Consider the following 57,671-nt stretch of genomic DNA (forward strand, 5'->3'; position numbering starts at 1 on the left):
TTGTGTTGTGTAACGATCTAGTTGAAGATAACGCAAAGTTCGTTATCCTTCCATAATTTTGAGGAAATACTGGCGTTTACGTGGGCCATCGAACTCGCAGAAGTAAATTCCCTGCCACTGACCGAGCAGCAGTCTGCCTTCATGGATAATGACCGTTTGCGAAGGGCCGGTTGTAATCGACTTGAGGTGAGAGGCTGTATTGCCTTCAGCATGTCGATATTCAGGGTGCTCCCAAGGATACACTTCATCCAAACGTAGCAGAACATCATGCTTCACGTCGGGGTCTGCATTTTCGTTAATGGCAATGCCAGCAGTGGTATGAGGACAGTAGATTAGCACAGTTCCCTCTTGCACGCCACTAGTTCGGACAATCGCTTCCACGTCCCTCGTAATATCTCTCATTTCATCCCGCCGGGATGTGGATAAACTCTCGGTATATAACACGATACATCGCTCCTTTTGCTCTTTTTGAACATGTATTCTAAATTGAATCTTCTAAATTGTACCTTACCCAGCACATGCCAAACAAACCACTCAATTGATTTTGGTGGAGATCCGATTATACCTGCTACTAAAGCTCCCCTCATAGGACTTTACTCTAAACATTTATCCTACTTCTAGTTGCTGATTCTTGGTCGTTAATACATCTCAGATCTGGCTCTAATATATTCAATAAAAGCATTGACGGTTAGTACTGTAAACTGGTAAAGTATCAGATAAGCAAAAAACCAAGTAGACTAATGGGAATAATATTAAAGTAATAATACCCATATTAGGGAAAGCGTTGTGCCATAACAGGAAGACTGCCGACCGGGCAAAGAACCGGAGGCTGGGAGGGAATACGGCAATGAATACCGTTCTTCGTCACAAGGGATGGACTTGGGGATTTCGCAGTACTGTATTGTTATATTTCATCGTACTTATTGTGCTTCCGATTATCGGGGTGTACGTCAATTCGTTCTCTGAAGGCTGGAGTACCTTTGTCGAGAGTATTATGGATCCAATCGCTTGGAAAGCCGTACTGCTTACCGTTCGCTTGGCTGTGGTAGCCACATTGATCAACGTTGTGCTAGGTACGATGATTGCCTGGGTACTTACACGTTATCGGTTTTTCGGGAGATCGTTTCTGAACAGTCTCGTAGACCTGCCATTTGCTTTACCAACAGCCGTCGGTGGATTGATGATCATGTTGCTCTTAGGACCGGTTAGTGCCATTGGCAAGCTGGCAGAGTCCATGGGTTTCGAAATTGTGTTTCATCAACCCGCGATTGTCATTGCGATGACCTTTGTTACGTTTCCTTTTGTCATTCGTGCTGTACAGCCGCTACTGGAAGAGATTGATCCTTCCGAAGAAGAGGCATCGTACACGATGGGGGCATCGAAGGCGCGTACTTTCAGACAGGTTATCTTGCCATCGATGGCACCAGGCATGATCAGTGGAGGAATGCTGGCATTCTCCAGGGCATTGGCTGAATTCGGTGCGGTTGTGTTGGTAGCAGGCAATATTCCAGGAAGAACGTTAACGGCATCCGTATTTATATACGGTGAGATTGAGAGCGATAACCCCACCGGGGCAGCCGCTGTATCTGTTCTGTTATTGACCCTATCCTTCGTCATTCTCTGGATGATTAATCTAGTGCAGATGCGGGGGAGAAGACGATGAGACGGCTGTTAATCGGACTGACGTATGCGGTATTTGTAATCTTGCTGATTATTCCGCTTGGACGGATTGTTATTGGTGCTTTTGAAGACGGAGCAGGAGGATTCCTGGCTGGACTGATGCGTCCTGAGGCGCTACATGCTCTAATGATGACAGGACTAGTTGTTCTTGTCGTCACTCTGTTAAATACATTGTTTGGTATTATGATGGCGATTTATTTGGTTCGTGCTGGCTGGCTCAGTGAACGAGTCAAAGGATTGCTTAACAGCATCGTGGATCTGCCTTATGCGGTATCACCTGTAATTGGTGGATTGATGATTGTGTTATTGCTCGGCCCAAGCAGTATTATGGGTGGTTTCTTTGAAGGTATTGGGTTCAATGTTGTCTATGCGTTCCCAGGCATGGTCATTGCAACACTGTTTGTCACATTCCCGCTCATGGTTAGAGAAGTTATGCCTGTCTTGCAAGAGCTTGGCTCTCAGCAAGAAGAGGCGGCATCCACGCTCGGGGCGTACGGTTGGAGAACGTTCTGGAGTGTAACATGGCCTTCCATTCGTTGGGCTGTTGTATACGGTCTTGTGCTGACTGTGGCGCGATCATTGGGTGAGTTCGGAGCTGTACTGGTTGTATCAGGCAACATTATGAACAGAACACAGACAGCGACGACGCTTGTGTATCAGGATGTAGAGAACTTTAATGTGTCTGCTGCAAATGGTGTGGCATTGGTGCTGGTGACGTTTTCCGTATGTCTATTGCTCATGATGGAATGGGCCAAGAAGCGAAAGGAAGTGCATTAAGATGCATGTAGAAGTCCGTGATCTGAACAAACATTTTGGTCAATTTCATGCCGTAAAAGATGTTTCATTCGATATTGCCAAAGGCCATCTTATTGGTCTGCTCGGTCCTAGTGGTGGCGGGAAAACTTCAATTCTACGTATGCTTGCTGGTCTGGAAAGTCCAGGTTCAGGAGAGATTCGCTTTCATGGAAAAGTAGTAAACCATCTGCCACCGCAAGAGCGGGGCATCGGATTTGTCTTTCAGAACTATGCTTTGTTCAAACATATGACGGTATTTGATAACATCGCTTTTGGACTTAAGGTCAAGAAGACACCAAAAGCCCAGATTCGTGATCGAGTTATGGAATTGGTGGAGCTGACTGGGCTAAAAGGGTTTGAGCAGCGTTATCCACATCAATTGTCTGGTGGACAGCGGCAGCGTGTAGCTTTTGCAAGAGCATTGGCACCTGAGCCTCAGTTATTGTTGTTGGATGAGCCGTTTGCCGCGATTGATGCGAAGATTCGCCAGGAGCTTCGTTCATGGTTAAGGGAATTGATTGAGCGTGTCGGCATCACTTCGATCTTCGTCACGCATGACCAAGATGAGGCCATTGAAGTCGCAGATGAAATTATGATTATTAGCCAGGGACGCTTGGAACAGAAGGGTACCCCGTGGGATATTTATAAAAACCCAGAGACACCTTTTGTAGCTACCTTTATCGGTGAATCAACAGTTGTCGAGGATGCTTCCGAGCTGAAAGGCTTCGAACATGCGGTTGAAGGTGAGAATACGCGTGCTCTGATCCGTCCGGAATATATTGAAATTGGCCTCAAAAATGAATTCAGCATGTTGTCAGCGACCGAAAAGGGTACGGTGAAGCACCTTCATTTCCGCGGAAGTGAATGGATGGTTGAAGTCGAGGTACGAGGTCATAAGCTGATCACGTATCGTTCCCTGGAGAAAACAACACTGGAAATAGGTCAACAGATTCGCGTGCTTGTGCACCGGGCATATCTATTCAATGATTCCCATAGTTGGGTTGTCGAGAATCGACTCAAGGAAGATCCAATGCCTGTCATGATCTAACGAATCAAACCAAGTGGGAATTCACCCAGAACGTTTAGAGAGGAAGACGTTGCCGATGCAGACGAGGAAGAAAAACACATTACCTTACGTTGCTGTTCTCATGTTTCTGCTCGTCTGCATGACGGTCGGATGCAGTAAGCAAGAAGCTGCAAACGAACCCGGCGATGCTGCTGGAACGGATCAATCCAACACGCTGGTCATTGGAGCTTATAGCGTTGTAAAAGACGCGATGGCAGAACTATTGCCTATTTTCAAGGCAGAATGGGAAGCCAAGACGGGACAGTCGATTAATTTTCAGGAGTCTTATGAAGCTTCGGGTACACAAGCAAGAGCCATTGCAGGTGGTTTCGAGGCGGATGTAGCACTGCTCGCGATGGAGAATGATATCGATAAATTGGTTAAGGCAGACCTGGTCAACCCTGACTGGAAGCAGGCACCTAATGACGGCATGATTACGAGATCTATTGTTGTGTTAGGTACGAGAGAAGGCAATCCACTGGGCATCCAAGATTTTGACGATTTAACCAAACCGGGTGTGAAGGTGCTGTATCCTAATCCGAAGACCTCAGGCGGTGCACAATGGGATATTAACGCGATCTATGGTGCTGGTCTGAAACTGTCGGAAGAGCAGGGGAAGAAAGATCCTGCGGTAGCCAAGGCTTTTCTGGAAAAGGTACATCAAAATGTTGAATCACTTGATAAAAGTGGCAGATCTTCGATGGCGGCTTTTGAATATGGCGTCGGTGATGTCATTGTAACGTATGAGAATGAGTTGCTCGCCCGGATCGCCAAAGGAGTCAAGTATGATATCGTTGTTCCTAAGAACACGATTCTGATCGAAAATCCGGCAACCGTGGTGGATAAATACGTCGATAAACATGGAAATCGTGAACTCGCGGAAGCTTTTGTGGCGTATCTGAGTACACCTGAAGCTCAGCGTATTTTTGCGAAGCATGGTTTTCGTTCGGTAGATCCGGATGTGTATGCGGAGACAAAGTCCACTTTTCCAACACCGCCAGGGCTATTCGATATCAACTACTTGGGTGGCTGGGCTGAAGTTCGAACCACACTATATTCCAAACGCGGGGTGTGGTACCAGGTATTAGCGGGCTTGTAGTGGAATTGTAAGAACTGAAACCTTTGGTTTGCCTTGTCCGGCAGACTGGAGGTTTTTTGAAGTATCTCGGAGTACTTTATTATTGAGAATCGAACAGGCTATAATGAGATAGGTTAAATATGGCATGGACTTTATAGGAAGGTGTTGAATGAGATGAGTACAGAGGTTAAATTGTCCCAAAGTACAGCAATCCGGCTGGAACAGGCGCGCACAAAAGGCATGTCTGATGCAGATATACTGAAAGCCATTCAGGCGAATGATGTTGCGGCTTTTGACGCTGTGTCCGAGGAGGACTACAGATATGATGAATTCCTTTCTTATGCGGCGGATCATGGAGAGAACCTAGAAGTAGCGGTTCAAGAAGGCTACCGTATCACGTTTAATACACGTGGTGGATTAGGCATATACTTGGAGAAAGCATTCGGTGTAGTAGCAGAGAAGGATTTCACAGTGGGTGAAGGCATTATAACAGGGCTAAAGCTTAAGCCAGAACAGGCAGAAGTGTTAGCAGAGCGACTTGCATCCAACTGGGTCATTACGGAATCGAAGGATGTACCTGCGGGGAAAGAATTGACGCTGAAGCTGCGGGCATTGGTGTAGATTAAATATAAGGCTATATAATTGGACTGTATATTCTCACGAGAACGGAGAGGATAGAAATAACATGGAGAAGCGGAGCGTTCGCCTTTATTTCCGGATTTTCCCTTTAAAAAAGGGATCAAAAAAAATCTGGGGATAACAGCGATCGGAAGGTTATTCTGTCATCGGAGTGGCAAGTGTAAATATTTTTTAGTTCAATAAGATAGCATCGATAGATTAGACATAAGGCTGTCCTGCATTGCGTAATCAATCGCAGCGGGAGAGTCTTTTTTTGCCAAATCAGAGGTTGGAGAATACAATTTAGATAATAGTTCATTTACATTTACATGAGAATGATGAGAACAGAAATAAAGCGTACTTGAGCTTGAGAGGGGATAACGATCTTGAATCAACTAACATTTCTTGGAACAGGCGATGCGATGGGCGTTCCGCGTGTATATTGTGACTGTAGCACTTGCACAGAGGCTCGGCTTACCGGCATCAATCAACGTAAACGCTCGTCTGTTCTAATCCATAGTGATGGTGTGGAAGAACCTTTTATGATTGACTGTGGCCCAGACTGGGGAACACAGATGGAAGCGCAGAATCTTAGAATGGTACAGACGATGCTGATAACTCATGCACACTTTGACCACATTGGTGGATTGCCTGAGTGGGCGGATGCATGCCGATGGTTAGGAGTAAAGGGCAATTTGTATGCACCGCGTGAAGTCATCGCCACCATTCAAAGGCAGTTTCCATGGTTAGATCGTCATATGAATTACATGGAAACGGATGACGATATTGAAGTGCATGGCTGGAAAATTCACTCATGGAAAGTATGCCACGGAAAGAACGGATATTCCTATGCCTATCGTCTGGAACGAGATGGATTCCACTGGGCATACTGTTCAGATGCGATTGATCTGAAGGAAGAGGAGAAAAAGCCGTTGCATGGTCTGGATCTGCTCATCCTAGGAACCAGCTTCGTGCATGAGCTAGCAGAGTTCTCAACACGTTCCGTGTATGATATGCGGGAAGCGCAGGAGCTTTTGCAGGAACTAGAGCCTAAGCGCACGTATTTTACACACATGTCTCATGATGTGGATGTACGTCAGGATTATCATTTAGGTCAAGGCGTTACGCTTGCTCTAACAGGCATGAAGGTGTCTCTCAAAAAATAAATACAAAAGAGCGTATCCTTTGCAGGAGGTTCTTCGTTTACATAGTGTAAGTCGACTACAGCAAGAGCACAGCCAGTATGTAAAAGGAAAGCAAGACCAATCAGGAATCAACAAAGGGGGGCCCCGTAATGGCCTTTGTGAAATCCGTGGATTGTCGAATCAACAGATCACACGACAATGTTAATCAATCGCATAACCGATATACACCACCACACATGAATGCTGAAGAACCATTTCAAGCGGATGATCTTCATGCTGCATTACTTGATGTACAACGTTCGTTGTATGCGTATTGTTTGTCCATGACAGGCTCTAGAGAAGATGCTGAGGATCTGGTACAGGAGACGTTTGCCAAAGTGTTATCATCCACCTTGGTTCAACCATCGTGTGCAGAAAGGGACATCCATTGGGAAGCTTATCTCATTCGCATTGCCCGTAATGCATGGATGGACGTTCTGCGCAAACGTCAACGTTTGTGTTGCAAAATGGATAGTTTGAAGCCGCTTATCCAAGAGATGGCGGAAGATGAGCCATTAGAAGAGCTTGATACCGCTGTTCAGATCTTAATTAAAGAGCTGCCGTCATGGCAAAGAGTGATATATATGTTACGGGAATTATTAGGATATACGGCGGCAGAGGCTGCTGAGATGTTAGATACAACAGAAGGCGCGATAAAATCGGCGTTACGTCGTGCCCGGATGACCATAGCTGAGATTAGGGATCAACTAACTGATCTAGATGCCGACGAGGCGAGAGAAGTTAGCGAGGAACGAATCCATACGGAAGAGTTACGCGGTTATTTGCTCGCATTACGCCGCGGTGATACGGCTCGTTTAATTGATCTATGTCTGAATCAAACGGATGATCCGATGGCTGTGGCAAGTACGATTTTGCAGCAGGCTCTGCCGTCTTCAACGACGCAACCGATGATGTACAGTTATGCCATCTCAGATTGTTATGGAGGGGGCTACATGGTCAGCATGGTTGCATAATCTGAGGAGGGATATGCATGAATGTAGTACCTTATGTTGTGGAACAGACGGCTCGTGGAGAACGGAGCTACGACATATATTCTCGTTTGTTGAAAGATCGAATCATTATGGTATCAGGTGAGATTGAAAATCAGATGGCGAATGCCATTGTAGCACAGCTATTGTTTCTAACCGCAGAAGATCCGGATAAGGATATTCAAATGTACATTAACAGCCCAGGGGGTTCGGTGACTGCAGGATTCTCGATCTATGATACGATGCAATTTGTGAAGCCCGATATCTCTACCATCTGCACAGGCATGGCTGCTAGTTTCGGAACGATACTGCTCGTTGGTGGCACCAAAGGCAAACGTCTGGCGTTACCCAACAGTGAGATTATGATCCATCAACCACTCGGCGGGACACGTGGGCAGGCAGCAGATATGCTCATTCACGCTAATCGAATCATTCAGCATCGTCAACGTCTGAACCAGCTGCTTGCAGATCACACGGGTCAACCGCTGGATCGAATCGAAAAGGATACAGATCGCGATTATTTCCTTACCGCTGCTGAAGCTGTGGATTATGGCATCGTTGATAAGGTGATATCTAGCACCTAGGCAAGTTAGCACAAGAATGCATTTAGGACAGCAAAGGACACAAAGAGTGCATCTCAAAGATAGCTAACACTTATAAGGTAAATAAGCCAGATGTAAACCGCAGTGCTGAACGCAGGGTTGGGAGTGCTGTAAAATTACATCATGCAGAATATTCACAAAGACAAAGCCCAGATGGTCTATGGACCTTCTGGGCTTTGTTGCGGATATAACTTTGTTCGACTCGATTACATTACATATGCTCAGTGGCACGCTTTGGCAGAGGGACTGCAAAATGTGCTACAGAAGGCGGTTCAGTGACATGGGGTAACGTCTAGGTGTTATCTGTTTGGTATATCATTTCAATGAAACAAGCTTGATTATTTTGGAAATATTTAAATTAACCATTGACCTTAATCGTATATAGTGTATATATTAGATATATACACTATATACATGAAACCATGAGAACACCAATGAGGTGAGAGCATATTAAAATTTTATTGTCTAACGCATCGAGCGACCCAATCTATATCCAGATCTTAACCCAGATTAGACAGAGCATCTTGAGTGGTGAATTGGTCGAAGGGGATAGTCTTCCTTCCATCCGGCAGCTTGCCAAGGATCTACAGGTGAGTGTGATTACAACAAAACGTGTCTATGAAGAACTGGAGAAAGAGAATTTAATCGATTCCGTTGTAGGTAAAGGCAGTTTCGTCTCGGGAACGAATCAGGACTTTATTCGGGAGCAGCGAATGAGGAGGCTGGAAGAAAAGATGCTTGAAATCATTCGTGAGAGCAAAGAGATCGGCATGAGTTCACAGGAGTTAATTCAACATCTCACTTTGTTGTCAGAGGAGGAACATACAGAATGAACGCCATTGAAATTCGTAACCTTTCCAAAACGTACCCTTTATTTAAAGTAGACAATGTATCTTTGGATGTGAAGCAGGGATATATTACGGGGCTTATCGGCCCAAATGGGGCAGGCAAGAGTACGTTAATTAAATTGATTACCGGCTTAATCCAGCCTGATTCTGGGAGTGTTCATACATTAGGCAGAAAGATGCCTGAGCAGGAAGTTCACATTAAGCAACGTCTCGGTATTGTATCAGACGAATGTTTCTATTATGAGCATCTAACCATCTATGAGATGGGCCGGATGATTGCTCCGTTTTATAAGCGATGGAATGATCAAACATTTAGTGGTTATCTGGATCAATTCGAGTTGTCGCCGAAGAAGAAGATCGAAGATTTATCCAAAGGTATGAAAATTAAATTCTCCTTGGCAGTCGCTTTATCTCATGAAGCGGAATTGCTGATCATGGATGAGCCAACTTCCGGTCTTGATCCTGTATTTAGACGGGAATTGCTGGATCTGCTTGCAGACACGATACAAGATGAGACGAGATCCATTATTTTCTCCACACATATTACAACCGATCTGGAGCGGATCGCAGACTATATTACGTTTATCCATCGCGGACAAATTGTATTTAATGAAGCCAAAGATGATGTGCTCGAAAGGTACACGATTGTGAAGGGGGACATGGAGCTGCTGGATGCAGACACCCGGGCTCATTTGGTGGGAATCCGTGAAACGGCTGTGGGATTTGAGGGGTTGTCTGATAACAAGGTAGAAGCGGAGCAGCTGTTTGGCAGTTATGCGTTGTTACACAGACCCTCCCTTGAAGATCTTATTTACTTTACAGCAAAGGGGGCACGGAAAAATGGTTAACTTACTTCGCAAAGACTTCATTGTACTGAAGAGTTCCCTATGGATCATTCCTTTTTACCTGGCTGTGTTTAGTATCGCCTTTATTCCCAAAAGTGAGATGTCCATGTATCTTGTAGGTATATACACCGCATTTGGTTCCATCATGCTTGCGACCATGATTGATGTCAAAAACCATAATCATAATTTCCTAGTCACACTCCCGATTAGTCGGAAAAACGTAGTGCAGGCGAAGTATCTATCGACCATATTCTATACACTTTTTGGCGTTCTCGCATCATTCGGAATTCATTCTCTCGTTAATATGAATTTCCCCGGGCTCGACAAGCCAGATTTCTCAGTATTGGATATTATGGTTTCAATCGCTATGGTACTTGGCTTAACTTCAATCTATTTGCCTCTCTTTTACGCACTTAGCAAAAAGGGCGCAGGGATCATCAATGTTGTATTCTTAGTTGCGCTCGTTATACTTGCCCAGCCCTTTGCATTACTCATGAATTTGGCGAGCGAGGAAGGCATGGTGACTGGACAGGTAATTGGTATGGTTACCATCGGTATTCTGCTGTTATTCGTGGGTTCTTATCTTCTCACGGTTCGTTTGTTTAGCAAGAAAGATCTGTAAATTTTGAACCCTGTACTATACACTTTGAGTGTTAGCAAAATAAAATCAATCATCAGAGCATAAACTTGCTCGCCTGAAATAGCAGAATGAGCGAGAGGATCGCTCCCATTCAGAAGTCGCCTATATGGCGACTTTTCTTATGAGAAGTCTTTCTCTCCGCACACATCCAACAACCGATTCTCCATACATCTGCCAATTCAACTCTTGTGAACACACTCCTTATAAACGAAGTTCATTTAGACCTTTTTGTGCGCTAGTTCAATCAGTCTACTCATACCTTCGTAAATCTGCTGTTCATGTGCATACGAGTAAGATAAACGTAATTTACGACTTGCCCCAGGATCCGAAGGATCAAACACCGTACCTGGTACAAAGGCGACGGAATGCTCCATACATCGATGCAGCAGTCTGCCCGTATCCATACCTTCCGGAAGCTCTACCCAGATGTTTAGACCGCCTTGGGGTGTAGTCCAACGCCAATCTGTTTCTTTTAAGCATTTCTCCATCACTTCCATCCGTAATTGGATTGCAGTACACAGCTTGGATATATGCTGATACATACGCGGAGATTGAAAGTAGCGTAGAAACAGCTTCTGATTCAGCAGCGGAGATCCGTTATCCGCAAGAGTCTTAATTGCCTGTAACCCAGGCATGAATCGTGGGCGGCACATAATAGCGGCGATTCGAAGACCAGGAACGACATATTTGCTATAACTGCGAATGTAGAGCGTATGTCCGGTTGTGTCATAGGTGAAAATCGGAGCCGGAGGTTTTTCTTTAAAATATATATCATACGTACTGTCATCCTCGACTAGGAAACATCCATATTGCTCAGCCAGTTCCGGTAACTGTTTGCGCTGTTCCACTGGAATATTAATCCCTGTCGGGTTTTGGAAAGTTGGCGTCATATAAAAGAGTTTTGGCTTTTCCTGCTTCATCAGCAGCTCAATCTGATCTAGATCGTAACCCTCTGAGGTGATGTCGGTAAACACGAGCTTAGCACCCTGCTTGCGGAATATTTCCATAGCTGGTCCATACGTAGGTCGCTCCACAAGGACACGGTCGCCCGGTTTGACTAAACTGCGTGCAATGAGGTCGATGGCTTGTTGTGCACCCGAGGTAATCAGGACTTCATCTGCTGAGATATAGAAACGTTCCCGTGAGGTCAGATGGCTAGCCAGTTCACTTCTAAGCTCAAGGTCTCCCTGATTCGTAGAATAAGTTCCGAGCAGGCGAGGGTAATGATTGAGCAGATCACGCATCAGCTCTCCCCAATACCGGTTGGGCAAGAGAGCAGGGTCAATCAATGATTTGGAAAACTGGAATTCCGCCTCCAGAGATTGCACACGGTCAAGGGAGTCCCAATGCAACCAAGCCGAGACAGCGGGGTCATCCGCCTGATCCATAATTGGAGCTGGGTCGGCAGGGCTGACATAATAACCGGATTTGTCTTTGACATAGACTTTGCCATGTTCTTTTAACTCCTGATAGGCTTTGAAAACGGTCAAGCGATGTACACCGAGTAGCTCGGATAGGCTGCGTACAGAAGGCAACTTCGCATGTTCCGTCCATTCTCCTGCTTCAATGCGAACAACAAGATAATGAACGACTTGCTCATATAGTTTAAGGCTGTTATCTGTCATCATGATGGTTTTGCCCACCCGGCTCACGCTCCTTTTGAACTCTATTGTAACAGCATACTGGTCTAACTGTTCTGTTTTCTTCACTCTGTTCTGTAGACAGTGCTATATGATGGAGAACAGATGAAGGAGGGGCTAGCATGATTGGAGCAGCATTTGCAATAATGTGTCTTGTATTTGGAACGACGTTTCTAGCGATTAAAATTGGAGTTGAAGCAGGCCTGCCGCCATTTATGTCCGCGGGTATACGCTTTATGATTGCAGGTGCTCTGATGTTTGCCTGGATGCTCATGAAGGGACGGGTCAAGTTGTCCTTGTTGTGGCGCAAAGAAATGCTGCTCACCGGCGCAGGACTCACGTTTGGTACGTTTGCGGCTTTATATTGGGCTGAACAATATGTAAGTTCGGGTGTAGGTGCTATTTTATCAGCGACGGGTCCGATTATGATTATGGTGATGCAAACGGTTTTGTTAAGGCAGAAGACGTCTGCTCGGATCATTACAGGCTGTTTGATCGGTTTTGTCGGCGTTATATTTGTTGTTATGCCTGGTGTCACGATTGGGGGCAGTCCACTGTGGTTATGGGGCTGTATCGTGATTCTGATTGGGGAAGTGTGTTACTCAGCAGGAGCGTTATATTCCAAAAAGGTGATTAACCAGTTCAAGGAAAGTGACCCGGTGGCAATTAATGCCGTTCAGATGATGCATGGCGGACTATTGCTATTCATATTGTCAGCCTTCACAGAGTCATGGAACATATCGGTAATCAACTGGACACCTGCCATTACCTCATTGATCTATCTGACGGTCATTGGCTCGATGGTAGGGCATAGTCTGTTCTATTGGATCATGTCACGAACCAATCCGTTGTTCCCAGCAACCTGGCTGTACATCTCACCACCGATTGCGGTTGTTCTTGGCGCCATTGTCTATAATGAGCATGTAAGCTGGATGACTTGGATTGGTGTAGTACTTATTGTGTCTGGATTATTATTCATGAATGACAAAGTCACGGGTTGGTTCAAAAGTAGGAGAAACAGCAATACGTTAGCCGAAAATCCATAAATTGGTGTACAATAATAGGAGTGGATTTTTAGCAAACGAGGTGAGCGGATTTGAACAGGCAGGCAATAGGTGTAGCGTTGGTATTTGCAGGCATCATTTTATATGGGATCGTGCATATCACAACGTTGATGTATCTCCCATCTGTAATGACCTATTCAACGCAGTGGGGGAAATATCTACAAGCGATGTATGATAGCGGAGGCTTGATCGCATTTATCGTATCTATTGTATTGTTTTTGATCGGGGTATTTTTGCTCTTGCCCAAATCGATCTTCTCTGTGAAGGGTGTCATGAGTGAAATACGTGAGCGAGACCGTGAATTTAATGAGCAGTATGGTACTCGGAAAACGCAATAAGCGAAAGCAAGAGTCAGTTCCCTTTGATTACGTTGGATTTTTCTTGGGGCAATATAGTTGCTAACTCTCATTAGAGGGGGGTGTAGATTACGAACGTCTACGACTTCCCGTGATGGGAGTTTTTTTATATTTAGCATAGATGATGATGGAGAAAAGAGAGCTGGAAAAATTATCTCATCGTACCTATATTTTCTGATTACGCGGTGGTAACATATTGTAGTTGATTGTAGTTATTGGTCGTTATGAGAATAAATTATTGGAGGGAATGAATGTGATGAATACCCAGCTAGATGTATTGCCTACAGCAAAACTAAGAATTGCGTTAGCACAATGTTCTGCGGTTGATGGGGACATACAGGAAAACGTTAATCGAGCTTATGAGATGATTGAAGAAGCTGGGGAAAAGCGTGCAGATCTTATTATGTTTCCAGAAAAATTTCTAACGGGATATGTCCCGGAAATCGTACAATCCAATCTCTCTGACAATACGCTGTGTATAAATGACGTAAGGATTGAAAAGCTGCGTCAAGCATGCAAAACATATGGAATTTGGGCGATTATTGGAACGCCTGTGAGAAAAGGAGAGGAAGTGTATATATCCTCCATCATCATAGATTCGCATGGAAACGAAGTGGGCGTTTATGATAAGTCGCATTTATTTCAAACGGAGAAGAGCATGTTTTCCACCAATAATGAGCAGGTCATCATTCATCTCAAAGGCTGGAATATTGGCATGGCCATTTGTTATGATGCTGGCTTCCCTGAACATTCGCGTCGTTTAGCACAGCAGGGCTGTCATTTATATATGGGTAGCTCTCTCTTTAGCAAAGGAATGGGATACAAGGAGTTACGCGTATGGTTTCCTGCCCGAGCACTAGATAACACCATATTTACTGCGATGTGTAATCATGTTGGTAGAACCGGAGTGTGGGATACGTGCGGACATAGCGGCGTCTGGAATCCATTAGGGGATAACATCGTTGATGGCTCGCCAGACCAAGCTGAATTGTTGATTGCTGATTTAGATCCTGCACTTCTTAAACAAGCCAGAGATGGTGAGATGATGCTTGCAGATTCTCTTGAGTTAGATCAACAACCCTATTCGCTCCAAACGATTAAGGGCGAACTGGATCGAGATGCCGATACGTGAAATTCGGGTCTACGCCTTTTACAGGTGCGCTGCTATATTGATAGATTTGTCCGTTCTCCTCTTGGTAGAAGTAACGAGCAAGAGGCTCATCCTTGAAAATAACTTCTGTGCTGACGAGTGGTGCTTTACCAAAATGGGTATCGATTTGTTGAATATCTTCGTGACCATATTCTTTGGACGAGAGTAAATACGCTTCAACTTTAAGTTCCATTGTTCGTTGGAAATTCCAAAGGTACAGAGAGACAAGCGCTACTAATGTGATAAGTAGGGACAGAACGAGTTTCGGTTTGCTAATATTCATCGACTCATCTCCTTAGGATAAATAATACAATATAAATTGACTCGTGCTACATATAAAAAAAGCTTCTTATACACGAAAGAGCCCAAGCTGCACTTCAGTGCAATCTGGGCTCTTTCGTGATGTCATAATCAAACTTTAATATAGCTTCGGTTGGACAGTAGCGTGTCCATTACTCCGCATTCAGTACAAATTTCTCAATAACCTGCTTCACACCATCTTCGTTATTGCTAAGTGTGATGTAGTCTGCGATCTCTTTCAATGCTGGAATGGCATTACCCATCGCCACACCAAGACCGGCAGCTTCAAGCATCTCATGGTCATTCCAAGAATCACCGATGGCGATGCATTCAGACAACTCAACGCCGAAATGATCAGCAAGGAACGTAAGGGCATGTCCTTTTGTTCCTTCACGGTGCATAATTTCAAGGAAGTAAGGCTTAGATTTTGTAATATGCACTTCAGGTCCAAGCAGCTCGCGCAGGTCAACCGCTACCTTATCCAGATAATCTGGCTCGTCGATAATAAGCAGTTTGGGTGTTTGTTGCTCAATCACTTTGATGAAGTCAGATTCGATATAGTACTGTGTGCCGTTCAATTTCGCGTAATCACGCAATTTGTCATTCTCTTCACGGGCATACAATTTATCGTCAATATACGTTTGCAGGTGAAGATTGTGCTCCAAGCAGTAGTCATATAATTTGCGGGAAGCTTCCTGTGGAACATAGCGCTCATACAGAACGTTCTCGTCCAGCAAGTTTTTCACCAAAGCTCCTTGGTACGTAATGATCGGCACGTTCAGTTTCGTTTGGCGAGCAAGTGCCTGTGCAGAAGCGTAAGCACGACCAGTTGCCAGTGTAACTACAGCACCGTGTGCAACGGCTTGCTCCAGAGCAGCTTGGGTTGCAGGTGTTACTTCTTTGTTGTCGTTAATGAGTGTGTCATCAATGTCGATTGCGATTAGTTTGTAAGTCATGTCGTTTCTCTCCTTTATTTATCTGTGTATGTTCAACTAAAGAATGTTTATACTGGCCACTTCGATGACAGAACAACCTTCCGATCGCTGTTATCCCCAGATTTTTTTTGAATTCCCTTTCTTAAAGGGAAAATCCGGGGATAGCGTATGCTTCCGATGCAGCTTTCTTGCAGAAAGCTTTCAGGCGAGCGCTTCGCTTCTTCACGTTATTTCTGTCCTCTCCGTTATCGTATAAAACGTTTAGCTGAACTTATGTGTATCGTGTAGTAAGAACGAAAGTCTATTCTTCCAGGAAAATGAGGCCAATAAAGTCCTCTAGCTCCAGGTTGCCGAAGTAATGCTTCACATCCAAATCTTGCAGTGCTGTGCGCACCTCGGATTCTTCGTAACGTTTGCCACGCAGCATATCCTCGATATCGGCTACATCACCCACACCGAAGAAGTCACCGAAGATTTTCAGATCTTCAATCCGTCCATCTTTAATGTTCATCCGCAGATCGATGATGCCGACAGGGAATTTACGTGTGTGCTTCACATTGCTTTCTGGAGACAACCCGTAGTTCCAATCCCAATTGCTATAACGCTCAGCAGAGATTTCTTTGATCTTATCCCAATCTTTCTCGGTGAGTTCGTATTGAGGCACATCTTGCGGCTCCATACGGAAGATATGACGGAGCAACTCGTCGCGGAATTGCTCAATGGTCATGTTGCTGTCCATCAGTTCACGAATGTTAGCAACCCGGCTGCGTACAGACTTGGTGCTTTTGGATTTGAATTTCTCAGGGTTCACGTTCAGTGATGCTTGTACATGATCCAGGTTAAGATCAAACATCAATGTACCATGGCTAAACATGCGACCACGTGTGGAGAACTGGGCATTACCCGAAATTTTCTTTTCTCCGACTTGCAGATCGTTCCGCCCAGTCAATTCGGCATTGACTCCAAGCTCTTGCAGAGCCTCAACTACGGGTTGAGTGAACTTGCGGAAGTTGTGGAAGGACTGACCGTCATCCTTCGTAATGAAGCTGAAATTGAGGTTGCCCAGATCGTGGTAGACTGCGCCACCTCCGGATAAACGGCGTACGACCTGAACTCCATTATCCTGAACATATTCGATATTAATCTCTTCAATGGTGTTCTGGTGCTTACCAATAATAATGGATGGGCGGTTGATGTAGAACAGCAGGTAGCTGTCATCCATCGGCAGATGCTTCAGAATGTATTCCTCGATGGCGAGGTTTACGGAAGGATCTGTGATGCCCTGGTTATCAACAAACAACATGGTCATTCCTCCATTAATGTATGTGAGGGATAGTGATCCCTTATGTAGTGTTTGATTCGTAGAAATTAGATTCATCGAACTGACGTTCATGAAACTGAAATTCCTTCTCTATTGTAAACGAATTGCCCTAATGACACAAAGAAATTAGACAAGTCTACGATTTCAGCCAAGCATAGACAAAACAAGATTGACCCCAACCTGTGATCGACTCCATAATAAAATGGACATGCAGAAAGGATGACGGACAGAATGACCGGTATGATCGAAGTATTCGGACATGGTGGCGATGTGGAGACAGCGGCTTCCCGTTTCGGGGGTAATCCGGCCGACTTTCTCGATTTTAGCGCAAACATCAACCCGATGGGGCCACCTCAGAACGTATTACATGCACTGCAACAGGGCTTACAAACCATCTTGCGTTACCCTGATCCAGGGCACAGAGCCTTCAAAGCAAGACTTAGCGAGTATCTTGGTGTACAGCCTGATCAGATCTCTGTTGGAAATGGTGCTGCGGAGAGTATGGCGTTGATCTTACTGGGTCTTGCGCCCCGTACTGTAGGTACGGTGGAGCCTGGCTTCTCGGAGTATAGTGCGTTAGCTAAGCAATTTGGAGCTGAGGTTCTTCATGTGTACGGACGTGAAGAAATGGACTGGCGAGCAGAGGTAGCGGATATCGAGAGGCTCATGGATCAAGTGGATCTATTGTTTCTAGGGCAGCCCAACAATCCCAACGGAGTTCAATATCCTGTAGAAGTGCTTCATCGTCTGGCTCGCTCAGCAGAAAGAACGGGCACGATCCTAGTGATTGATGAAGCGTTCATGGACTTTATACCAGAAGCTAGGCGGCAGTCCCTTGCACCTCGATTAAGTGATTACCCGCAGGTTATGATCATCCGTTCAATGACGAAGTTTTACGCGATTCCGGGACTGCGTCTAGGTTATGCGATGGCACGACCTGAACTAATACAAGCCATGACTGCGAAGCAAGTCACTTGGAGTGTTAACGGGCTGGCGCTGATTGCGGGGGAAGCCTGCCTCCGTGATGGGGAGAGCTTTGAACAGGAAACTCTGGCTTATGTTTCTCGTGAACGGAACCTATTGACTGAGGGGCTGGAGGCATGTGGTTGTCAGGTGACGCGCGGAGAAGCTAACTTTATATTGGCTCGTTTGCCGGAACCGTGGTCAGCAGCCTCTATGCAGACTGAACTAGGAGAGCGGGGGATTCTCATTCGGAGCTGTGCCATGTATCCTGGGCTTGGTGAACGACATGTTCGGTTTGCGGTGAAGGATGCGGATGCCAATGGGCGTTTGCTGAGCGTGATGCAAAGTGTGATTGCTCAGAGTAATCCTCAGCACATCTCTCAGAGTCAATTTCAGGACATTTCTCACGTAAAGGAAGGTGGCTCGAACGATGACCTTACCATTTCTTGAGGAATCGAAGGGGAGACAAACCTATCGTTATCCCGGTGACTATGCTTCTTCTATATGGCCGGGATTGACAATTAGCGCACAAGAACGCCATGTAAAAGCATGCATTCCCTCTGTAGCTACTGCGATCTCCAGTGCAGTTTACGGCGGGGGCATGGTTGAACTGGATCGTATATTTAATATTTATGTAGATAAGCATTATCGCTGTGATGATCCTCCGCGCGATATACAGCGACTACTCCGTGAGTGGAAGGAACGAGAGGATGTGTGTACCGGTCTGCTGACAGCCGTGCGTCTGGAACATACGTCGATTCAAGAGTACGCGAGCCCCGACTTTGGGCTTCTATGCTGTACGACGGCAGGGGTATCGAATGCTGCACGCGCCGGTTCAGCAAGAGTGGTATTTGATGCGATGGGGAACCGAACGGATGCTGTCCAGAAACTGGATGGAGCGTACACACCCGGTACCATTAATATGATGTTGTGGTATAACGGTCGTTTGACGAATGGAGCCATGGTGAATGCGATTCAGACTGCAGTAGAAGCGAAAGCTGCTGCTCTGGCTGATGCTGGTGTGAGCGATTCCGAGAATGGTCTAACGGCTACTGGAACCACCACAGATGCGATCGTGCTCGCGGTGAGTCAGGATCAGCAGAGGCCGCTTTTGACTTATGCAGGAACGGCCACCGTTCTAGGGTCGGTCATTGGCAGACTTGTCTATGATACGATTACGGAAAGTCTGCAGGCCGGGCGCTGGTGCAATGTGGCGGGAGGAACAACAAAAAATGATACTTGAATTGAATCAATGGTTTTCTTCGTCATTCTGGATCGGGATGACAGGGGCTTGGATTATCATCGCAGCATACATATTAGATCGTTGTATCGGAGATCCGAGATGGATACCTCATCCAGTCATCGGTATGGGGAAAGCCATTTCTGCACTGGAGCGAACCATACGATCTCGTGTGACTTCCAATCAAGGGCTCAAAAAAGCGGGAATCTGGTTTCCAATCCTGATTGCAGGGGGTTCTTTTGCCGTGACTTGGGGACTGATCTATCTCCTTGCACTTATTCATCCAGTGGTTGCGGTGATCGCTGAGGTCATATTGATTGCGACAACGATTGCTTCCAAAGGATTAAAGGACGCAGGGATGGACGTATATCGTCATCTCATTCAGGGAGATTTTCCCGCTGCGAGGCGTGCTCTTGGTATGATTGTAGGACGTGATACAGCGCATCTAGATGAACCTGAGATCGTAAGGGGAACGGTGGAGACGGTAGCTGAGAATATTGTGGATGCAATCGTATCTCCTTTGTTCTACGCCCTTATTGGCGGCGCGCCGCTTGCCATGGCATATCGAGCCGTCAATACACTGGATTCCATGGTCGGTTACAAAAACGATAAATATCTACATCTCGGCTGGGCATCCGCCCGTTTGGATGATTGGGCTAACTGGATTCCAGCTCGAATCACGGCTTTATTATTGATTAGCGGAGCATGGATCATGAAGCTAGATGCAAGAAGAGCAGCACAGATGGTATCCCGAGATGCCAGATTGCATCCGAGCCCGAATAGCGGCTTTCCCGAGTCAGCCGTTGCAGGTGCGCTGGGGATCAGACTGGGTGGGCATAACGTGTATCATGGTGTCTCGTCTTTTCGTGCATATATGGGAGAACCGACTCGCTCAATGGGAGCAGAGGATATCGTGAGAACGACCCGCCTCATGTTCTGGTCGGCAGGTTCATTTGTCATTCTGTGTGTGTTTGCTTCCCTCGGGATCTGGCTAGCTGGAGGTACATTACTGTGGTGATATCGAATAAGGAAAACGAAATGCATTCGCTTGATCTCATTTTTATCCGTCATGGGTCAACGTTGTGGAATCAGGAAAAAAGATATCTTGGGCATACGGATATCGGTCTCCTGCCTGAAGCGAATCAAGAGCTTGCTCCGCTCAGGGAGCAGCTTCGTAACTTCTGTTGGAGCAAGCTTTACTCCAGTGACCTACTGCGCTGTCGGCAGACCCTCACAAATGTCGCTCCTATGCAACAGGAGCAGGCACAGCTAGATGCACGGCTCAGAGAGATTGATTTTGGGGAGTGGGAGGGCAAGACGTATGATCAACTCCAACACATTCAGCAATATCGAGACTGGATTGATGATCCACAGAGCGTGACACCACCGAAGGGGGAGTCATGGCAGGCATTTACTGCAAGGATTGATTCTTTTCTGGATACTTGCTTGTTGCACGATGCAATGTCCAAACCAGTAAAGGTTGATCTACCTCAGATTGGTATCGTGACACATGGCGGTGTGATCCGATATGCGATATCTCGCCTAATCCCTGATCTGAACTTCTGGGGTACGCAGGTTATTCCAGGCCAAGCCATTAAGGTCAGGCTGGATTACGGGGCGAGCGGATGGGTAGGAAGCCAGATGGCATTTCCTTGAATCGGCTTGTAAGGTTGTACAATATAACCTATAATCACAACAGACGTGTGACGATGCGTAGGGGTTTGATGGGTCTAATCAAGGATTAGATGCTCAACCATACGTATACAACTAATATGCTCAATTGAATGTTTAGATCATAAGCGACCAAGGGTTCCGTATGCATTGGAGTTGCATGGTTATGTGTATTCATACCATGTACGTACGCAAACGGATGAAATAGGGAAGCTGGTGTAAATCCGGCACGGTCCCGCCACTGTGAATCAGGAATAATCCTGTAAGTCAGGTTACCTGCCCTGGACGTATAGACCGGTGTTCCTTCGAGGAAAGGACAGCGTTTCGGGCAGTGTTCTGTGTATGAACAGCGCAGGTGATTCATCATGCGTAGAGCACGCCATATGCGAGACGTTATCCCTGATCCTGTTGTAAGGATTGGGGATTTTTATTGTTCCAATATGGGTTCTTCACTCTCCGATAACGTGTAAATGTTGAAGTTCAACCTTATACAGGAACATCAAGATATGAGCATTTAGTTTTTGAGCACACACAGGGTCAATAGAACAGATAGAGAAGGGGAGAATGAACAGAATGAATATCAAGAACTGGAAAAGCGTAGCGTCCCTGCTTAGTGCAGCAGCACTAGCACTGGCTTTGGCTGGATGTGGCAATGCAACAACGAATGAGGGGTCAGGAGCATCACAGCAACCTGCACAGGAACAGAGTCAAGAACAGACAACAACGGATCTCAAGACACAATATCCAATTACCGTTACAGATGCAACAGGTGAGACATTCACGTTTGAAAAGGCACCAGCCAAAATTGTATCTGTATCTCCAGCGGAGACAGAGTCGTTGTTCGCCCTTGGATTGGACGAGCAGATCGTAGGTGTATCTGATTTTGATGATTACCCTGAAGCAGCTACAACGAAGCCCAAAATGGGCGGTGTATCTAAACCGAATGAAGAGTCCATCATTGCAGCGGATGCAGACATCGTATTCACAGGCATCTCCATGAATGAAGAAGCGGTGAAGAAATTCCGTGACCTGGGGATTGTTATTTTCAAGACTGATCCAAAATCAGTAGACGATGTAGCGAACAACATTGAAACATTTGGTCAAATTACGGATACACAGGAAAAAGCACAAGAGCTCATCGCGAAGATGAAACAAGATGTAACAGATGTTACTGAAGCGGTGAAGGCGGTTAAACCGGAAGAGAAGAAGAACGTATATGTTGAATTTTCCCCGGGCTGGACAGTGGGTAAAGGTGAGTTCATGGATGAGCTGATCACACTTGCTGGAGGAAACAACGTTGCTTCTGATTTGCAAGGCTGGAACGAAATTAATGAAGAAAATATCATTGCTGCGAACCCAGATGTAATTCTGTATGCCAATGATGTCATTGATGAGAATTCCAAAACACTGGATCAAATTATCAAAGCTCGTAGCGGCTGGGATCAGATTACTGCGGTAAAAGACGATGCGGTTATCGGTCTAGATGCCAACCTACTTAGCCGTCCAGGACCACGGGTAACCGAAGGTCTGAAAGCCGTAGCTAAAGCGATCTACCCTGATCTGTTCCAATGAGTAAAAAGCTAGCGGTGTACGGGACGGCTGGGATAGGACTGCTGGTGTTGACGGTGCTGATCTGCACGGGCATTGGTTCAGTATCCTTGCCTGTCCGTGACATTGCAGGTATTCTGCTGCATCACATTCCGTGGATCGGGGATTGGATTACTCCCGATTGGAGCACAGCAGCAGAACAGATTATATGGAAGGTGCGATTCCCGCGGGTACTGCTTGCCGTGCTCGTGGGCGCCTCTCTAGCAATAGCGGGTGCTGGCTTCCAAGGGGTGCTTCGTAACCCTCTTGCAGATCCGTTTACGTTAGGCGTATCATCTGGTGCATCGGTGGGTGCAGCATTTCTGATTTTCTTCGGATTACAATATGCATTAATCGGAATCTGGACCTTGCCTTTGGTTGCGTTCCTAACCGGCGTGTTGACGCTATGGTTCGTGCTGGCACTAGCTCGTGAGGGTCGAAAAATACCAACACATAGCCTAATTCTGGCGGGCGTGGTCATGCAAAGTTTCCTAGGGGCAGTTGTCTCCTTCCTATCGACGATGTCGAAACAGACGATTAATGAAATTATATACTGGACGATGGGAAGTCTGGCACTGCGTGGGTGGTCGTATACGGCCATCCTTTTCCCATATTTTCTGCTTGGTCTGATTTTCCTCTGGAGTCGTGCACGTTCGTTGAATGTGCTTGCTCTGGGAGAGCGTCAGGCGGCTCACATTGGAGTTCAGGTGGATAGATTGAAGCTATCAGTGTTAGCGGTTGGCACGTTGCTCACAGCAGGAGCCGTATCGGTGTCAGGTGTCATCGGTTTTGTAGGCCTTGTCATTCCACATATTCTTAGGCTGATCGTAGGGCCGGACTATCGTCTGCTGGTTCCATTATCCGCAATTGGCGGAGCCATCTTCATGGTGTGGGCAGATACGATCGCTCGTACAGTACTTGCACCAACTGAAATTCCACTTGGCGTTGTCACCGCATTTGTGGGTGCACCGTTCTTCGCCTACCTTTTGCACAGAAACAAGAAGCTTCGTAAAGGGATGATGCCATGAGTAAAGACACGAACTATACGGTGCATGCCAATCGGAATGAACCTATCCATACGGGTGAACGGGCAGATCCGAGTTTCGATACTCAGCGTGGTATAAGGAAACCTTTGATTGAAGTCGATGGAGTAGGTAAACGGTATGGTCAGCATCAGGCGTTAAATGGTGTGAGTTGGCAGATCGCAGAAGGCGATTGGTGGGGTGTTGTAGGTCCTAACGGAAGTGGCAAATCAACCTTACTGCAACTATTGGCGGGCACGGAGTCGGTTAGTGAGGGCAGTATTCAACTGAATGGCAGGAATATCACTTCGTATAGCCGCAAGGATCTGTCTCGTATGATTGCTGTTCTGCAGCAGGATGGACTGCCTGCAATCTCATATCCGGTAAGGGATGTTGTGGAAATGGGGCGTTATCCCTATCAGAACTGGCTTGGTCGTGATTCGGGTGATGGCGAGAAGATCGTTGATCGTGTGCTAGAGGAATTAGGTCTGTCCGAGCTTGCGGATCGTCCTCTGGATGCGCTCAGTGGAGGACAACGTCAGCGGGTAGCCCTTGCTAAAGTGATGGCACAGGAACCGAGCATTCTTTTGTTAGACGAGCCCACAACGTTTCTGGATATCCGTTATCAGTTGCAATTTATGGAGTTATTATCGACATGGCGTCAAAGAAATCGAATTACGATTGTGGCAGTGTTGCATGATCTGAACCTAGCTGCACAGTTTTGTGATCATATTCTGGCTTTGAAAGAAGGCGAAACTGCTGGCTCTGGAACCCCTCATGCACTGATGACCGAGGAACATATTCGAGAGATCTTCCAAGTGAACCCTGCGATGGTGAAGCATCCAGATCATGGCATTCCCCAGTTGCTGCTGCGCCGGGAGCATGAAGAGCCGAAGAATTGATCGGGGTATATACCCACATATTGATGAAGGAAGTGCTAGTTGTATGCGTAATGAACAGGTGTTGGAGCAGTTAATACGTCGAATCACAGATCCTCATGAGCAGGTCGCGGCAGAAGCTGCAGCTCATGTGGATATCCTCACGAAGCCGCCAGGCAGTCTTGGCAAACTGGAGGAGCTCGTTATTCGCCTAGCAGGTATTACAGGACAGAGTCGTCCTTGCTTCGAACGTCGAGCGGTGATCGTGATGGCAGCAGACCATGGTGTAGTTGCCGAAGGTGTCAGTGCATTCCCTGCTGAGGTAACACCGCAGATGGTTCTTAATTTTCTGGCGGGTGGAGCGGCCGTTAACGTGCTTGCCCGGCATGCTGGCGCAGATGTGCTCTGTGTAGATATTGGAGTGAATGCTGATCTAGAACACACCGATCTCATCTCCCGCAAAGTCCGCAAAGGCACAGCTAACATGGCGAAAGGCCCAGCGATGACTCGGGATGAAGCAATCCAAGCGATCCTCGTTGGCGCCGAAGTGGTCACGTCAGAAGTCGACCGAGGAACGCAGATATTTGTAACTGGAGAGATGGGGATTGGCAATACAACGGCAAGTGCTGCTGTAATGTGTGCTCTAACGGGAATATCACCGGCTTCAGCTGTTGGACGCGGGACGGGGATTGATGATGTTGGGTTACAGCGCAAGGCAACGGTGGTAAGCCAGGCTCTAAGTCTGAATGCACCCCTTGCGGAGGATGCGCTGGATGTGCTCAGTAAGGTTGGCGGATTAGAAATTGCCGGATTAACGGGTGTAATTCTTGCTGCTGCTGCGAATGGATGCCCAGTGGTGGTTGATGGGTTTATCTCAACAGCCGCAGCATTGATTGCAAGAGAGCTTGCACCAGCCAGCACGGCTTATATGATTGCTTCCCATACATCCGATGAAAGTGGACATGCAGCACTGCTTCGTGAGATGGATCTGAAGCCAATGCTTGATCTGAATATGCGACTGGGTGAAGGGACAGGAGGCGTGCTAAGTCTTCATCTCATCGATGCGGCTTGCCGTATTCTTAACGAGATGGCGACCTTTGCCAGTGCGGGTGTATCCGATGGCTCGCCTCAAGGAGAGGTTTCTTCATGAGTGTGCTTGTAACTGGAGGGGCGCGAAGTGGCAAAAGCTCGTTTGCTGAGCGTCTATGCATGCAACGCTCCTCAGAGGCTTGGTATGTGGCTACAGCTCAAGCCTATGATGATGAGATGCGCGAGCGAATCGATATGCATCAGCAGGGACGTGAAGAAGCGGGATACCTGTGGCATACGGTAGAGGAACCATTGGCATTGCCTGAATGGATCACACGTATGGGAGCATCTCATACTGGGATGTCAGCTCCTACAGTATTGGTGGATTGTCTGACATTATGGCTGACCAATATTTTGCTTGCCCATGAACATGATCCTGCGCATGTCATACAAGGACATATACATGCGCTCGTATCGGCTGTTAAGTCATATCCGGGACTACTTGTGCTTGTAACCAATGAAGTAGGGGATGGCATCGTTCCTGAATATGCTCTTGGACGAAGATACCGTGACCTTGCAGGCATATTGAATCAACGGATTGCAGCGATTTGCGGGGAAGTATTTCTAGTTACGGTGGGGATTGCGATTGAATTGAAGAGCAAGGAGTACCGTTTATGAGTGACCGCACGAACGATGGGAGAAAACAACCAGCGGCGGCAGCTTTTCAATTTTTGTCACGTTTCCCGGTTAAGATGCAGATTGATTTTGTCCCCCCATTGCTACGTGAAAGCGTGGTTTATTATCCTCTTGTCGGTGCTGCAATAGGGTTAACTGTTTGGCTTGGAGCGGGTGTTTCGGGTGTACTTCTACCCTCGTTTCCAGCGGCAGTGTTAACGCTGACCCTATGGGTTTGGTTGACCGGAGGGTTACATCTGGATGGCTGGATGGATACAGCAGATGGTCTGCTCAGTTACCGCTCTCGTGAGCGAATGTTAGAGATCATGAAGGATAGCCGCGTGGGTGCGATGGGAGTGATTGCCTGCGTTCTCCTGTTAATGATGAAGGCGGCTCTCATTGCAGATTTTATCGCACGTGCTAACTGGATGTATGGTGCATTACTTATCTTACCGATGATCTGGAGTCGCTGGTTCATGGTCTATGCCATCTCTGCATGGCCGAATGCGCGAGGTGATGACGGATTAGCTGTTTTGTTTAAAGGGCTGGGTGAACGGCGAGAAGTTCAGCGTGCACGGAGCAATGCCATTGGAATTACTGTTCTAATAGGTGTAATCACACTAGCAGTCGGAATGCTTTTCCAGCCGGAGATGCCAGTCGTAGAGGGGTTACATATCGGGAACAGTCTAATGACCCTGTCGTGGTGGTTATATCCTGTGCTTGCTGTAATTGTTGTTCCGCTCGCTTGTTACGTCATAGGTAGATGGATTGCTGGACGTATAAGTGAACGGCTAGGCGGATTAACAGGAGATACCTATGGTGCAATGAATGAGCTGCTGGAAGCTGCCTTGCTTACGGTGCTTAGTGTATTACAAGGGTTTTTCTATATAAATTGAACTAAACATTTACACGAGAACGGAGAGGACAGAAATAACATGAAGAAGCGGAGCGCTCGCCTTTATCCCCGGATTTTCCCTTTTAAAAAGGAATCAAAAAAATCTGGGGATAACAGCGATCGGAAGGTTATTCTGTCATCGTAGTGGCAAGTGTGAATATTCTCTAGTTCGACATATATAGATATAAAATATAATCGGTGACTGGGGGATGAATCGTGGACAGTGCGTCTGTACAAAAAACAGCGGCAGTCTTAATGCTGCAAGGAACCGCATCGGATGTAGGGAAAAGTGTAATAACGACAGCTCTATGCCGGATATTCAAACAGGACGGCTTCAGACCTGCACCCTTCAAATCCCAGAATATGGCGCTGAATTCCTACGTCACAGTGGATGGCAAGGAAATTGGTAGAGCGCAGGGAGCACAGGCAGAAGCTTGTGGTATTGAGGCGACGACAGACATGAATCCAATCCTCATTAAGCCTGTGCGCGATATGCACTCCCAGATTGTTGTGCACGGCGTACCCTTTGCTCAGATGAGCGCGTCAGACTATCGGCAGCATTTTCTGCCTGAGGCGAAGCAGACCGTGATGGGAGCATTGGATCGTCTACGATCGACTTATGATGTCGTGCTAATGGAAGGTGCAGGCAGCCCTGCAGAGATTAATCTGAAGGATCGGGATATTGTTAATATGAACCTGGCTGGATGGGCAGATGCACCGGTTATTCTGATCTCTGATATTGATCGAGGCGGCGTATTTGCCTCCATTGTAGGTACGCTTGAGTTGTTGGAGCCACATGAGGTACAGCGTGTAAAAGGGTTCATTATTAACAAATTCCGGGGCGATCTGTCCCTATTGCAGCCAGGACTGGATTGGTTGGAAGAACGGACAGGAATTCCAGTACTCGGCGTGTTACCTTACATAAGAGATATACAGATTGAAGCTGAAGATTCAGTCGTTTTGGATTCCCTGCGTCATGGTAAGTCGGGGCAACAGGAATTAGATCTTGCTGTGATTCGGTATCCGCGAATTTCGAACTTTACCGACTTCGATGCATTGTCTCGTGAACCCGACGTCAATATTAGGTATGTTACTTCACCAGAGGAGCTTGGTTCACCAGATGCAATCCTATTACCCGGGACAAAGGACACCATAGGTGATCTGGAATTCTTGCGTGAATCAGGTTTGGAGCAAGCGATTGCCCGTCATATCGAGCGTGAGCATGTGCAACTCGTGGGGATCTGCGGCGGTTATCAGATGCTTGGTCAGCATCTTCAAGATCCTTTTGCCGTTGAGGCGAATCAGGTTCAGGAGGCAAGAGGCATGGGCATGCTGCCACTATCCACGACCTTCCTACAGAACAAACAGACGGTTAGAGCTTCCGGTTGGGTACAGATGGAACATCCCATCCGTTTACACCAGGAAGTGCATGGAGCCCATTCGGCTGGCCAACGAGTCTCTCCGCTGCCTATTGAAGGTTATGAGATTCATATGGGAGTTACGGAATGCCATGAACCGGAGCGGGTGTCGGCTTTATTTGAAATACGTCATCCAGGGGGACAATCGTTTGATGAGGGTTGGGGAACTCAGGATGGTAAGGTATGGGGAACGTATCTACATGGATTGTTTGAAAGTGATCAGTTTCGGCGTTCCTGGCTTAACGGTTTGCGGGACAGTAAAGGGCTTGCTCCTCTCCTTGAAACATACAGTGCACGTGAACGTAAGGAGATGGAGTTTGATCGGGTAGCGGAATCCTTACGTTCTGCACTGGATCTGGAGCGGATATATGAAATTATGGGTCTGCAAACTCCACAATAGACTGTGACTTAATCATACAGGTGAATGGAATAGTATTCACAAAAAAAGTCCCCCATATGGCAGTAATCCTTAATGAAGGAATATTGCCTTGTATGGGGGACTTTCCGATCTAGCTGCGAATTCGAGCGCAGCTAGTTGAAGGTTGTGATCATTCCCTTTACATTCTGTGTGGATTCAAACAGGGGAACGATGGGTTAATGCTACATTTGATTAGTTAATTTTGAATTTCTTCATGGCAGCCTGTAACTCGACTGCTTGTTCATGCAAGTGACGAACCGTACCAGAGTGGGAATCCATCTCGTTCAGTTGTAGATCTGCGGTAGAGGCAATCTCTTGCATGCTCTGACGGGACTTGGACGTAATCTGTGCAGTCTCTTCAACAGAGGCACTTACTTGTTCTGCCCCAGCAGATACCTGCTGCGTGGAAGCTGATACCGTCTGGATGGTCAGGTTTACGTTCTGAATTAATTCGTTCAATTGCTGGAAGGCAGAGCCTGCTTGTTGAACCACATGAGTACCTGAGCCAATCTCTTGCGTTACCCGGTTCATGGCATCAACAGAACGCTCAGCATCCTCGCGAATCGTATTCAGATAATCCGAGATTTCCTCGGTTGCCGTTTTGGATTGCTCCGCGAGCTTGCGAACTTCTCCCGCAACGACAGCGAATCCACGGCCGTGTTCGCCAGCGCGTGCAGCTTCGATGGATGCATTAAGCGACAACATATTGATCTGTTTCGTAATTTCGAAAATGGAAGTTACGATGGTACCGATGGCGATAGAGCGTTCATTCATCGTTTCCACATAACGCAAGGATTCACTTGCGGTCTGACCTACACGTTCCATCTGTTCTACCGCATTCTGTGCCAAACGATTACCGTTCACGGCTTCACTAGCAGCTTCTCCAATCTGCTCTGATACTTCGGCAGAGGAAGAAGCGATATGCATGATTCCCTGGGTGATTTCCTCCATAGCTCTTGCATTCTCAGCAGCACTCGTGGCAATGCTTACACTGCCTTTCTCGGCTTCTTCGGCAGATTGACTGGAGTTTTTAACCATACTGGACATGGATTCAACCCGATTCAGCAGATCATTCGAACCTTCAACCACTTCATCCGAGGTGGAGAGAACACGACTAATCATTTCTTTGAGGTTATGAGTCATCGTCTGGAAGCTTGTAGCGAGTTGAGCAATTTCGTCTTGACCTTTAATCTGAAGCTGGGTCGTTAGATCACCCTGTGAAATTTGTTTACTATGTTGTACGAGTGAAATAATTGGACGGGTAACTCTCTTAATCATACTCGTTGAGATCAGCCATCCAAGTACAAAGGTCAGTGCAGTAATACCAAGGCACAACCAGAAAATTTGCGCAATCTTGGACTGGATGAATTGTGCATCCATGCTTACCGCCATGAGCATATTACTACCTGCTACAGGTATAAAAGCAGCCTTATGTACGCCAAAAGCGTCGGAATAAACTTCACTAATAGCTAATGCTTTCGTTTCAATTGCTGTATTCATTGCAGATTCAACTGCAATTTCTTCTCCAGCCTTCATACCTGAGGCATTGTTGGCAATTACGATTTTGGCAGTTCCGTCTTGAAGAGCAACAACGTAAGCTGCATCCAAGCTATGTTCCTTTGCTTTCTCAGCCAGATAGGATTCAACCGTTAGAGCAGCACCATCGGAACCGGCTCCACCGCTTTCGACTTGCGAAATTTTGGACGAAGAGATGTTTTTGTATATATCCTGAATAGACGTGTTTAAGACCTTGTCGAATTGCGGGAGTACATAACTTTGAATAATATTCATCGATACTGCATAAAAACTGATACTAAACAACAGGGATGCGACTAGCAATACGAGGAACAGCATTCCTCTTATTTTGCCAGCGACCGTGCGATTACGAAACATAAAATCATCCTTTCACGTCATGTTCATTAACATAGTCGCTCTTCCGTACTCATCAGTCCTATCTATCAACGAAGAAAGACCTATTTTTTATATTGAGAAAACTTGGGAATAAGCGGATATACCTATATTACATAATTAACCTGAGGTTGAATACAACAAATTTCATAAATCACTCAGTTTTTTTCAGAAATGCGCAATTACATTACATACATATTACGCAAAATAAATTAATGCCTACCGGAATAGTTTGTTATGTGTTATATTGTTCAATACAATATAAGTAAATAGAAAGCCGGAGGTTTCGGCAAGCACATTTAAGAGGAGGATTTACAGTAGTGGATACATTTTTAATTATTTTGAACGTCGTAGTTATGCTCATTCTTCTAGGTGTCCTGTTCTGGATGCAGAAGAAACACATCTCATTTACGAAACGTGTGTTTACAGGTTTGGGCATCGGGGTCGTTTACGGCGTTGTGCTTCAACTGCTCTATTCATCGGGTTCTGATATTATTACCAAGTCAGTCGATTGGTTTAACCTTGCCGGTTCAGGCTATGTTCGTTTGCTACAAATGGTCGTTATTCCTTTAATCATGGTGTCGATCATTTCGGCAATCATGAATCTGAAGGGGAAACAAAATCTAGGTAAGATGAGTCTATCCATCATTGCCATTCTTCTTATTACAACTGCAATCGCTGCAAGTGTGAGTATCGTAACAAGCTTGAGCTTTAATCTGACTTCCATTGAGATTGAGGGAGGAGATCGGGAGCTTGCACAAGGTCAACGGATGGAGGAACGTCTCGTCGATGTGAAAGATCAGACGATTCCGCAGCAGGTATTGGAATTCATTCCATCTAACCCATTCGCAGATATGACAGGTGAACGTCGTACATCTACACTGGCGGTTGTTATTTTCTCTGCATTTATCGGAGTAGCGGTACTTGGCTTGGATCGCAAAAAACCACAGCAGGCTGAAACGTTCCGTGGAATGGTGAATGCGGTGTATGCCGTAGTTATGCGGATTGTTACGCTGGTGCTACGGTTGACGCCGTACGGTATTTTGGCGTTGATTACGAAGGTCACAGCGACAACGAATCCGGATGAGATATTGAAGCTCATTAAATTTGTTATTGCGTCCTATGTTGCGTTGTTCGTGATGTTCATTATTCATTTAATTATTATTGCTCTGTTTGGTTTCAACCCAATCACTTATGTGAAGAAGGTTCTGCCAACACTGGTATTTGCATTTACTTCCCGTTCCAGTGCAGCGGCTATCCCGCTTAATGTAGAGACACAGACGAAGAAGTTGGGCGTCTCCGATGGTATTGCGAATCTGTCGGCAAGCTTCGGGGCTACAATTGGTCAAAACGGCTGCGCCGGGATATATCCGGCCATGCTCGCGGTTATGATTGCTCCTACGGTCGGCATCGATCCGCTTAGCTGGGACTTCATTATTACCCTGATCCTTGTGGTCATGATCAGTTCATTCGGCGTAGCCGGTGTAGGTGGCGGGGCAACCTTCGCTTCCCTGATCGTGTTGTCCACGATGAATCTGCCAGTTGCTCTGGCAGGCTTGTTGATCTCCGTTGAACCGCTTATCGACATGGGTCGTACGGCACTTAACGTTAATGGTTCAATGACTTCAGGTCTCGTTTCCAGTAAATTGTTGAAAGAGAATGATCAGGATACCTTCAGCAACCCGACTCCTGATCTGGATGGTGCCGCTCAGGCATAATCTCTATTTTCAGGTTTTTATTGAATGAATCGCTGTTATAGCTCTTCAATGATAGCTCGCCTGTAGCATCTCAATTGTAGTTTACGATTAACCGTTCTTCGGATCATCCGGAGGGCGGTTTTTTGATTTGAATTTTTATGGAAGGTGCATTATGCCAGCAGGCGCACAATGGGTTCATTTTTAGCCTAGTAGCCTTCGTATAATATAGTGCTGTTCAATAGACGGGAAATATGATAGAGTAATCATGTTTTGGCTCTGTGCCAGACCGCGGTTCGTAACCATCCCGCGTAATCAAAACTAGGAAGGCAGTGTATGTATTTATGTTTAATTTAGGGTGGGGAGCGTTGTTCGTTCTCGTCACTTATGGTTTCTTTTTGTTGTGTTATCGCTTGTTCGGTAAAAAAGGTCTATATGCCTGGATTGGTGTGGCAACGGTTATTGCCAACATTCAGGTGACCAAAACGATAGATATTATGGGGATTGTGTTGACTCTAGGCAATACGATGTACGTAAGTCTATACCTTACCAGTGACTTGCTTAATGAGAAGTACGGTTCAGGAGAAGCGCGAAAAGCTGTATGGTTCGGTTTCTTTACGTTAATTATGACCACGGTACTCATGCAGATGGTGTTGTACTTTGACCCAGCGTCTACAGACTTTGCTCAGGAGCCGATGGAGAAATTATTTGGTCTGTTGCCACGTCTTGCACTGGGAAGCCTGTCAGCGTACTTTATTAGTCAATTCCTGGATGTGCGCCTGTACTCTTGGTTACGCAAAATCACACCTGGTCGTAATCAACTGTGGATTCGTACGAACGGAAGCTCGATTATCAGTTCATTTGTGGATACGCTAGTGTTCACTGCGATTGCCTTTGCATTCATTTATCCATGGGATGTGTGGATTGAGATTTTCCTAACGACCTATGTGATTAAATTTGTACTGACTGCAGTGGGAACACCTTTCCTGTATGCTGCGCGTAATTTTAAATTTAAGGATGAGTCTTAAATTCGAAGACAATCTACGTGCAGATGGTTACCAGAAGTAAATGAGTGAATATTCATAGACGAAACTAAAAATGTCCCGCAGAGTCATGTCATCATGGACTTGCGGGACATTTTGCATTATAGGTGGCGATCCAACCTTACTATATGATGAAGATGAAGTGACGTAGAGTGTGTGATTGAACTGCCCGGATTGCTGCGATGTTTAGATGAAAGACAAACCTTAGTCAGTCAAAATTTGCAGTTCTTTAGGATATGAAGTCAGTACTTCTACACCCGTTTCTGTTACGAGTACATCATCCTCAATACGCACGCCGCCAGCTCCAGTTACATAAATGCCCGGTTCGATGGTGAATACGGTCCCTTCTTGCAAGAGATCTGTATTCTGACCATGTAATGACGGATATTCATGAACATCAATGCCGAGCCCATGACCGACGCGGTGCATGAAGCGTTCACCGTAGCCAGCATCTTCTGTAACTTGGCGTGCAGCACGGTCAATCTCTGCACAGGTTACGCCAGGCTTGACTGCTCGAATGGCTGCTTCATTGGCTGCCAGTACCGTATTATAGATCGTGCGCAGCTCAGGAGAGATGTCTCCAAATGCAAACGTACGTGTAATATCGGAAGCATACCCACCAGCATATACGCCCATATCAAACATCAACAGATCACCATGTTGAAGCTTGCGTTCACCCGGGGTACCGTGGGGCAATCCCGTTTGTGGTCCAGTGAGCACCATCGTGTCGAAGGAAGGGCCGTCTGCACCCAGTTTCTTCATCTGATATTCCATTTCGGCAACGAGTTCAATCTCGGTTACACCGGTACGAACGTGGGAAAGCCCTTGGCGCAGAACTTCCTCAATCAGATGAATAGCATGACGAATGCGAGCGATCTCATCTGGTGTTTTCTTCACGCGTAGGGAGCGCAGCAGAGGGCCAACATCTTCATAATGGGTACCACCCAAAGCAGCGGTTAACTGCTCATAACGTGCGACGGTAACGTATTCCTTTTCCAAACCAATTCGTCCAAGACGTCCTTGGTAACGCTCAAATAGCGCGTATGGATTGTCTGTATCGGTATGTGTTGCGATGTTGGAGACGGAGGAAGCAGCAGCTGCGGCATCGGCGTCTAGCGCAGGTACAATCAGAAGAGGTTCTTCGCCGCGTGCGAGCACGAGTCCAAGGAAACGTTCATGTGGATTGCTTGCGAATCCTGTTAAGTAGTAGATATGTTTAGGATCTGTGATCAGTGTGGCATCCAGTCCTTGCACAGAGAGGCTAGCTTCTAAGCGGGATAATGGTGTTTGGTTCGTCATGGGTATGTCCACCTTTCAATTATCTATATCATCCATTCTATTATAAAATAAATCTTCCCAATTCCATAGGCGTGCGTATATGAGAGTATTTATATAGAAGAAAGTAAGGAAATGCGGCTACCTCTAAAATAATGAGAATTAGAATGGTTTTTCCGTTTGAGTAAATAGTGGGGCGGGTAACGGGTAATACAGGGCGAAACCTTATTGTATCTGACGTCGTAGAGTTAACGGTCAAGATTGTGGTAATATCCGTAACTCCTTAAATATGAACTCATATCCATTCATTCCAATTCGAAGGGAGAGGTATACATGAATAATCGCTTAAGCGTTCCTCTGTATGCTTCGCTATTAAGCGTGGCGTTATTAACTGCGTGTGCTTCAGGTGATGGCTCCGCAGGATCGCAGCCAATGTCTCAGGGCGCAGGCGGAGGTCAGGGACAGACAGCTAATGGCGGTACTACTAGCGTAGAGAACAATGAAAATGAAGCACAGGAGAATGCAGTTATTCCTTATGAAACTTCAGTTCTGGTGGAAGGGCTTAATGCGCCGTGGGAACTCGTTGAAGTATCCGATGGCCGTATGTTTGTAACCGAGCGTCCAGGTACAATTCGGGTCATTGAGGATGGCGAATTATTGTCTGAACCATTGATTGAATTCACAGCCCCGTTTAATGAGGAAGGCGAGGGTGGGCTACTAGGGCTTGCTGCTGACCCGGAGTTTGAGGATAACGGTTATCTGTATGCCTATCATTCGTACATTGAAGGCGATAACATTGCCAATCGTGTATTGCGCTTGAAGGTGAGTGATGGGACAGCAGTCATCGACAAGGAATTGCTCGGTGATATCCCTGGCGGTGTGAATCATAATGGTGGGCGCATCAAGATCGGCCCGGACAATCTGCTCTATATCACAACAGGTGAGCGGTATGAACCAGAGCTGGCACAGGATCAGGACAACCTAGGCGGCAAAATATTACGAATTGGTCTCGACGGTTCGATCCCTGCCGATAACCCATGGAATTCACCTGTGTATAGTATGGGTCACCGTAATGCGCAGGGACTTACATGGAATCCGGACAATGGTTATCTCTATGCGACCGAGCATGGTCAGCGAAATTTAGATGAGATCAACCGAATTGAAGCGGGCGCTAATTATGGTTGGCCTGAGGTAGAGGGTGATGATCATAATAATAGCGAGTATCAGGCTCCGCTTGCACATAGTGACAATGATACCTGGGCTCCCTCGGGTGTTGCTTATATTGAGGAAGGGCCCTGGGCAGGCTCCTTAATTGCGGCTAATCTGCGTGGGGAACAACTGTTGAAGATCACGCTATCCGAGGACGGAACGCAAGTCGATCAGGTTGAACCTGTTTTTGAAGATGAATGGGGACGCATTCGGAATGTAACGACTGGAGCAGACGGACAGATCTATGTACTCACAAATAATCGGGATGGTCGTGGCTCCCCACGTGATGGCGATGATAAGCTAATTGTGCTTACCCCACTGGATCAAGCGAAGTAACCCGATATTCTAATGGCTTGATAGGGCGGCTTGCCAGGTCTCAAACTTAAGTTACTAATGCCAACACATTCAATAAACAATTTATGAACAATATGCAATTTACGAAAAAAGGGGCTAACTCATATAGAGTTCCTCTTCGCTCCAAGCGCTAACGAACCTACCGCGTCTTAATAGGTGAATTATTTGCATATGCAAGATTTAACGAACCTGAGTAACGTTATTCCGTCATAACACGTTCTCAAAACCTAAAAAATCGAGTGAATCGACGAAATAACGCCTCTGTGATTCATTAGATCTCAGATCCGGGGAAATGGGCGCGAATAGCGTGTTTCAGATTCCTTACATCCAAATAACGCTAAAGGGGCTGTCCCCGTCATCTTCATGACTTATGGACAGCCCCTTCATTCATTTATTACATCTCTGTAGATATGCCATTACAGGTAAGAAGTCGCCTGTCCGTGTGACGATGTACTGTCTGTATCAACTAACTTATTCACCAAGCTCGGCGAGTTCGGCCACTCGCTCACTTGGAGCCTCGGTGTATTCACCGCCGTGGTAGCACAGCACGGTATCGATTTTCAAGCCGATTAAACGTTTCAGGCTGCGCAGTGCCTCGGGCATGTCCGGTGTTGCTGGAGGAGCAGGGCCTACCAACTCGTCATCAACTACACGAAGCTCGTCGGCTGCGAGTAGAAATTGCTTCTCACGGAAGTACAAGCAGATATGTCCAGGAGTATGACCCGGTGTATGAATGACCTGAACCCCTCCTTGTAAGGGTAGCATGTCCCCATCCTCCAGAATACGAGCGATGTGCAGTGAAGGAAGCCCGGAGAGCAGTTGTTCAGCTAGTTCCAATGTAGGTGGAGCTAACATCGCTCTACGTTCAGGAGTGAATTTGATCAATGGAAGTTTGCCTTGAAGATAGGGGATTTCATCTGCATGTGCCCAGATTTCGACGTCAGGTACGGCTTCGACTAGGGCACCAAGATTACCGATATGGTCGATATCCTGATGCGTGATAATAATGCGTTTAATTTCATGAAGCTTTGCACCCGCTTCTTCAAGTGCAGATTGCAGTTCGGCAAACTGTCCAATCATGCCTGTATCCACCAGTGTAATTCCATCTTCATCGCGCAACATGACGGGATGGATCGGACTGTTACCAGTGGGTGTAGGAATGTTAAGATGAAGAATGGTGATATCAATAGGTTGTAGATTCATATTCATTACCGGAATTGTTCCGGAGCACCTCCCTAGTTAGTATGTTGCTTATATTGAGTACTGAAAATGGTATGCTGTCAGAATGACAGGTAGGTACCAAGTTCAGTTCATCTTTGCAGTACTTAGAACTGGAATTTCGTACTTTAAGTGTTTTCTGTATTGTTTAATGGTATTCAAGATCGATTCTAGCGTTTGTTCTGCATTACTATCCTGTCCGACGATTGAGGCGAAGGTGAAGTTGGAATGAATCAGTCTGTTTCGCGCTTTGAATAACTTGGCTAGTTCGTCATCGTCATTCTCTGACCCTGGCTTCACAGCAATGTGTTGGCTTTTCAATTCTGCCTGAAGAATCTCAATATTAGATAAAGATCGGTATGCAGGAGTTTTCATGAGTTGAACCGAATTGAATGTTTTTTGAAAGGTTTGTTCATATAGGCGAAGTAACCATTGTTCAATGATGGAGCATAGTTCAATCGTCCATGAAGCATACTTCCGATCCTTGCGATCATGACTAAGTCGATGGATCTCTTCCTCATCCCATAGGTCATGTTTCTTAAGCAGGGCCCTATCATCCTTTTGCTGGAGCCGTTCATACTCCTGTTCAATCCATTTGATCTCATGCTTAGCTTCTTTTTTTAATTTTTTGAAGTCTTGTTTGGTTAGCATAAGTCATAGCCTCCTATATAGGATCAGATCGTGATACTTCTAGAGGTTGGTGTGAACCATCCTTTGTGAACACACACTTCTATTATCTCACATTGTCTTCATAGGCTCAAAAAGTCATTCCGTACGGGTCAAATTCATACTCATTCAAGCCTTAGTTAAGAAGGGAAGTGTTATGATGTCCAACATCGTTTCCAACACTGTGTCCAATCCAGAGACTGATTCAACACCCAATCCAACGTCCAAACCAACATCCAATCCCAACGCCGATCATAAGACGAATCAGATCGCGATTGTAACGGGGGCGAACTCCGGCATGGGGCTAGCGACCACAATAGAGCTTGCACGAAAAGGTTATCATGTGATCATGGCATGTCGCAGTGAGCAACGTGGACAACAGGCGCTTCAGGAAGCGCTTCGTCAGTCTGGTTCCACTACTATTGAACTGATGCTGTGTGATCTCGGTTCATTGGATAGCATCCGTCGCTTTGCCCATTCGTTTAATGAGCGTTATGACACGCTGGGTGTGTTAGTGAATAATGCCGGTGTGGTCATGGTGAAGCGTAAGGAGACCTCAGATGGTTTTGAGCAGAGTATAGGGATTAACCACCTGGGTCACTTCCTACTAACACTTCTCCTGATTCCACCGTTGCGACGTGCAGAGCAGGGGCGGATTGTGAATGTATCATCCGGTGCATACAAAGCAGGCAAGATTCACTTTGAAGACCCGCATTTACATAAAAGGTACAACCCGATCAAGGGCTATGCTCAGTCCAAGCTCGCCAATGTGTTATTCACTCGGGTTCTGGCTCGCAAAGTAGCCGATAGCCGAATAACCGTTAACTGTCTGCACCCCGGTGCGGTTGGTACAAGTATTGGTGTTGATCGTAATACCGGATTTGGGACCCGTATTATGGCTGTTGTGGGCAAGCTACCGTTCTTTCTTACCCCCGAGGAGGGGGCAAAAACGGCAGTCTACTTGGCAACCAGTCCCGAAGTTGCAGGTGTGACTGGCAAGTACTTCTACCAGCAGCAGGAGCAGACACTACAAGCCCACGCCACAGACGATGCTGTAGCCGAACGATTCTGGACGTGGAGCGAGCAGCAAGTAAGGCTTGAGCCGAGCGAACAATTGTAATGCCCTGTCATTGAATTACATGATAATCTAGCATGCTGAATGCTTTATCTTTTGGCTTGCACAGCTTCATGAATTTGTTGAATGAGATCGTCTATGCGTAGAATGCCTTGATCACCCTGACCGTACGCACGGACAGAGGCTGACGAGGCATTTTTTTCATTCTCACCAAGGACGAGGGAGAAGGGCACTTTCTCCATCTGAGCCTCACGAATTTTGTACCCCAGCTTCTCGTTACGCAAGTCTGTCTCCACACGAATTCCTGCTACTCGCAGCGCTTGTTGCACTTCTAGAGCATACTCGGCGTAATGGTCTGACACAGGGAGTAGCTTCACTTGCACTGGTGCAAGCCATAGAGGGAACGCACCTGCGAAATGCTCCGTAAGAATGCCGATGAAACGATCAATGGAACCGTAGATGGCACGGTGAATGACGACCGGACGGTGCTTCAGACGATCTTCACCGATGTAAGTGAGGTCGAACTTCTCTGGCATCTGGAAATCAAGCTGGATTGTTCCACATTGCCAGCTGCGTTTCAGTGCATCGAGGATATGGAAGTCGATTTTGGGGCCATAGAATGCGCCATCTCCTTCGTTAATGCGGTAGCTGACTCCGCGCCGATCCAGCACATTTTGCAGTGCACGTTCCGCTTGATCCCATAATTCCTCTGACCCCATGGAGTCTTGTGGTCGTGTGGACAGCTCAATGCTATATTCGAATCCGAAAATATCGTACATGCGTCCAATTAACGAGATCGCACGGTTAATCTCTTCTTCGATCTGTTCGGGCAAGACATACAGATGAGCATCATCCTGACAGAATGTCCGTACACGCATCATTCCGTTTAACGCACCCGAGTACTCGTGGCGATGAACCTGACCGAATTCCATCATGCGAATAGGTAATTCGCGATAGGAATGAAGCTTGTTTTTGAAAATCAGCATATGCCCTGGGCAGTTCATCGGTTTCAGTGCAAACGTAGCATTGTCCACCTCGGAGAAGTACATATTGTCTTTGTAATGCTCCCAGTGACCGGATTGCTCCCACAGCCGATTATTCATCATGAGCGGAGTGCGAACTTCCTGATATCCTTCTTGTAGCTGTAATTCACGGGAGAAATTCTCCAGCTCAGTACGGATAGTCATGCCTTTGGGGAGATAGAACGGCATGCCGGGTGCTTCCTCCGAGAACATGAATAGCTCCAGCTCTTTGCCTAGTTTCCGATGATCTCGTTTCTTCGCTTCTTCAAGCATGTGCAAGTGCTCATCCAGTTGTGCTTGGTTTGGAAAGGCAGTGCCGTATATCCGTTGAAGCATTTTATTGTCCGAGTTACCTCGCCAGTACGCGCCTGCGACATGAAGCAGCTTAAAGGCTTTGATGCGGCCAGTTGACGGAAGATGTGGACCACGGCATAGATCGAGAAACTCACCTTGTTCATACAACGAAATTTCTGCGTCTGCAGGTAAATCATGAATCAACTCCAGCTTGTATGGATCCTGCATATCGGCAAAAATCTCAAGAGCCTGTTCGCGGTTAACGACGCGACGATTAATTTTCCAATTTTCCCGCACAATCTTGTGCATCTCCTGTTCAATAACTGCGAGATCATGAATGGAGAGGGCGTGCTCCAAATCCACATCGTAATAGAATCCGTCGGCAATGACAGGGCCGATGCCAAGTTTTACGTGCTCTGCACCGTAAATTCGTTGGATTGCCTGAGCCAGAACATGCGCAGTAGTGTGACGATAACGTTGAAGACCTTCGTCGCTTTCGAGTGTAACGATAATAAGCTCGCAGTCCTCTTCAAGCTGTCGATCCAGATCGACATGTTGCCCATTCACAATACCTCCTACAGCCTGTTTACCCAGACTTATACGGATGGACGAAGCGACTTCTCCTACAGTAACGCCTGCATGGTAATCCCGTACTGCTCCACCTTGGAGACGGACTTCAATGCGCTGATTTGACTGACTTGCATCATTTGCTTTTGCTTGGCTAGATGCATTGAATTGTTCCTGATTATTCATGTGAACCACACTCCAATTTTCAAATTAGAAGCGCAAAAAACACCCGTCCCGGAAAAGGGACGAGTGCGCTTAGCTCGTGGTTCCACCCTAATTTGGTTATGAAGCCATCCTTATTCGGCCAGCCGCCGGATACAGGAAACATCATAACCCTCATTGGAATCCGTTAACGGGGATTAGGCGGTGAACTCTACTGGCCCATGTAAGCTCCGAATTCGAATAGGAACTTGTTGCTTAAAATGCGTGTTCAAAAAGGTCGGTTTTCAGTACCAAGAAGATGGGATGAAGATAGAAATGGAGTAGCGGAGCGTAGATTAAGCTACGTGAGCAACGGACATTTCGGCTGAATCCCATCTTCGATGCTGAGATGCCGCTAGGGCATCCTTCGTAATCAAAAGCGGACTTTTTGAACAACCTCTTAAAGGGGTGGTTCGAGATCACGGCTGCAGAGGGGTAACGCCGTTTCGTTCGCTGAAGAAGGTTTCACCAATCCCTTCTCTCTCTGGGCAGCACGCAAGCGGAATCATGTCTCTGGTCATCGCCAAATATACGAAATGATAAGGTTGATCCGTCCATTGCGGAGGATGCCATATCAATTTTTTGGGAAACAGGTGTTACTTGAGTGTCGATTATATAGATTGAAATTTCAAAGGTCAAGTGATTTTATTTTGAGAGCCATGTAAAGTCCCATCCCAGATCAATTGAATCTGTGTGCCCTGCCCGGGTGCGGAATGAACTTCAATTCGACCCTTCATCGCCTCGATCAGACTCTTGGTCACAGCCATGCCTAGCCCAGATCCCACATCAGGAGTTCCCGTATCTGTTCCGCGATAATAACGTTCGAATAACTTCCATACCGTCTCCGCATCCATACCTCTCCCATTATCGGCAAACTGTATACTGAATTCTCCATCTCGTTGCCCAGCATGCACGCTGACGATGAGCTTGGTGTCTATAGGGTTATGCAGCAGAGCGTTGGCGGTCAGATTATCTACAATTCGTTCAAACGAAGGGATGTGGACCTGCCCATAGACAGGAGTTGGTGCTGGTTGAAACTGGATGCGACCTTGCCCATAGGCTGGATTACGTTCGGCCCGTTTAACGAGATCATGAAGTAGCGTATTCACGTCAGTTCGTTCTACCTCTGGTTGATATCCACCGCTGCGTAAGCGGTAGGTCGTGGCAAGATCATTGACCAACCGATCCATATACATGGATTTGTCCAACATGATTGCAGCGAACTCGCGTACTTCTTCTTGAGACCAGCTATATTTATCTGCTTCAAGCATGTGGGCATAGCCCTGTATAGAGGATAAAGGGGTCTTCAGATCATGTGTGATGCCTGCAATCCATTCCTCGCGAAGAGATTCCGTTTGTTTGCGAAGTTCCTCGTCTTGTTTCAGCGTGCTGGATAACATTTGCATCGAGTGCAGCACTTCGGCATATACACGATATTTCCGCTTCCATTTGCCATTACGTCGTTGACTGCGAGGTATGCCATTGAGCCCAGTAGGCTCTTCGTAATTACCCTTTTCCAGTCGTTGTAGCCATTGGAGCATGTGCAGCATCGGGGAACCGAAACGATTGGCGTACCATAAAGCAAGCAGGATTAACAACATAATTACGGACAAAACCAACACCAGCAGCGCTGGCTCCCATATAAACGTATAGGGATTTCTCTCGTCTTCCGCTGCCGACAAACCGCTAGGGACACTGATCATCCAAGTCGTTCCGGTCTGTTCATCATATAAAGTGGCTGTGAATGCTCCATACCGGCTAGGGTAGCGGGCACGCAAAACGAGATCCTGAATGTTATATTCGCTCGGCACACCTATTGTAGGTTTGTTATAGGAATCTAGCTCCTTGCCAGAGGAATCGAGTAGTTGAAGATAAGCCTTGTCAGCACGAATGGACGCTTGTTGTTCTGGCGCTATGAGAAGCTTGCCGTTGGTAAAGGTGCTAGTCTGATGAACCTCGTTAAGTAAGGGTTTGGCTAGACTGCGTTCTCCATATAACAATGTAAAAACAATGCCGTGTCTTTCTCGAATGACCATGACGATCTGATAAGGAAATGGCTTGGTTCCTTGCCAATAAGAGATTAGCTCTCCTGGTGCATAGTGAGTCGGAATATCGGAGGGGGTATGAAAGGCATCGATAACCTTACCTTTATCATCAAGCATTTGCAGCCACCCTTGATTTTGCTCCACCTGCTTCAGAAGATCGGGGGCATAGTGAACGGTGCCATCAGACGAGATTTTTGCGGTATCAATTAATTGATCTAGACCTGTGGTCGCAAAATCATCGACTAGGTTCACTTCATTCACCTTTTGCACTACCCAATATGTCGCAGCTGATCCAAGTATTATTATCAAAAGAACGGCGCCAGCGAGCATACCGATAAATCGGGTCATCAACCTGCGCCGAATGCTCATAATTGTGGAACCTGCTCAGGCTTAATGAGCTTGTATCCGAGACCTCGTACGTTGACTAGAAATTCTGGCGTGGAAGGGTCTGCCTCAATTCGTTCCCGAATGCGATGGATGTGAACCATAACGGTATTGTCGTCACTAATGGCTTCCGATCCCCAGACTCGTTCATATAATTCAGACTTGGTGAAAATACGATTGGGATGCTTACAGAAAAAGAGCAGCAACTGATATACAAGTGCCGGGCAGGTAACGTTCACTCCCTCGACTCGTAGCTCTCCGGCATGTTCCAACACCTGGAATCGTCCAAAATCATAGATATTTTCTTGGAGACTCGAATGTGGCGTAATTACGTCATTTTTTGTGTTTGAGCTGTTTGAATCATTCCCTATCTTAGAAGGCAAGTAACGCTTGAGTAGTGACTTGATTCGGGCGACGACTTCGAGTGGATTAAAGGGTTTGACGACATAATCGTCACCGCCCACAGCGAATCCAGTTAACTTGTCATAATCTGTTGTTTTGGCGGTGAGGAACAGAATGGGTGCATCGGTTACCTCTCGCAGGAATGGGCAGATTTCGAGTCCACTTTTCCCCGGAAGCATGACATCCAGCACGATGCAATGATAGGTTTTGCTTTTGCAGGCTTCGAGTGCTGCTTCACCTGTTGTAACGGTATCGATATCAATAAACTGCTCTTTCAGCAGAACGGTGCGAAGCATATGTAATATGGCTTGTTCATCATCTACAAGGAGTAATGAGACGTGATTCATGCTTGAAAGTGACCTCCTTAGGCTTCTGTCTGGCTCAGTTCATCATATCACTAAGATCGGTGATCTGGAGCATGCGCTATCTTAACAGAATCTTAATTATGAGTTCCGTGGAAGTCAAAGAGTTATGTTAGGTGTAAGCATATGTTAGACGCAGGATAAGATTCATTCTGTAGAGTTAACTGCAAGAGATGACGATTTTAATAAGGGGTGTGGAACAATGAACAATATACATGAAGAACTTGAGCGTACGAGGCAACGGAAAGATAAAGCAACCACAGATTCGAAATCCAAAAATGCTGCACAAGTGAGATCTCAGTCCAAGAAGACCTGGAAGTTATTTGCAATGTCACTGGCAGCCTGTATGATTCTCTCTGCTTGTAGCAGTAATGTTTCATCTGATCAGGCAGGGGAACAGTCCGCAGAGCAGACATCCGGTTCTACTCCAGTAGTTGAAAATAAAGAGAATGATAAGCTAGAGGGTGCTGAAAAACAATCCGGAACAGAGGTGCAAGCTGTGATTACACCAGATAACTTCTTGGATACATTGTTGAATGGTTCGAAAGATGATATCTATAGTCAGATGAGCCCTGCACTGAAGGAAGCGGTATCGCTGGAGGAGTTCAAATCATCTGCCGACAGTTTTTTGCAGGGGGTAACTACGCTTGACCAAGTGGTAGATGTGCAAATGAATAATTTAACTGAGCGTGTCTGGAAGGATGCAACTGGAACGAAAGCTATTCGTGCTTATTTCTCAGAAACACAAATTGAAGGTTTATCCATTCATACTTTGGAAGCTCATGAGGATACAGATAACAAGTTTACCCAAACGGAGTTCCAGTTCCCGATGAAGGGCGACTGGTTTGTATTTTGGGGAGGCAATGATGTTCTGTCCAACTACCATTATGAGCATGAGACTCAGCGCTATGCACTTGATATCGTTCGAACGAAGGGCAATTTCAGTTATCAAGATGATTCGACCAAAAATGAAAATTATTATGCTTTTGGTGAGCCGCTCTACGCTGCCGCGGACGGAACAGTCGTGGAGATTAAGAATGATATCCCGGACAACACACCAGGTGTGATGAATGCTGAAGAACCAGCCGGTAACTTCGTAGTTATTGACCATGGGAATGACGAGTACAGCATTACGGCGCATTTGAAGGAAGGCAGCGTAGCGGTTAAGAAAGGGGATAAAGTGAAGCAAGGAGACCTCATTGGAGAGTTAGGCAACTCAGGTAATTCCAGTGAAGCGCATTTGCATTTCCAAGTATCCGATGGGGCTGATTTGTTCACCTCACGCTCGATCAACATTCGCTGGGCAGATCAGAGTCAGCAGTTAACACGTGGTAACACCATTCAAGCGAGGTAGCTTCTGCTTAATCCCATAATGGCTTAGAGCATTTCTCGATCAAAGGCGATAGGAAGGAGGCAATCCTTAATCTATCGCCTGTTTTCTTCTATGTGCAACTATACAAATATTATGGGTGACGATTGCGTCTATATCCCGTTATAATATCGTCATAAAGTCGGATTGGACTGGATGATGGAGGCGTTATGATGATGTTAGATCGTGTGCAGATTGAGTATGCCCGCATTGAGGATTTGCCAAGAATTGTGGAGATTTATAACTCGACGATTGAGAGTCGTATGGTGACAGCGGATTTGGAGCCGATAACGGTTGAACAGCGCATTCCGTGGTTTGAGGAACATTCATCCGATCATCGTCCACTATGGGTGATGAGGCAAGAAGGACAGGTTGTAGCCTGGGCAAGTTTGAGCTCTTTTTATGGACGGCCTGCCTATAATGGGACTGTGGAAGTGAGTGTATACGTGGATCAAAATTGCCGGGGAATTGGCGCAGGCAGCCGACTGCTGAATACCATCTTTGCTGCGTGCCCGCCACTCGGAATTACCACTATTTTAGGTTTTGTCTTTGGACATAACGAACCTAGCATCGGTTTACTACGTAAGCATGGTTTTGAGCAATGGGGGTATTACCCGGAAGTAGCTGTATTAGATGGGGTGAACCGAGATCTAGCGATTTTAGGTAAGAAAATATAGATAGCTCATCATGGTGCATCATGGAAAGTTTATCCTTGAACGGGATATCGAATGAATTGCGGCCGAAGGGAGGCAGTTTCGTTATGTTACTAGATGATATTGAAATTGTAGTGAAACCTGAGCTCAAGCTGGTGGGGTACCAGGCGCAGGCAAGTCTGAACGAGGACATTCAGGGGAATATTGTGGGAGGATTACGCACGAAGTTGAAGCTGAATGCTCCGCAGATCTCAAACCATACGTATGCCGGGATGTACCTTATCCAGATCTATCCGGACGTGGAGTGGACGCCAGATGTGGTGTTCACTCATATTGTTGCGATAGAAGCCCAGGAATCTCAACAGATCTCTGATGAGATGATTACGCACACTGTGCCAGCAGGGCGCTTTATACGATTTATACACGCAGGGTCAGAAGCTGAGATTGATGATACGTATCAGGCTGTCAATGATTGGCTTGCCGATAACGGGTATGATGAGCCTCGTGCGTTTGATATGGAACACTGGACAGAAGCCATGCTGTCTGGGGACACAGATACTCAGATCCACATTTATGTTCCTATTTAGAGGTTGTGGGAAACTATATGACATGAAAACTCTGATACGCCTAAATAGCGTGTCGGAGTTTTTTTGTTAAGAAGGGTCCGTATGATGAGAACTTGTGTAGAAGAGGGATGCCGTACTTATATTTGCCTAGAATATGGCTGTTAGAGGTTGTTCAAAAAGTCCGCTTTTGATTACGAAGGATGCGCGAGCCGCATCTCAGCATCGAATATGGGATTCAGCCGAAATAAGTGGAGGCTTACGAAGTTTGTTTCCTTCGGAAACAATGTAGTTGCTCACGTAGCTTAATCTACGCTCCGCTACTCCATTTCTAGCTTCATCCCATCTTCTGGGTACTGAAAACCAGCCTTTTTGAACACGCACTGTTAGAGGTATTTAATGATACAAAAAAAAGCTCGTTGTCATCCAACGGGCTTCTCTCAATGATTACCATCACCAAAAAAGGATTGACGGTTAGACTATGGCATTCTATAATCGGTAGCAAGTAACTTGATATGTAAGGAGTCCTGACATGATATGTTAGTAATTGACGAGGTGTATCACCATACAGCATTGCAAATATCATCGTCCGATTTATTGTACCTTATGGAGCAGCTTAAGGTCAAAAAAGAAAATGAAATAGATACTCTCAAACATAAAATTGAACAATTCGAGCAGAAGAAACGTGCGGAAGAAGTGGCATACCAGTCATTATCCCCGGTGCGTAAATGGTTCGCAGGACGCCCAGCTTCGCATCATCAGGCCGTAGAATATATGGTTCAGGTGAAGGAACGTTTTCGTAAAATGGAGCAAATTAGAAGGCGCATCCGAGATCTGGATCGCATGATAGAACGAATTCAACATCCTGACAGCATTGAGCGAGATGAGATCGAGCTTCCGCCCGATACCATCCGCGAGATTAGGCAGCTACGTGAAACGGAGGATGTACAAGCATGACGCTGGAGAGTTTAAGCACGGGAATTGATACGGTCTGGGTCGTACTGAGCGCGGCCATGATCTTGTTGATGGAGGGCGGCTTCGCCCTGTTAGAGGCTGGTTTTGTACGTTACAAAAATAGTGTGAACATTATTATGAAAGTATTTGCTGACATTACGATTGGTACATTGTTGTTCTATGCGATTGGCTTTGGTCTGATGTACGGTTCAGATGTTGGTGGATTGGCTGGTGTTACCGGCTTCTTCTTAAATGGGGATCTATCTCACATCGACGTACCGGTCTCATTAGAGACGTTCTGGCTGTTCCAGGCCGCATTCACAATCGCTGTCATTTCAATTGTATCTGGTGCTGTAGCTGAACGGATTAACTTCCGTGCCTACCTGCTCTATATCATCCTGATGACTGCGATTATTTATCCGATTGGTGGTCACTGGGCTTGGGGCGGTGGCTGGCTCAGCCAACTGGGTATGCAGGATTTTGCGGGATCTGCAGTTATTCATGCCTTGGGTGGATTCTCTGCCTTGGCCGCTGCGATTATCATTGGCCCACGTAAAGGGAAGTACACACCACTTGGTGTGAGTGCAATTGCGCTACCAAGTAACTTGCCGTTAGCCTCGGTAGGAGCCTTTCTACTGTGGTTTGGATGGTTTGGTTTTAATGCGGGAAGTACACTGAGTGCAACAGATGTAAGGATCGGGCACATTGCTATTGTGACCATGTTATCGGCCGCTTCTGGCGGAGCAGCAACCTTGCTGTATACGTTATTTCGTTTCAATCGTTCAGACGCGCCTTCGGTCATTAATGGATCGCTTGCCGGGCTCGTCGGCATTACGGCAGGTTGTGCTTTTGTAGGCGATATGGCTGCGATCTTTATTGGAGCGGTGTCCGGTCTGCTCATGATGGCTGCAACGAACTGGCTTGATCGCCGGCAGATTGATGATCCTGTAGGTGCTTTCCCTGTGCATGCTGTATCAGGCATGTGGGGCACGATTGCGGTAGGGCTATTTGCAACTGATGGAGGTTTGTTCACCGGTGGAGGCTGGAGACTACTTGGTGTTCAAACACTCGGCCTGGTTGCTCTCGTTGTCTGGGGTTTTGTCATGACCTGGTTCGGACTGAAACTTATTGGCAAGATTGTACCTGTTCGTTCGACAGAAGAAGAGGAGGATCTGGGTCTGGACATCAGTTACCACGGGGTGATGGCAGCTCATCAATCTCATGAATTTCTGGATGGAGAAGAGCACATGCGTGCTTTTCGAGATAATAATAGAGACTAACGGCTATGCCGCTGGTCTTTTTTTATAACTTCTATGTTTCAGTTCTATTGATTTTTACAATTAGGCAGGGAAAGATGTCGTGGCGGAAGAATATACAGGTGTGAACCTGAATATGTCTCACCATAGATGTATTGTAATGTCTGAAGGGGAGGATCTTGATGATTAAGCCTGAACAATGTGAACGCTTGACAAACAAAGCTCGCAAAACACTAGAAGAGTATGGATTGGGTGAAGTTTCCGACATGCTCCTAGCATCTGGCCGCTGGGGCATTCGCCTCGATGTGTCCACGATTGATGAGTATCGTAGAACGGGCAATTCGCGAGTTGGTGGGAATCCTGATCTGCCTGAGAAAATGGAATGGCCTGTGACGCAGGAAGGTGTACCGATGACTTTTTTGGCACAGTTGAACCTTGTGGATCTGTCGCCTTATACACCAAATGATGGGCGTGGAAGTTTGCCGGAGCGAGGGATGCTGTACTTCTTCGTTGGTGTGGATGAACCCGCTTATAATATTGAACATCGTGTGATATTTGAGCCGGATGCTCGCCATTTGGTAAAACGTGAACCGGAAGGCAGCACAGCTCTAGATGAAGCTGATTTTGTAGGTCATGCCGTAACTGTACTGCCGAACCTTGAGTTTCCTACATATGCATATGTTGACTCTAATGCGCTGAGTGCAGCGGTTGTTACACAACCTGCAGACCAGCAAGAAGGTGAAGCGAATATTGACCTGTATGACCGATATCTGGACTTTGAATCGCATTGGAATCATCCGAGTTCGAAGAACTGGGGCGGTATGTTCGGTTATCCAGATGGTCAGCATCCGGATGCCGAACATCAAGCGCTGCTGCAGATTGCGACTGGTGAAGAGTATGGTTATGACGAAAAGGCATGTGAGGATAAGCTAACCGCACATTACGGTGGTGATCATAGCCGAGTTCTGCAAGAACTTGAGGATACACTGCTACTGTTGAAGATTGATACACATGACGAAATTGGTTTCCAGTGGTGGGATTGCGGAGAATTGCAATTTTTCATTCGCAAGTCTGATCTGTTGGCAGGTCGTTTCGATCAAACGTATTGCTCCTTATATTCTAGCTGAGGCAGAATCGTATTTATTCTTATAATAAGCGTGCAATTCAAATAGGAAATTCTCTGAAAGAAATGAAATATAATTGTGTGTTCAAAAGGTCGGTATTTTCAATACCGAATTAAAAGCGGACTTTTTAAACAACCTTTATAAGCAACAAAATGTCCCGAAACCCGTCTATTAGAGGGTAGAGGGGCTTTTTTTTATTTGTGATTGTTAGATTTCCTCTAACAGTGGTTTATATATGAAGGAGGAATATGTTGGTTGTAAACCGATCATATGTTCTGTATAATGGAACGAAAAGGAAGTGTGGCTGTTGATTCAATCTGCATTTAAACATATCGACGTGGCAGTGACTTCACTTATTGATATATGTGACCAGCTGTCTGAGCAAGATTTAAAGTTAACTCCCATTGAAGGCAAGAGACCTGTTGGAGAGTTGCTATCCCATCTATCGGTCATTTGCCGAGCGGATGTATACATATCAGAAGGCGCGTCCGAAGAGGATATGGCTGCCTTTTACGAACAGAACAATCCACTTACTTTATGTCAGATCAAGCAAGCTCTCGTGGACAATCAGATGTATCTGTATCAGCGGTATAGGCAGTTTAATACAGAGGAACTGTTGCAAGTGACTGATTCGTATTGGGGTGCTTCGTATAGCCGGCTGGAATGGTTGCTAGAAATTATGGGGCATGTATACCATCACAGGGGGCAGTTGTATACGATGCTCAACATGACGGGAAAAGATCTCAAGGTGAAGTTATTTGAATAGATTAAAGGTTAGTGCGATCCAATGCATGACAAATGAAGGATACATTTTGTGAATCATCGAATACATAGAAGGTAAGGTCGAATACGGAAGATAAGCTTCTTCAAGGGAAACGTAGACACTCACCGGCGAGGTATCTCTCAGGCACACATGCAGTTTATTTGCTGTGCGGGAAGAAATGCAAATCGTTAACCAACGGAGGGTTGCAAGATGGATAAGCAGGATACATATGATATTTTGCCAGAGATGATGGCGAAGATTCCTGAACTACAGGGGGCTTCGATGATTGAACCAATCCACAAAGGCTATTCGACTGATTCGAAATTTAAAGTCCAACGGTCTGGAGGAGAAAGCTGCTTGTTGCGGACTTATGGATGGTCTCAGCATCATGCGAAGCAGACAGAGTACCGGATCATTGCTGAATTACACCGGAGGGGAGTTCGTTGCCCACAAGCGATTGGTATAGGTCAACTGAACGAGCAACAAGGGTATATGCTGCTGAGCTACATCGAGGGGGAAGATGCGGAAGAGGTTCTGCCTCGAATGGATGAACAGAAGCAGTGGAGCATTGGGATTGAAGCAGGAGAACAACTGCAACGTATGCATGAATTGCAGATCGAAGAGCCTGCAGAATCCTGGTATGCACGTAAGAGTCATAAGCATCAGCGCTACGTAGATAAATATTATCATTGCCCTGTTCGTATGCAGCATGATCAGGCTATATTTGCATTTATTGAAGAGAATATGAAGTACATGAAGAACCGTCCTGATCGATTTCAGCATGATGACTTTCATCCAGGGAATCTGATCGTGAAGGACGAAAGGTTTGCGGGAGTTATTGATTTTAATCGTTATGATCAGGGTGATCCAGTTCATGAGTTTCTTAAGCTGGGTCTATTTGCTTCGGAGACAAGTACGCCATATTCGATTGGACAGATTCAGGGGTACTTCAACGGGGGAGATCCGGATGAACTCTTCTGGCGAATGTATTCTCTGTATATGGCAATGGCACTTATATCTTCTGTGGTCTGGATTCAACAAGTGAAGCCGGAAGAAACGGAGGATATGATGGCTAAGGTTGAGCGAGTTCGGGAGGATCATGATGATTTTCGCAGATTGATTCCTAGATGGTATAATGTGAAGAATTACTGATTCGGGACAGAATGGAAAGGAACAATGCCGTGGCACATCCAGCAACTATTCTGCTTGTGGATGATGAGCAGGAGATTATTAAACTCATGGAGATTTATTTTGGCAATGAAGGTTATCGCGTGCTTACAGCACATGATGGTGTCGAAGCCCTTGCACAATTGAAGAATGAGCGGGTTGACCTCATTATCCTCGATGTCATGATGCCGAATATGGACGGCATTGAAGCGTGCATGAAGATCAGGGAAGAACAGAAGATGCCAATCATTATGCTGTCTGCCAAAAGCATGGATATGGATAAAATAACAGGGCTTAGCATCGGAGCTGACGATTATGTGACCAAGCCGTTTAACCCACTTGAACTTGTCGCTAGGGCGAAATCTCAGCTTCGTAGGTACCATACGTTTAATGAAGGTCGAGAGAAAACAGAGCATGAGCTAGTCATTGATGATCTTGTTATTAATACAGATACACATGAAGTGTGGGTGGATGAGCAGTCGGTTCGTCTAACTCCCCGCGAGTTCGCGATTCTGGAGCTGTTGGCACGTCATCAGGGTTCCGTGCTGAGTATGGAGCAGATCTACCAACAGGTCTGGAAGGAAGAGTTCATGGAGTCGAACAACACCGTTATGGTGCATATACGCAAGATTCGTGAGAAGATCGAGATGGACAGCAAACATCCGAAGTTCATACAGACCGTGTGGGGTGTAGGCTACAAGATGGTTAAGCCGTAATGAGCAATTGCATGAGCAGTATTATACAACTGCCAAAGACCTGAACAGGGAGTACCTGAGATGAATTCAACATTGATTAATACAGTTCGTTGGAAATTTATCTATGCATTTCTGCTGAGCGGCATACTGACAGCGGCTATTTTGTATGGGGGCAGCAAGGTTGTTCAATCGATCCTGGCAGCACAGACCTATCCCAATTATTCAATTCCTGCACGGGCAGTGCGATGGCTAATCAACAACATTGGATCTATACCTTTGATGATGGTGATTGGCATTTTGGGGTTTGTACTGTTCTTTTTCTTGTTCACACGCAGGACGATCATGGTTTTGAATGAAATCACAGCGGGAATACAAGAGGTTGCCAAGGGGGAGCTATCGCATCGAATTGAAGTGAAGTCATCTGACGAATTCGGTGTAGTTGCAGCCAGCATCAATCAGATGGCAGAGCAATTGCAAATATCGCTGGAAGAGGAACGGAATGCAGTTGCCGCCAAAAATGATCTGATTACAGGTGTATCTCATGATCTAAGAACGCCATTAACTTCGATTCTTGGGTTTCTGGAATACATCGAGAAGGATCGTTACCAGGATGAGATTGAAATGCGTTATTACGTTAGTATTGCTTATGAGAAGTCCCTGACGTTAAGGAAGCTCATTGATGATTTATTTGAATATACCCGGGTAAGTGGTGGGAATCTGCCTTTATCTATGACCACACTGAATCTAAACTCGTTTCTGATGCAGCTTGCCGAGGAATTCACACCTATGTTAGAAGAGGCAGGCATGACGTATACGTTTGTCGGTGGACAGGAACCATTATGGATTGAGGCTGCACCGGGAGAATTAGTGCGTGCATATGAGAACCTATTTAGTAATGCCGTTCGTTATGGCTCCAAAGGAAAGGTTATGGAGATTGGACTTGGTCTCGAAGGACAAGAAGCTGTCGTGCGAATTAGCAATTACGGTGACCCGATCCCAGCACAGGATTTGCCTTATTTATTTGACCGATTCTATCGGGTGGACAAGTCTCGCTCCCGCGAAACAGGAGGTACTGGTCTTGGGCTGGCCATTGCCAAATCCATGATAGAGCTACATCACGGCACGATCGCGGCATATAGCGATAACGGTAGAACCGATTTTGTGACTCGCTTTCCAATAGCCTCGCCACTTGCAAGTGCTCAGTCAGCAGACATTCATGCTCCCCGTTCTTAGATGAACTATACAATTTTAGCTATGTTAAATGTGCTTGTAGCTTCTATATAAATTGAACTAAACATATACACGAGAACGGAGAGGACAGAAATAACATGGAGAAGCGGAGCGTTCGCCTTTATCCCTGGATTTTACCTTTGGAAAAGGAAATCAAAAAAATCTGGGGATAACAGCGATCGGAAGGTTATTCTGTCATCGAAGTGGCAAGTGTAACCATTCTTTAATTCAATTTATATAGCACAATCGTATGAGGGTGATTAGTTTAACGCATGTTAAGAAAATGATAAGAAGTTAATTACATTTTTATTAAGAAGTACACGGTATCCTAAACTCAATGATCGAAGTTAGATATCTACATTGAGGAGGATACCGATATGAATTCATTACTACGTACGGTTAGATCGCGATACATATACATCTGTGGAGCAAGTGCGCTGCTTAGCGCGGTGCTCCTTTTTGTCGTTTATCAAATGTTACGATTCGTGCTTAATCACCTATCTGCCGGGGGAACGTCATGGTTACCTCAGCTCATTCGCTGGGGAATTCATAATATTGGGACTCGGCCCATCGTGATCGTCATCGGAGCAGCTTTATTCTTAACATTCTTCTGGATTCGATCACAGAAAATGTCGGACGACCTTCAACGTATTTCCCAAATGACCCATGCTTTAGCGAATGGGGAGACGGGTGAACGCATTGAGGTTCTGAGTGGTGGAGAACTGCGCCAGATTGCTGCTCAGTTGAACGAGATTGCCTTTCAGAGGGGACAGGAGCGAATGAATGGATCAGGGCGTGAAAGCGAGGATGACTGGAATGAGAGACAGAAAGCCAACAATGAGGATATCGCAAACGTCCAGACTAACATCGTAGAGGTAGACTTACCCGTGAAACTTACCATCTATAGCATTCTCGCTTCTCTTGAAACCATTATCGAAGGACGGTACCGGGATGAAGCTGAGCTCCAACATTGGGTTCGATTGACGTATCAGAAAACATTAAACCTTCAACAAGCCCTCGATATTGCAGCGTTGCAACAGCAGGTGAGCAAGGGGGATTAACATTGAAATTTGAGATGATACCCAAGGCGAGCTCTAATCGACATGCAGAAAAAAATTCCGAAATGAGTACGCGAGAGCATGCACCGATCATGCGTGAGAAATTATCTAGACTAGAAGACTCCACTGCAAAGGGAGTACTCGGATTACGGCGAAGACTGAAGCTCAATTATAAAGTGAAACGGGGCATATATGTTGCTTTTGATGCATCTGTCGTTATCGTGATGATGTTATTCATTGGATACATGTACATGGTGATCTATGGTGAACGTATGATCCGAAGTCATCCCGTTATAACTTCCAAAATATCCTCAACGACCATTCTGAATTCAGAGGGAGCAGAAATAACCCGGCTACAAGCTGGTAAAAATGGCTATGCAGTACATGCAGACTTAAGCGAAATGCCGGATATTTTGAAGCAGGCTTTTCTAGCCACTGAGGATCGACGCTTCTATAAGCACGATGGATTTGACTACATCGGTATTGGGAGAGCGGTGGTACAGGATGTGATTAACCTTGATCTGAGTCAGGGAGGAAGCTCTATTACGCAGCAGCTAGCCAGAAACCTATATCTGAATGGAGACAAAACTTGGGTGCGCAAAGTGAATGAAATGTCCATCGCCATGGCGATAGAGAAAAAATATGCAAAGGATGACATTCTGGAGTCGTATCTGAATCAGATTTACATGGGACAGGGGCAATATGGTGTAAAAGCAGCGGCTTGGCGTTATTTTGGCATTAAGGATCTGCGTCAATTAGAGCTTTGGCAGGTCGCCACGCTAGCAGGGATTCCCAAAGGACCATCCATCTATAATCCTATAGATGACGCAGGTTTATCCAAGGATCGACGTGCGGTCGTGCTCACACTTATGCATGAACAAGGAATCATTACGAGAAAACAAATGCAGGAAGCCCGCAAAGTGGATTATGTGCCTCCGGCTACTACAGCTTCAATGAATTCGCCTGCATCCCAGCCTGCTTACGCTTCTGCTATAGATGCGGTCATACAGGAGGCCTCGCAGTTAACTGGCAAAAGTATCTCGGATATTCAATCTTCAGGCTGGGTCATTCATACTGGATTGAACAGTCGTGCCCAGTCAGCGATGGAAGAGGAGTTTCGCCAATCTACTCACTTCACAGATGACCGCGCTGATGAACGTGTTCAGGCAAGCATGGTCATTATCGATCAACGAAATGGAGAAGTAAAAGCGATGATGGGGGGACGTAATCCACGAAGAGGTGACATGAATCGAGCCACTAGAGATGCCCGGCAGCCTGGCTCGGCATTTAAACCTATTATTGCGTATGGGCCAGCGCTGGAATCGGGGAAATTCAATGCAAACAGCATCTTACAGGACAAACGAGTACGATATGGTAGCTATCAACCGAGTAATCTGGGAGAACGTTATCAAGATTCAATCACGATGACTGAAGCGCTCCGGAAGTCAGTGAATGCACCGGCAGTATGGTTGCTAAACGAGACTGGGATACAGCGTGCCCGCCAGTTTGCTGCGCATTTGGGAATTGAGCTGGGTCAAGAAGATCTTCATTTGTCGAGTGCTCTTGGGGGATTGCATCAGGGGGTATCTCCTTTGAAGATGGCTCAGGCTTACTCCGTATTTGCGAACCAAGGAAGATTCAACACCGCACACCTCATTCGAGAAATTACCGATGCACAGGGACGGAACATATATGTGCGTAAGGCTGAGAATCAGCAGGTCATTTCTCCCAATACAGCCCGTGTTATGACCGCTATGTTACAGAATGTAGTTAGTCATGGTACTGGAAGCAGGGCACAATTACATGGATACCAGGTAGCGGGAAAAACAGGCACAACACAGGCTGCACTGCCTGGCGTGAAGAAGGAGGCGAATCGGGATCTGTGGTTTGTAGGTTATACGAATAAGTGGACTGCAGCAGTGTGGATGGGGTTTGATCATACGGATGCAGAACATTATATGCGAGCAAGCAGCAGAGCGGCGGCGAATTTGTTTGCATCAGTCATGAAGCGCGCGTTGCCTTAGAGAAATGCGAAGAGGTGAAGAGCTTTCTGGAAGAAAGAGAACTTCCAACAATTGGATTTTTCTGAAAGTATTCGAGCAGAAAGTTACATCAGGAGCATAAGCTTCGCCTGTATCCCCGAATTTCATCTGCTCAAACTAAAAGTGCGTGTTCGGCTGCAGACTTTTTTGAACGACCTTTAAATCAATGAT

At 46.2% G+C, this 57,671-nt stretch carries 53 protein-coding genes and 1 riboswitch; of the genes, 41 read left to right on the forward strand and 12 right to left on the reverse strand.

Annotated features, from left to right (window positions below):
- Positions 1–42: 42 nt before the first annotated feature.
- Positions 43–444, reverse strand: coding sequence for a secondary thiamine-phosphate synthase enzyme YjbQ (locus M3636_RS11325; RefSeq protein ID WP_128100794.1), 402 nt, complete (start codon positions 442–444; stop codon positions 43–45).
- Positions 445–847: 403 nt separating this feature from the next.
- Between M3636_RS11325 and cysT the strand changes: the two genes are divergently transcribed.
- The 11 genes from cysT to M3636_RS11380 all read left to right on the forward strand — a co-directional run bounded on the left by cysT (position 848) and on the right by M3636_RS11380 (position 10,327).
- Positions 848–1,663, forward strand: coding sequence for a sulfate ABC transporter permease subunit CysT (gene cysT, locus M3636_RS11330; RefSeq protein ID WP_145410115.1), 816 nt, complete (start codon positions 848–850; stop codon positions 1,661–1,663).
- Positions 1,660–2,457 carry a sulfate ABC transporter permease subunit gene (locus tag M3636_RS11335; protein WP_251382587.1) on the forward strand — a complete coding sequence of 266 codons (798 nt, stop codon included), beginning with the start codon at positions 1,660–1,662 and terminating at the stop codon, positions 2,455–2,457. The genes cysT and M3636_RS11335 overlap by 4 nt, the downstream gene beginning before the upstream one ends.
- A gap of 1 nt (position 2,458) precedes the next feature.
- Complete coding sequence (locus M3636_RS11340) at positions 2,459–3,523, forward strand: sulfate/molybdate ABC transporter ATP-binding protein (RefSeq protein ID WP_128100797.1); 1,065 nt, start codon at positions 2,459–2,461, stop codon at positions 3,521–3,523.
- Between the two features lie 55 nt (positions 3,524–3,578).
- Positions 3,579–4,640 (forward strand): sulfate ABC transporter substrate-binding protein, encoded by a 1,062-nt coding sequence (locus M3636_RS11345; RefSeq protein ID WP_145410117.1) that lies wholly within the window; start codon positions 3,579–3,581, stop codon positions 4,638–4,640.
- 153 nt (positions 4,641–4,793) lie between these two features.
- A complete protein-coding gene (locus M3636_RS11350; protein ID WP_145410118.1) occupies positions 4,794–5,240 on the forward strand; it encodes a hypothetical protein in 447 nt (148 codons plus the stop codon).
- A 383-nt stretch (positions 5,241–5,623) separates the two neighbouring features.
- Positions 5,624–6,403 carry an MBL fold metallo-hydrolase gene (locus M3636_RS11355; RefSeq protein WP_251382588.1) on the forward strand — a complete coding sequence of 260 codons (780 nt, stop codon included), beginning with the start codon at positions 5,624–5,626 and terminating at the stop codon, positions 6,401–6,403.
- A gap of 128 nt (positions 6,404–6,531) precedes the next feature.
- Positions 6,532–7,395 (forward strand): RNA polymerase sigma factor, encoded by an 864-nt coding sequence (locus M3636_RS11360; protein WP_128100801.1) that lies wholly within the window; start codon positions 6,532–6,534, stop codon positions 7,393–7,395.
- A 17-nt stretch (positions 7,396–7,412) separates the two neighbouring features.
- Positions 7,413–7,994, forward strand: coding sequence for an ATP-dependent Clp endopeptidase proteolytic subunit ClpP (gene clpP / locus M3636_RS11365; RefSeq protein ID WP_056699465.1), 582 nt, complete (start codon positions 7,413–7,415; stop codon positions 7,992–7,994).
- A 467-nt stretch (positions 7,995–8,461) separates the two neighbouring features.
- On the forward strand, positions 8,462–8,845 hold the full coding sequence (locus M3636_RS11370; RefSeq protein WP_056699462.1) for a GntR family transcriptional regulator: 384 nt from the start codon (positions 8,462–8,464) through the stop codon (positions 8,843–8,845).
- Entirely contained in the window at positions 8,842–9,708 is an 867-nt protein-coding gene (locus tag M3636_RS11375; protein ID WP_251382589.1) for an ABC transporter ATP-binding protein, read from the forward strand. Before M3636_RS11370 ends, M3636_RS11375 begins: the two co-directional genes overlap by 4 nt.
- Complete coding sequence (locus M3636_RS11380; protein WP_128100804.1) at positions 9,701–10,327, forward strand: ABC-2 transporter permease; 627 nt, start codon at positions 9,701–9,703, stop codon at positions 10,325–10,327. The genes M3636_RS11375 and M3636_RS11380 overlap by 8 nt, the downstream gene beginning before the upstream one ends.
- A 236-nt stretch (positions 10,328–10,563) precedes the next feature.
- On the opposite strand, the gene M3636_RS11385 is transcribed toward M3636_RS11380, so the two are convergent.
- Positions 10,564–11,988, reverse strand: coding sequence for an aminotransferase-like domain-containing protein (locus tag M3636_RS11385; protein ID WP_251382590.1), 1,425 nt, complete (start codon positions 11,986–11,988; stop codon positions 10,564–10,566).
- Positions 11,989–12,107: 119 nt separating this feature from the next.
- Between M3636_RS11385 and M3636_RS11390 the strand changes: the two genes are divergently transcribed.
- The 3 genes from M3636_RS11390 (at position 12,108) to M3636_RS11400 (ending at position 14,537) form a co-directional block, all read left to right on the forward strand.
- Positions 12,108–13,031, forward strand: a complete 924-nt coding sequence (locus tag M3636_RS11390; RefSeq protein WP_251382591.1) for a DMT family transporter — start codon at positions 12,108–12,110, stop codon at positions 13,029–13,031.
- A 50-nt stretch (positions 13,032–13,081) separates the two neighbouring features.
- Entirely contained in the window at positions 13,082–13,387 is a 306-nt protein-coding gene (locus M3636_RS11395; protein WP_251382592.1) for a hypothetical protein, read from the forward strand.
- Positions 13,388–13,661: 274 nt separating this feature from the next.
- Positions 13,662–14,537, forward strand: a complete 876-nt coding sequence (locus tag M3636_RS11400; protein WP_251382593.1) for a carbon-nitrogen hydrolase family protein — start codon at positions 13,662–13,664, stop codon at positions 14,535–14,537.
- On the opposite strand, the gene M3636_RS11405 is transcribed toward M3636_RS11400, so the two are convergent.
- The 3 genes from M3636_RS11405 to lplA all read right to left on the reverse strand — a co-directional run bounded on the left by M3636_RS11405 (position 14,503) and on the right by lplA (position 17,093).
- Positions 14,503–14,838, reverse strand: a complete 336-nt coding sequence (locus M3636_RS11405; protein WP_251382594.1) for a DUF3139 domain-containing protein — start codon at positions 14,836–14,838, stop codon at positions 14,503–14,505. The genes M3636_RS11400 and M3636_RS11405 overlap by 35 nt on opposite strands.
- A gap of 169 nt (positions 14,839–15,007) precedes the next feature.
- Entirely contained in the window at positions 15,008–15,811 is an 804-nt protein-coding gene (locus tag M3636_RS11410; RefSeq protein ID WP_128100809.1) for a Cof-type HAD-IIB family hydrolase, read from the reverse strand.
- 280 nt (positions 15,812–16,091) lie between these two features.
- Positions 16,092–17,093, reverse strand: coding sequence for a lipoate--protein ligase (lplA, locus tag M3636_RS11415; RefSeq protein ID WP_251382595.1), 1,002 nt, complete (start codon positions 17,091–17,093; stop codon positions 16,092–16,094).
- A gap of 258 nt (positions 17,094–17,351) precedes the next feature.
- Between lplA and cobD the strand changes: the two genes are divergently transcribed.
- The 11 genes from cobD (at position 17,352) to M3636_RS11470 (ending at position 28,889) form a co-directional block, all read left to right on the forward strand.
- The gene (gene cobD, locus M3636_RS11420) at positions 17,352–18,524 is read left to right on the forward strand and encodes a threonine-phosphate decarboxylase CobD (protein ID WP_251383053.1); all 1,173 of its coding nucleotides are present in this window, start codon (positions 17,352–17,354) and stop codon (positions 18,522–18,524) included.
- Positions 18,505–19,317, forward strand: coding sequence for an adenosylcobinamide amidohydrolase (locus tag M3636_RS11425; RefSeq protein ID WP_251382596.1), 813 nt, complete (start codon positions 18,505–18,507; stop codon positions 19,315–19,317). The genes cobD and M3636_RS11425 overlap by 20 nt, the downstream gene beginning before the upstream one ends.
- 37 nt (positions 19,318–19,354) lie before the next feature.
- Positions 19,355–20,332, forward strand: coding sequence for an adenosylcobinamide-phosphate synthase CbiB (gene cbiB, locus M3636_RS11430; protein WP_251383054.1), 978 nt, complete (start codon positions 19,355–19,357; stop codon positions 20,330–20,332).
- Positions 20,326–20,970, forward strand: a complete 645-nt coding sequence (locus tag M3636_RS11435; protein WP_251382597.1) for a histidine phosphatase family protein — start codon at positions 20,326–20,328, stop codon at positions 20,968–20,970. Before cbiB ends, M3636_RS11435 begins: the two co-directional genes overlap by 7 nt.
- A 159-nt stretch (positions 20,971–21,129) precedes the next feature.
- A riboswitch (cobalamin riboswitch) is annotated at positions 21,130–21,283 on the forward strand.
- 266 nt (positions 21,284–21,549) lie between these two features.
- Entirely contained in the window at positions 21,550–22,557 is a 1,008-nt protein-coding gene (locus tag M3636_RS11440) for an ABC transporter substrate-binding protein (RefSeq protein ID WP_483311516.1), read from the forward strand.
- The gene (locus M3636_RS11445; protein WP_128100814.1) at positions 22,554–23,600 is read left to right on the forward strand and encodes a FecCD family ABC transporter permease; all 1,047 of its coding nucleotides are present in this window, start codon (positions 22,554–22,556) and stop codon (positions 23,598–23,600) included. Before M3636_RS11440 ends, M3636_RS11445 begins: the two co-directional genes overlap by 4 nt.
- Entirely contained in the window at positions 23,597–24,496 is a 900-nt protein-coding gene (locus tag M3636_RS11450) for an ABC transporter ATP-binding protein (protein WP_251382599.1), read from the forward strand. Before M3636_RS11445 ends, M3636_RS11450 begins: the two co-directional genes overlap by 4 nt.
- Positions 24,497–24,539: 43 nt before the next feature.
- Positions 24,540–25,622, forward strand: coding sequence for a nicotinate-nucleotide--dimethylbenzimidazole phosphoribosyltransferase (gene cobT, locus M3636_RS11455; RefSeq protein ID WP_251382600.1), 1,083 nt, complete (start codon positions 24,540–24,542; stop codon positions 25,620–25,622).
- Positions 25,619–26,179: a bifunctional adenosylcobinamide kinase/adenosylcobinamide-phosphate guanylyltransferase gene (gene cobU / locus M3636_RS11460; protein ID WP_251382601.1), complete on the forward strand. Its 561-nt coding sequence runs from the start codon at positions 25,619–25,621 to the stop codon at positions 26,177–26,179. Before cobT ends, cobU begins: the two co-directional genes overlap by 4 nt.
- The gene (gene cobS / locus M3636_RS11465; RefSeq protein ID WP_251382602.1) at positions 26,176–27,072 is read left to right on the forward strand and encodes an adenosylcobinamide-GDP ribazoletransferase; all 897 of its coding nucleotides are present in this window, start codon (positions 26,176–26,178) and stop codon (positions 27,070–27,072) included. The genes cobU and cobS overlap by 4 nt, the downstream gene beginning before the upstream one ends.
- 254 nt (positions 27,073–27,326) lie before the next feature.
- Complete coding sequence (locus M3636_RS11470) at positions 27,327–28,889, forward strand: cobyric acid synthase (protein WP_251383055.1); 1,563 nt, start codon at positions 27,327–27,329, stop codon at positions 28,887–28,889.
- A 210-nt stretch (positions 28,890–29,099) separates the two neighbouring features.
- Here M3636_RS11470 and M3636_RS11475 read toward each other — a convergent pair whose 3' ends face one another.
- Positions 29,100–30,800 carry a methyl-accepting chemotaxis protein gene (locus tag M3636_RS11475; RefSeq protein ID WP_251382603.1) on the reverse strand — a complete coding sequence of 567 codons (1,701 nt, stop codon included), beginning with the start codon at positions 30,798–30,800 and terminating at the stop codon, positions 29,100–29,102.
- 335 nt (positions 30,801–31,135) lie between these two features.
- On the opposite strand from M3636_RS11475, the gene M3636_RS11480 reads away from it, so the two are divergent.
- Together M3636_RS11480 and M3636_RS11485 are read left to right on the forward strand one after the other, a co-directional pair.
- The gene (locus M3636_RS11480; RefSeq protein WP_251382604.1) at positions 31,136–32,533 is read left to right on the forward strand and encodes an L-cystine transporter; all 1,398 of its coding nucleotides are present in this window, start codon (positions 31,136–31,138) and stop codon (positions 32,531–32,533) included.
- Positions 32,534–32,853: 320 nt separating this feature from the next.
- Positions 32,854–33,537, forward strand: coding sequence for a queuosine precursor transporter (locus tag M3636_RS11485; RefSeq protein WP_251382605.1), 684 nt, complete (start codon positions 32,854–32,856; stop codon positions 33,535–33,537).
- 219 nt (positions 33,538–33,756) lie between these two features.
- Here the strand turns inward: M3636_RS11485 and M3636_RS11490 are convergent, their stop codons facing one another.
- The gene (locus M3636_RS11490; RefSeq protein WP_128100821.1) at positions 33,757–34,851 is read right to left on the reverse strand and encodes a M24 family metallopeptidase; all 1,095 of its coding nucleotides are present in this window, start codon (positions 34,849–34,851) and stop codon (positions 33,757–33,759) included.
- Positions 34,852–35,160: 309 nt separating this feature from the next.
- Here M3636_RS11490 and M3636_RS11495 point away from each other — a divergent pair, with 309 nt between their 5' ends.
- Positions 35,161–36,372: a PQQ-dependent sugar dehydrogenase gene (locus M3636_RS11495; RefSeq protein WP_251382606.1), complete on the forward strand. Its 1,212-nt coding sequence runs from the start codon at positions 35,161–35,163 to the stop codon at positions 36,370–36,372.
- A gap of 489 nt (positions 36,373–36,861) precedes the next feature.
- Here M3636_RS11495 and M3636_RS11500 read toward each other — a convergent pair whose 3' ends face one another.
- Positions 36,862–37,599 carry an MBL fold metallo-hydrolase gene (locus tag M3636_RS11500; protein ID WP_251382607.1) on the reverse strand — a complete coding sequence of 246 codons (738 nt, stop codon included), beginning with the start codon at positions 37,597–37,599 and terminating at the stop codon, positions 36,862–36,864.
- A gap of 96 nt (positions 37,600–37,695) precedes the next feature.
- A complete protein-coding gene (locus M3636_RS11505; RefSeq protein ID WP_251382608.1) occupies positions 37,696–38,259 on the reverse strand; it encodes a hypothetical protein in 564 nt (187 codons plus the stop codon).
- A gap of 172 nt (positions 38,260–38,431) precedes the next feature.
- Between M3636_RS11505 and M3636_RS11510 the strand changes: the two genes are divergently transcribed.
- Positions 38,432–39,394: an SDR family oxidoreductase gene (locus tag M3636_RS11510; RefSeq protein ID WP_285858825.1), complete on the forward strand. Its 963-nt coding sequence runs from the start codon at positions 38,432–38,434 to the stop codon at positions 39,392–39,394.
- A 44-nt stretch (positions 39,395–39,438) separates the two neighbouring features.
- On the opposite strand, the gene thrS is transcribed toward M3636_RS11510, so the two are convergent.
- From thrS to M3636_RS11525, 3 genes are all read right to left on the reverse strand, one after another.
- Positions 39,439–41,418: a threonine--tRNA ligase gene (gene thrS, locus M3636_RS11515; protein ID WP_251382609.1), complete on the reverse strand. Its 1,980-nt coding sequence runs from the start codon at positions 41,416–41,418 to the stop codon at positions 39,439–39,441.
- Between the two features lie 650 nt (positions 41,419–42,068).
- Positions 42,069–43,847 carry a sensor histidine kinase gene (locus M3636_RS11520; protein ID WP_251382610.1) on the reverse strand — a complete coding sequence of 593 codons (1,779 nt, stop codon included), beginning with the start codon at positions 43,845–43,847 and terminating at the stop codon, positions 42,069–42,071.
- Positions 43,844–44,611: a response regulator transcription factor gene (locus tag M3636_RS11525; RefSeq protein ID WP_251382611.1), complete on the reverse strand. Its 768-nt coding sequence runs from the start codon at positions 44,609–44,611 to the stop codon at positions 43,844–43,846. Before M3636_RS11525 ends, M3636_RS11520 begins: the two co-directional genes overlap by 4 nt.
- A gap of 217 nt (positions 44,612–44,828) precedes the next feature.
- Between M3636_RS11525 and M3636_RS11530 the strand changes: the two genes are divergently transcribed.
- From M3636_RS11530 to M3636_RS11585, 12 genes are all read left to right on the forward strand, one after another.
- Positions 44,829–45,980, forward strand: a complete 1,152-nt coding sequence (locus M3636_RS11530; RefSeq protein ID WP_251382612.1) for a M23 family metallopeptidase — start codon at positions 44,829–44,831, stop codon at positions 45,978–45,980.
- Between the two features lie 188 nt (positions 45,981–46,168).
- The gene (locus tag M3636_RS11535) at positions 46,169–46,672 is read left to right on the forward strand and encodes a GNAT family N-acetyltransferase (protein ID WP_251383057.1); all 504 of its coding nucleotides are present in this window, start codon (positions 46,169–46,171) and stop codon (positions 46,670–46,672) included.
- An 83-nt stretch (positions 46,673–46,755) separates the two neighbouring features.
- Positions 46,756–47,235, forward strand: a complete 480-nt coding sequence (locus M3636_RS11540; RefSeq protein WP_251382613.1) for a GyrI-like domain-containing protein — start codon at positions 46,756–46,758, stop codon at positions 47,233–47,235.
- 513 nt (positions 47,236–47,748) lie between these two features.
- Positions 47,749–48,168 carry a hypothetical protein gene (locus tag M3636_RS11545; RefSeq protein ID WP_128100829.1) on the forward strand — a complete coding sequence of 140 codons (420 nt, stop codon included), beginning with the start codon at positions 47,749–47,751 and terminating at the stop codon, positions 48,166–48,168.
- Positions 48,165–49,445 (forward strand): ammonium transporter, encoded by a 1,281-nt coding sequence (locus M3636_RS11550; protein WP_128100830.1) that lies wholly within the window; start codon positions 48,165–48,167, stop codon positions 49,443–49,445. Before M3636_RS11545 ends, M3636_RS11550 begins: the two co-directional genes overlap by 4 nt.
- Before the next feature lie 158 nt (positions 49,446–49,603).
- Complete coding sequence (locus M3636_RS11555; RefSeq protein WP_251382614.1) at positions 49,604–50,548, forward strand: YwqG family protein; 945 nt, start codon at positions 49,604–49,606, stop codon at positions 50,546–50,548.
- Positions 50,549–50,843: 295 nt separating this feature from the next.
- A complete protein-coding gene (locus tag M3636_RS11560) occupies positions 50,844–51,311 on the forward strand; it encodes a DinB family protein (protein ID WP_251382615.1) in 468 nt (155 codons plus the stop codon).
- A gap of 207 nt (positions 51,312–51,518) precedes the next feature.
- The gene (locus M3636_RS11565; RefSeq protein WP_251382616.1) at positions 51,519–52,460 is read left to right on the forward strand and encodes a phosphotransferase family protein; all 942 of its coding nucleotides are present in this window, start codon (positions 51,519–51,521) and stop codon (positions 52,458–52,460) included.
- A gap of 11 nt (positions 52,461–52,471) precedes the next feature.
- Positions 52,472–53,191 (forward strand): response regulator transcription factor, encoded by a 720-nt coding sequence (locus tag M3636_RS11570; RefSeq protein WP_251382617.1) that lies wholly within the window; start codon positions 52,472–52,474, stop codon positions 53,189–53,191.
- Positions 53,192–53,251: 60 nt separating this feature from the next.
- Positions 53,252–54,403 (forward strand): sensor histidine kinase, encoded by a 1,152-nt coding sequence (locus M3636_RS11575; RefSeq protein ID WP_251382618.1) that lies wholly within the window; start codon positions 53,252–53,254, stop codon positions 54,401–54,403.
- Between the two features lie 374 nt (positions 54,404–54,777).
- On the forward strand, positions 54,778–55,461 hold the full coding sequence (locus M3636_RS11580) for a HAMP domain-containing protein (protein ID WP_251382619.1): 684 nt from the start codon (positions 54,778–54,780) through the stop codon (positions 55,459–55,461).
- 2 nt (positions 55,462–55,463) lie between these two features.
- Positions 55,464–57,482, forward strand: a complete 2,019-nt coding sequence (locus M3636_RS11585) for a transglycosylase domain-containing protein (RefSeq protein WP_251382620.1) — start codon at positions 55,464–55,466, stop codon at positions 57,480–57,482.
- The last annotated feature ends 189 nt before the right edge of the window (positions 57,483–57,671 follow it).

The sequence above is a fragment of the Paenibacillus sp. MER 99-2 genome, assembly GCF_023714095.1.
Classification (GTDB): domain Bacteria; phylum Bacillota; class Bacilli; order Paenibacillales; family Paenibacillaceae; genus Paenibacillus.

Coding starts and splice junctions, on each gene's coding strand:
- cysT (WP_145410115.1), top strand. CDS start 848: ATGAATACCGTTCTTCGTCACAAGGGATGGACTTGGGGATTTCGCAGT.
- M3636_RS11335 (WP_251382587.1), top strand. CDS start 1,660: ATGAGACGGCTGTTAATCGGACTGACGTATGCGGTATTTGTAATCTTG.
- M3636_RS11340 (WP_128100797.1), top strand. CDS start 2,459: ATGCATGTAGAAGTCCGTGATCTGAACAAACATTTTGGTCAATTTCAT.
- M3636_RS11345 (WP_145410117.1), top strand. CDS start 3,579: ATGCAGACGAGGAAGAAAAACACATTACCTTACGTTGCTGTTCTCATG.
- M3636_RS11350 (WP_145410118.1), top strand. CDS start 4,794: ATGAGTACAGAGGTTAAATTGTCCCAAAGTACAGCAATCCGGCTGGAA.
- M3636_RS11360 (WP_128100801.1), top strand. CDS start 6,532: ATGGCCTTTGTGAAATCCGTGGATTGTCGAATCAACAGATCACACGAC.
- clpP (WP_056699465.1), top strand. CDS start 7,413: ATGAATGTAGTACCTTATGTTGTGGAACAGACGGCTCGTGGAGAACGG.
- M3636_RS11375 (WP_251382589.1), top strand. CDS start 8,842: ATGAACGCCATTGAAATTCGTAACCTTTCCAAAACGTACCCTTTATTT.
- M3636_RS11380 (WP_128100804.1), top strand. CDS start 9,701: ATGGTTAACTTACTTCGCAAAGACTTCATTGTACTGAAGAGTTCCCTA.
- M3636_RS11390 (WP_251382591.1), top strand. CDS start 12,108: ATGATTGGAGCAGCATTTGCAATAATGTGTCTTGTATTTGGAACGACG.
- M3636_RS11400 (WP_251382593.1), top strand. CDS start 13,662: ATGAATACCCAGCTAGATGTATTGCCTACAGCAAAACTAAGAATTGCG.
- M3636_RS11405 (WP_251382594.1), bottom strand. CDS start 14,838: ATGAATATTAGCAAACCGAAACTCGTTCTGTCCCTACTTATCACATTA.
- M3636_RS11410 (WP_128100809.1), bottom strand. CDS start 15,811: ATGACTTACAAACTAATCGCAATCGACATTGATGACACACTCATTAAC.
- lplA (WP_251382595.1), bottom strand. CDS start 17,093: ATGTTGTTTGTTGATAACCAGGGCATCACAGATCCTTCCGTAAACCTC.
- cobD (WP_251383053.1), top strand. CDS start 17,352: ATGATCGAAGTATTCGGACATGGTGGCGATGTGGAGACAGCGGCTTCC.
- M3636_RS11425 (WP_251382596.1), top strand. CDS start 18,505: ATGACCTTACCATTTCTTGAGGAATCGAAGGGGAGACAAACCTATCGT.
- cbiB (WP_251383054.1), top strand. CDS start 19,355: ATGACAGGGGCTTGGATTATCATCGCAGCATACATATTAGATCGTTGT.
- M3636_RS11440 (WP_483311516.1), top strand. CDS start 21,550: ATGAACAGAATGAATATCAAGAACTGGAAAAGCGTAGCGTCCCTGCTT.
- M3636_RS11445 (WP_128100814.1), top strand. CDS start 22,554: ATGAGTAAAAAGCTAGCGGTGTACGGGACGGCTGGGATAGGACTGCTG.
- M3636_RS11450 (WP_251382599.1), top strand. CDS start 23,597: ATGAGTAAAGACACGAACTATACGGTGCATGCCAATCGGAATGAACCT.
- cobT (WP_251382600.1), top strand. CDS start 24,540: ATGCGTAATGAACAGGTGTTGGAGCAGTTAATACGTCGAATCACAGAT.
- cobU (WP_251382601.1), top strand. CDS start 25,619: ATGAGTGTGCTTGTAACTGGAGGGGCGCGAAGTGGCAAAAGCTCGTTT.
- cobS (WP_251382602.1), top strand. CDS start 26,176: ATGAGTGACCGCACGAACGATGGGAGAAAACAACCAGCGGCGGCAGCT.
- M3636_RS11470 (WP_251383055.1), top strand. CDS start 27,327: ATGCTGCAAGGAACCGCATCGGATGTAGGGAAAAGTGTAATAACGACA.
- M3636_RS11475 (WP_251382603.1), bottom strand. CDS start 30,800: ATGTTTCGTAATCGCACGGTCGCTGGCAAAATAAGAGGAATGCTGTTC.
- M3636_RS11485 (WP_251382605.1), top strand. CDS start 32,854: ATGTTTAATTTAGGGTGGGGAGCGTTGTTCGTTCTCGTCACTTATGGT.
- M3636_RS11490 (WP_128100821.1), bottom strand. CDS start 34,851: ATGACGAACCAAACACCATTATCCCGCTTAGAAGCTAGCCTCTCTGTG.
- M3636_RS11495 (WP_251382606.1), top strand. CDS start 35,161: ATGAATAATCGCTTAAGCGTTCCTCTGTATGCTTCGCTATTAAGCGTG.
- M3636_RS11500 (WP_251382607.1), bottom strand. CDS start 37,599: ATGAATATGAATCTACAACCTATTGATATCACCATTCTTCATCTTAAC.
- M3636_RS11505 (WP_251382608.1), bottom strand. CDS start 38,259: ATGCTAACCAAACAAGACTTCAAAAAATTAAAAAAAGAAGCTAAGCAT.
- M3636_RS11510 (WP_285858825.1), top strand. CDS start 38,432: ATGATGTCCAACATCGTTTCCAACACTGTGTCCAATCCAGAGACTGAT.
- thrS (WP_251382609.1), bottom strand. CDS start 41,418: ATGAATAATCAGGAACAATTCAATGCATCTAGCCAAGCAAAAGCAAAT.
- M3636_RS11520 (WP_251382610.1), bottom strand. CDS start 43,847: ATGAGCATTCGGCGCAGGTTGATGACCCGATTTATCGGTATGCTCGCT.
- M3636_RS11525 (WP_251382611.1), bottom strand. CDS start 44,611: ATGAATCACGTCTCATTACTCCTTGTAGATGATGAACAAGCCATATTA.
- M3636_RS11530 (WP_251382612.1), top strand. CDS start 44,829: ATGAACAATATACATGAAGAACTTGAGCGTACGAGGCAACGGAAAGAT.
- M3636_RS11535 (WP_251383057.1), top strand. CDS start 46,169: ATGATGTTAGATCGTGTGCAGATTGAGTATGCCCGCATTGAGGATTTG.
- M3636_RS11540 (WP_251382613.1), top strand. CDS start 46,756: ATGTTACTAGATGATATTGAAATTGTAGTGAAACCTGAGCTCAAGCTG.
- M3636_RS11545 (WP_128100829.1), top strand. CDS start 47,749: ATGTTAGTAATTGACGAGGTGTATCACCATACAGCATTGCAAATATCA.
- M3636_RS11550 (WP_128100830.1), top strand. CDS start 48,165: ATGACGCTGGAGAGTTTAAGCACGGGAATTGATACGGTCTGGGTCGTA.
- M3636_RS11555 (WP_251382614.1), top strand. CDS start 49,604: ATGATTAAGCCTGAACAATGTGAACGCTTGACAAACAAAGCTCGCAAA.
- M3636_RS11565 (WP_251382616.1), top strand. CDS start 51,519: ATGGATAAGCAGGATACATATGATATTTTGCCAGAGATGATGGCGAAG.
- M3636_RS11570 (WP_251382617.1), top strand. CDS start 52,472: ATGGAAAGGAACAATGCCGTGGCACATCCAGCAACTATTCTGCTTGTG.
- M3636_RS11575 (WP_251382618.1), top strand. CDS start 53,252: ATGAATTCAACATTGATTAATACAGTTCGTTGGAAATTTATCTATGCA.
- M3636_RS11580 (WP_251382619.1), top strand. CDS start 54,778: ATGAATTCATTACTACGTACGGTTAGATCGCGATACATATACATCTGT.